Genomic DNA, 57,671 nt, shown 5'->3' on the forward strand with positions numbered 1-57,671 from the left:
GTCCGGGTTCGCTTTCGCAACGAATCGTGCCGCCCAACGTCTGGGTGACGAGATTGTAAACGATATTCATGCCGAGCCCCGTGCCGCCTCCGCCTCGATTCGTCGTGAAGAACGGATCGAACACTTTGTCCACGACTTGCGGCTCCATGCCTTTGCCGTCGTCGACGTAAAGGAGCGTCAGCTTGTCGCCTGTTCGGTCGACTGCGATGCGGATCGTTCCTTCGTCCTGCGGACCGTAGGCGTGAATGATCGAGTTCATCAGCAGGTTAGTCACAATTTGCGAAATGGCGCCGGGGTAGCTCGTAATTTCCAGGTTCGGGTCGCATGTCACAATCACGCGATGCCGCGTTTTTTTGAGCCGCGGCCGCAGGCTGACCAACAATTCGTCTTCCAGATACGACTGGATGCGGAACGTGCGCTTCGCTTCGCTCGACTGGTCGACCGACACCTGCTTGAAGCTGCGGACGAGATCGGAAGCGCGCTGCAGGTTCGTGCGGATCATGACGATCGTATCGCCGGTCGTTTGCAAGTATTGTTCCATATCCGACTTCTTCACCTTGTTCTGCTGGAACAAGGCGGCGAACTCGTTCGTCTTCTGCTCCAGAAACGAAACCGCCGTGACGCCGATGCCGACCGGGGTATTGATTTCATGCGAAACGCCGGCCACCAGGCTGCCCAAGGCGACCATCTTCTCCGATTGCACCAGCTGCTTCTGCGCGTTCTTGATCGTTTCCATCGCGTGCTGCAGCTCTTGGTAGCGGTTCTCGAGATTGACGACCATGTCGTTGAAAGCCGCCGAAAGCTCGTTGATTTCACCGCTGGCGTTCAGCGGTATTTGCACGTGCCGCTCTCCCTGCTGCACTGCGATGGCCGATTTGCGCAGCGTCATGAGCGGCGCGATCAGCATCTTCTGGATGATGAACGACAGCATGCCGAGCAGAAGCAAACAGATGCAGGACGCGAACACGACGATCAGCCGAACGCGTTCGTTAATTACCGTCTCCTCGTGGGACGAATTGAGAAAAATTTCCACCACACCGATGGTAGTGCCGTCCTCGAACATCGGAGCCAGCAGCCGCACCTTCGGAATGCCGTCGCGATCGCCTTTGATGTGGAACACCATATTTTCGCGCTGCTCCATCGTCTCGGACATGTTGTCGAGCGGCGGGCTGGTGCCGATCATCGGGCGGTTGGTGGAAGCAAGCACCTTGCCGTCGTTGCCGATCAAGGTCAGCGCGATGACATTGTCGTCCTTGTATTGAATATAATCGAAAATTTGCTGCACGTCTTCGATCGAATGCGATTCTTCGTAACGCCCGTTGATGGCGGCAGTAATGCCCTTGAGCTGCGACACGTACGTTTCTTCTACGGTTTGGCGCAAGCTGTAGGAGTCGAAGGCGACGATGATGGCCGTCAGCAAGATGGTGACGATGGCGAACAGAAAAACGATTTTCTTGCGCAAGGAAATATTGCGGTGCAGCATGTCCCCCTCCTTCGCAGCGCGGTCCGCTCCGTTCCGAATGATGTTATTTGATTTCGAAGTTGACCGATTTGTTCACATCGTACGGCGTATGATCATTGTTGTGCAGCGACACCTTGACTTGATGCTTGCCCTGTTTTAAATCGCCAAACACAACCGTCGGATCGGAGACGACCGTCTTCTCTCCGTCATCCATGTACATGTGAATATGGCCTTGCCCTTCCATGCGCTGCATGCCGAGATGATCTTTGCTGATCTTCATGTCCGTCTTCACTTCGACCGTTGCCGAAGTGCCGTTCACCGTAACAATTACATCCAGCGTCGGTTTGTAAGCGCTCGCCGCCTGCTCTTTCTTGTCGCTGCATGCCGTCAGCACCACACCCAACACGACCACCATCGCCAGACCCCATCTTTTCATCCTTTCACATCCTTATCGAAAATAGCTTGCACTCGCAGGCAACGGGCAGCTGGCAAAAGCGGCAAACCTTATGTCCATAGTCCTACTTTTCATATTAGCATGCCGTGACATTCTCCCACAATACGACAATCTTCCGAACGCCGGCCGCACCGGAGACTTCGTTACTGTAACATACGCAGCTTGTCCCCGATCAGTTCGAACGAGCCGGCAAGCGGGGCAAATCAAGAAAAAACCGGCGCGGGACGCGGCCGGTTTCATGTATTGCTTCCTATGGTTCAGCTTTCGTTTTCGATGGACGTGCCGTTCCGCTCCGCGATTCGCCTGACGGTTTGTTCCGCCACTTCAAAAGGCAGCTTGATTTTCTCCTCGCGGATGACGATGGGTTCCTCTCTTCCCCTCACCAGCAGTTCGATCCGTTTGCGTTGCTTGCGGGAAAACAGCGTCTTCACCGGCTCCTGCGTCAGCTTGATCCGGTAGATCGCATCGAGCGCAATAATTTGGCGCAGCGATTTCCCGCCGACATCCACTTCCAGAATCATCTCCGTCCGGTCCACATTCACATCCGTAACCGTAAGCAAACCTTTATCCCTCCCGCGCTTTCCCGGACGCCTGAAGCAACCGGGCCATAAACCGGGCTCGGCGTTTCGCCAAACCCGTTATCAGTTTATGGGCGCGGGGCGCGATTTAGAAGAGAACAGAGGCGGACAGCGCTACTTCACGATAATTTTTGCTTTCATGAACGGTTTGTGCGGCTCGCAGTAGTAGTCGTACTCCCCGGCCTTCGTCAGCGTAATCGTCGCCGATTCGCCGGCCGCAAGCAGCCGGGTCGAGAACGAGCCGTCCACCGCCACGGCATTGTGCATCGCGTCCTCGTCCTTGTTCGTGAACGTGACGGTGTCGCCGACCGAAACGGTGATGACCGATTCGCTAAAAGCGTAATTTTCCATATAAACGGTGTGGGCGGAACCGGTTGCCGCCGGTTGCGGCTGGTCTGTCGGTTTCGGCTCCGTCGCCGGCATCGGCATGCTCATGGCGCCGTGGAATTTGGCCGGATCGATGACATACCAGACGTTGTTGACCGCCTGACCGGTTGTCATGCCCGCTTTCGTATCTTTCGCGAAGTAGTACAGCGGGAACCCTCTGTAAGTCGTTTGCGGCGTGCCGTCCGGACGAATCAGCGTGCCAAAATCGGATGCCGCGAGCCCTGCCGGCACATTCGGCGTTTCGGCGTAAAACGCCGGCCAATTGGTCAGGCATTGGCCGCTGCAGGCGCTGACGCCGCTTAAATCTTTGTCGAAGTAATACAGCGTGCGCCCGCTGCCGTCCACAAGGAAGTTGCCCAGCGTGCCGTAAGCGGCGAACGTAACGGAATACGGTTTGGCCAAATACCATACTTTGCCGGACGCCTCGCCGTTTACGTCGCCAGGCGCCTTATCCTTGACGAAGTAATAAAGCGGCCAGCCGTTGTACGTCGTTTGCTTCGTGCCGTCCGCGCGCGTGAGTACGCCGAACGAAACGGCGTTCAGCGCTGCCGGTACCTGCAGCTGTTCGGCATAAAAGACCGGCCAGTTGGCCAGACATGCCGCCTGGCAAGCATTCGGGTCGGCTGGATCTTTGGCGAAGAAATACAGCGACATGCCTTTGCTGTCGGTCATGAACGTTCCGTATGCGCTGGCCGTCACACTCGTTTGCAGTTCGATGCGCGGGTAAGTCAGCGCTGCCGCCTTGGCGGCGTCAAGGCTGCCTGCTTCGGCGAGCGTTTCGGCAAGCTTCTTGCCGCCTTTGACGGCGGTTTGGAGCGCTTCGACCGTCGCTGTGGCGATGTCGGCGTTATGGAACGAAGCTGCGCCGGCCGCACGGTGCAAACCGAGCTTGCCGGCGAAAGCGATGACGTCGTCGTATGCGAAATCAGCGTCCTGCTTGTAGCCGAGCGCTTCCAGCATCACCTTGTAATATTGCTGCGCGGAAATAACCGCCAGCGGGTCGAACTTGTTGTTGCCGGTTCCTGCCCAGCCCAACTCGGGATGCGCTTTCAAATAAGCCATGATCGTTTTGTTGCTGTCGCCGACCTGGGAGGCGTCCTCGAAGTTGTCCGTGCCTTTGTAAGCGAGCGCCGCTTGCTCCAGCCCCTTCAAGCGCAAATACATGATTGCGGCCTGAATCCGCATGGTCGGCTTTGCCAAATACGCGGGAGTCAATCCTTCCTCATCGCCTTGCAGCATGCCGAGATTCGCCACGATGTCCGTGTCCGATTGCACCGCGGCGTTTTCCGCCTTGGCTGTAGCCGCTCCCCAAACCGCAATCGCCAGCAGGAGCAGCAAAACCAAACCGATCGCGTTGCGGACGATAGCCACACCCTGCCGCCTGAAGATAACCTTACCGCTTGCCACTGTCACGATAACGCCTCCTTATGTATGCCTGCCCGCGATCGCTGCAGCGTGACGCGGGCAAGCCATGCGATCGGCACGCGGCGCCGGCCGCCGTCGTAACCGTCTACTGTAAGGAACGGCGATTGTTCGGGATCGGTTTGCGCCTTGGCGGAATCATCGGCAGGCAAACTGCTGCCGTTTTCAGAGCAGCAAATGCATGTCGCCGAATTCGTGCCACAAATACCGATTCGCAATCGCTTCCCGGTAAGCCCGCTCCAGATCGGCCGGTGCGGCGAAAGCCGACAGCAGCTCGAGGTGGCTCGCCTCCGGTTCGTGGAAGCCGGTCAGCAGACCGTCAACGACTCGCAGCGGGTAGTGCCGGTCGATGTACAGGTTCGTGCGGCCGCTTCCCGCCCGGACGAAGCCGTCGGTCGTTGCCGCCGTTTCCAGCGTGCGCACGACGGTCGTGCCGACAGCGATGATTCGCCCGCCGGCGGCTTTGGCGCCGTTCACGGCTTCCGCCGTTGCCGCCGGGATCGCATACGGCTCGGCATTGCGCCGCGGATGCGGCTGTTCGCCGTCGGGAGAGCCGGCCGCATACGGCCAGTAGCTAAGCCCGGCGTGCAGCTCGATAAAAGCGAAGCCGATCCCGCGCTTCCGCAGCTTGCGGATCAGCTGCCAGCTGAATGCGCGGCCGGCCGAAGGCATCTCGACCGAACCCGGCGCGGCGGCGAAGACGGTCTGGTAGTAGTCGAGCGCCCAAGGCTGGCGGGCGTATTCGTACCGCACCGGCTCGCCGAGAGCGTAGATGCGCTCATACAGCGAAGGGCCGCTGCAGGAAAATTGCAGCGTAAACGTCGGCGCGCCGTCCGTCCGCGCGGCGACAAGCGCCGACAATGACGGCGCAAACCGCAGCGTGTCGCCGACTTCCACCTCCGCGGCCAGCACGAGCGCTTCCCAGCTGCCGGCGCCCAGCAGATGCGACAGCCGCACTTCCACACGCTCCTCCGCGACATTTCCTCCGCGCAGCCGCTGCGCCTGCAGCACGGCCGGCATCGTCCGGCTTGCGTTGACGACGATCACATCGCCCGGGCGCAAATGGCAGTCGAGCTCGTAGAAGCGCGAATGCCCCGACTCGCCCGACCGGCGATCCGTCGTCAGCAGCCGGACGCCGTCGCGCCGCAAGCCGCGAACTTCCGGAGGCTCCGGCGCATGGAGGACGGACGGCAACTCAAACGCGATCGTCATGCGGCTCTTCCCCCTTTCCGCCAAACGGCGGGCGAACGAACTGCTGCGCCTGGAAGCGGCTGCCGTTGACTGTGGCCGCTTCGTCCGATGCGAGATACAGGAACACGTCCGTCACGTCATCCGGTTCGGCCAGCCCGTAATCGCAATCCGGCACCGCCAGCTCGTGCATGCGGGTGTTCATTTCGCCGGGATCGACCATATTGACGCGGACGCCGCTGTCCGCCACTTCTTCGGCCCACGTTTCGGTCAACCCTTCGAGGCCGAATTTGGAAATGCCGTAAGCGCCCCAGCCACCGTAGCCGACATGACCGGCTTCCGATGTGACGTTGATGACCGAACCGCTCCCGCGCAGCAGCATGCCCGGCAGCACGCGCCGCGTCACGAGAAACGGACCGAGCGTATTGACGCGCAGCACTTCGGCGAAGTCCGCTTCGGGGTAGTCGAGCAGCAGCGGTATCGGGCTCGGGCCGAGCGTCGACGCGTTGTTGACGAGCACGTCGATGCGGCCGAACAACGCTTCCGCCGTACCGATGAACCGCTCGACATCCCGCGTGTCGGCCGCGTCGGCTGCGATGGCGAGCACTTCGCCGCCGAACGCTTTTGCTTCCGCGGCCGTTTGCGCCAGCTCCGCTTCCCCGCGCGCGCACAACGCAAGATCCGCGCCGGTTCGCGCGAAGGCGAGCGCAAGCGCTTTGCCGAGACCGCGGGATGCTCCGGTAATCATGACCACTTGTTTCGGGCGATTCGTTTGTTTCGTTCCTGTTTCCATCGTGCAACACCTCTTCCACACATAATATACATATATGTTTATTAAGTATGTTATCGCTGCGACGATGGTGTGTCAATGCATATTTTGCGTTTAAGAAAAATCGTCAGGGGAGATCGCCCTGACGGTCCTTTCGGGTTTGGAGTCTGAAAGGGGCTGCTTTTTTGCCCCGCGGCCATCGGGGCAAGCGCCATGCCGTGCCCAGCAATCTGGCTTGGCCGGCAACTGTCAACCTCCAGTGGGGCCGGGCCGATGCAAGGGAAGGCTGGCCTTGTGAGGGGGGAACGCCTAGCATGGAGCAGACACTTTGATTCATGCGCGCCATACCCTCATGCGCCAACCCCCCCTTCCCAAATAGGCCATGTTTTCTTGCCTATTTCGCCAAAAACGGGCAGCCTCTTCAAAATAACCAGCGAAATCACTGGCTATTTCACTTGAAGTACCTATTTGAAGGCGATACGGGGCAAATAACCAGTGTTTTCACTGGCTATTGCCGGCGGGCCGGACGATCTGGGGCAAATTAGCCATTTTTCATGGGCTATTTTGGTTTCCGAGCAATAAATCGGGCCACTCAGGGGAGGGTCGCCAGGATCTGCTTCCAGCAGCGGCGCGCGAGTACGCTCGTTCACGAAGCAGCGGAGCGGAAGGGCTGCTCTGAAGAAGCGGAGCGCTTTCTGTAAGAAAGCGGCTTCGGAAGCCTATGCTGCGTTCGCCTTTGTTTTCGGATGGTTACCTTGGCCGTATTGTTTCCCGGTTGCGCTTCCTAGCTCCAGCACGCCTGCAACATCCTGTCCCTACCCGGAACTTATCCATTCTTAAATATCAAAAAAGACCGCCTCCTGGACGGTCTCGCACCTTGCTATCGCTACGATGATTCTCCTTCATGGCGCCCGTTCGCCATCGGGAGGGAGCAAGAAGCCACTTTCTTACTTCGGCGTTTTAACGGTTTACAATGAGCTTATTCGGTCATTTCGAACGATTTTCCGGCGCTAACGGATCGTAGCGGGCTTATTTCCTGATTTTACTCCGATTTAATCGGCTTTTCGGCAAATAACGACTGTGAGAACCGTTAGATTTGCAAACGGGCCGATTTCGACTGGATAAGACCTGTACGAACCGTTAGGCGCAGAAAGCGGCATGCCGCCTACGGCGTTCCGGCACTACCGGCGTTCCGGCAGCACATCGCGCAGCGCCGGCTCCAGCGTGGCGAAGCGGAAAACGAAGCCGGCGTCGAGCAGCTTGCGCGGCAGCACGCGCTGTCCATCCAGCAGCAGGGACGCCATTTCGCCGAGCAATAGCCTCAGCGCAGCGGCGGGAAGCGGCAAAGCATGCGGCCGATGCAGCATCCGGCCGATCGTGCGGCCGAACGCGTCGTTCGTCACCGGTTCGGGAGCCGTGGCATTCACCGGGCCGACGATGGCGTCGTGACGGATGCAATAGTCGATCAACCGCACCATATCGTCGATGTGAATCCACGAAATGGGCTGCCGGCCGCTGCCGATCCGTCCCCCGACGAACAGCCGGTACGGCAGCACCATCTTCGGCAGCGCTCCGCCGCCTGCTCCGAGCACCAGACCGATCCGCAGCTTCACGACGCGGCAGCCGGCGATGGCGTCCGCCGCCCGTTCCCACTGCGTCACGACACGGCCGAGAAAATCGCTCGTTTGCGCCGGGCTGCTCTCATCGAACGTCGCTTGCTCGGAAGCGCCGTAAACCGACATGCCGGAGCCGTTCACAACGACGGCCGGCTTGTCGCGCAAACGCGAGACGAGCCTCGCAACCGATTGCGCCGCGCTGAGCCGCGACTCGAGAATACGCTCCTTCGCCGCTGTCGTCCAGCGCTGGTTGATCGATTCCCCCGCGAGGTTGACGAACGCGTCCAGCCCTTCCAGCAGCTGCGGCTCGCGTTCCAGCTGCGCCCACGATACGCGCAACGCGCCCGCTACCGACTGCGGCGTTCCGCTGTCCGAACCGCCCGATCGCGACACGACGACAACTTCGTCCCCCCGCTCGCGCAAATAACGAACGAGGTGGCCGCCGATGAAGCCGGTGCCGCCGGAAACCGCGATTTTCATTCCGCCACTTCCTTTCTGCATGCTCTCCGTCATCTTTCGTCGCGTTTTCTGTCCGTTCCGATCGCCGGATAGCGCAAAATCGAGCGCCGCGGCAGCTTCCATTTGAACAAAACCGACAGCATCCGCATGACAATAACCGTGCAGAACAGCAGCGACAGCTGCAGCGTATTCTCGCCGAAGCCGAGGCCGATCGCCAGGCCGGCCATAATCGCCCACACGGCATAAATTTCGTCGCGCAGCACGAGCGGCTTGCGGCCGGCCAGCACGTCGCGAATCATGCCGCCGCCGATGCCGGTCATGACCGCGGCGACGAGCACGGCGCTGAGCGGATGACCCATCTGGGTCGCGTACAATGCGCCCTGAATCGCGAATGCCGATAACCCGATCGCATCAAAAAACGATTCCCACGCCTTCCACCGTTGAATCCAGGTTGGCGGCAGCAGGAAAACGAGCGTCATCGCGATCAGCGCCGCCCGCAGCAGCCAGCCGTGTTCCCACAGCGTCGTCACCGGCACGCCGATCAGCAAATTGCGCACGACGCCGCCCCCGAACGCCGTCACCAGCCCGAGCACGTAAACGCCCAGAATGTCATACTCTTCTTCCATCGCCACAATCGCGCCGCTCACCGCAAACGCGATCGTGCCGATCAAACTGAACAACTCCCAGTTCAAGCCAAACCCTCCGTATCGATCCGAACCCCGGCCGACCGATTACCGGTTGTCGCCGTCGAACAAATTGCCGAGCCCGCCAAGCACGCTTCCTTCTTCCTTGCGTCCGTAGAACCTCGACGCCGACACGATGCGATCGGCCATCCGGCTGAACGGCAGCGATTGCAGCCATACCCGGCCGGGTCCGCGCAGCGTGGCGAAAAACAGTCCTTCGCCGCCGAACAGCGCCGATTTGACGCCTTTGACGAATTCGATGTCGTAATCGACCGATTGCGTCAAAGCGACCAAACAGCCGGTGTCGACGCGCAGCACCTCTCCGGGCTGCAGCACCTTTTCAACGATTACGCCGCCGGCATGGACGAAGGCGAGTCCGTCGCCTTCAATCTTCTGCATGATGAAGCCTTCGCCGCCGAAGAAACCCGTGCCAAGCTTGCGCTGGAACGCAATGCCGACGGAAACGCCTTTGGCCGCGCAGAGAAACGCATCCTTCTGACAAATGATTTTGCCGTCCAGCTCGCTTAAGTCGAGCGGCACGATTTTGCCGGGGTATGGGGAAGCGAATGATACCCGCTCTTTGCCCCGGCCTGCGTTCGTGTACAAGGTCATGAACAAGCTTTCGCCCGTCAGCAGCCGTTTTCCCGCGCCGAGCAGCTTGCCCATGAACCCTTTGTTGTCGCTGCTGCCGTCGCCGAATATCGTCTCCATACGGATCGACGCTTCCATCATCATGAAGCTGCCGGCTTCCGCCACGACGCTTTCGCCCGGGTCCAGCTCGATTTCGACGAGCTGCATCTCGTCCCCGATAATGCGATAATCGATTTCATGCGCGTTCATAGCGGTTGCCCTCCTGGAAAATAGTCTCGTTCGAGCTGTTCTAGCTCTTGCACCGCCCGCTGCGCGTAGCGGATCGTTTCGCGCAGCTCGTCCAACTGGCGCTGCAGCGCATGATGCAGCGACTCGCGGTACTCCGGCACCGCATGCGAATAAGCGGCTAACGTATGTAACGGCATCAGGGCGATTTCGCCGAACGCCAGCGCCCGCCGCTGATGGAAAAAACCGACGTCCGCCGAACCCGGATGGTGCAGGTTGCCCTGCTCCGGATGCTTCAGCACGGCGAGCACCTTGACCGCCGCTTTCGCCTCCCCGCCTTCGACGATTTCGCCGATATATTCGCCGGACTTGTAGCCCGCCCGGACAATCGTTCCGATGGCCAGCACAGCCGCTCCCCCTTCAACCGTTGTGGTTATGCCTCCGCCGTTTGTTTTGCTTTCATATCGGCCAAAGCGGCTTCAATTTCTTCCCGCGGCAAATTGCCGGCTTCCAGCTTGTCGTCGTCCAGCAACAACAGCCGTTCGTAAAAAGCGATCCCGCCCTCAACCCATGCTTCATGGCCGCTGCTGCCGCCTGCCGCCCCGGGCAAATCGAACAGCGTGTCTTCCGCTTTGGCGAATTGACCGGTTTGTTCGAAATACGGGACCAGCCGTGCCGACACGTCGACCGGCAGCTCATAAGGCGCAAGCCGCTCCAGCAGCCCGCCGATTTCGCCGTTCAAATCGAGGAAGCCCGGATCCGGTTCGTGCTCGTGTACGGTCAGAAACAGGCGCAGCGCCTTCACATAACGCGGATAACTCTCCTCGTCGTCGCCGCCGTCCGCGAAGATGTCGCCCTCTTCCTTCAACAGGCGGGCAACGCCGGTGGCATGCTCGATCGACAGCAGCTCGTTTGTCGTCATCATCGCCAGCAAATCTTTTTCCGAGAGCGAGTTGAGCAGCTTGGAATTGAGTCGAAAAAACTTGCTCAGCGTTTCGTCAAGCGTCTGCAGCGCCTGCTCCTTCTTCATTTCCTTGCGCAGCCCGGCGATCGCGCCGATCGCTTCCGTCATCTGCTGGATCATCCGCAGCAAGTAGTCCCGTTGGAACATAACGTTCCCTCTCCCCCATTCAAACGTCTATCAAAGCGCCGATTCGATCGCTTCGATCAGCGCCGGGTCGTCCGGCGTCACTTTCGGCGACAAGCGGGCGACAATCGCGCCGCCCTTGCCGATGACGAATTTTTCAAAATTCCACGTAATATCGCCTTGCGGCTCCGCATGTTCGGTCAAATAAGCGTACAGCGGATGCTTTTCGTCCCCGAGCACGTGAATTTTTTGCAGCAGCTCGAACGAAACGTCGTACGTCAGCTTGCAGAACGACTGGATTTCCTCCATCGTGCCCGGCTCCTGGCCGGCAAAATCGTTGCACGGGAAACCGATTACGCGCAAGCCGCGCTCCCCGTATTTGCGGTTGAGCGCTTCGAGCCCTTCGTATTGCGGCGTCAGGCCGCACTTCGATGCGACATTGACGATCAGGAGCGCATCGCCTTCATACGTGTTCATCCGCTTCTTCGTTCCGTCAGCGGCAGTTACTTCGATGTCATACAAGCCCGCCATCCCCAACACTCCTTCGTTCGGATAATTGTCGCGTATTCCGCGCCTGTTGTTATTATAGCATTTCTCGCGGGAAGATCACGAATCGCCTCCGCAGCCCCGTCAACAGCGGCGATATCGGTTTCAATCGTTTTTGGCAATTGCTTCATGCGGCGAAAACCGGTAAAATAAGCTCATCCGAACTAAGGCAGGTGCTATGGCATGAGCGAATCGAACGAACCGCGCAAAGTCAGCCTGGCCGACGCGATCAAGAACAAGCTGGCCCAGAAGCAGCAGGCACAGAAAGACGCCAACGCCGCCAAAGGCAAAGGCGACAAAGGCGCGGCCGCAGGCAGTCCCAAGATCCAGAGCCAAATGACGAAGAAAGTGAACAACCAGCGCCGTCGCACCGGCGGTAGTTAAGCAAGCCGCACAAACGAAAGCCTTGCCGCCGGCAATTGCCGGGGCAAGGCTTTTTTCGTGGCGTCTTATACGTACAGCGCGGAGCGCTGCTTCTGCACGTCGCTGCTTTCGAGATATTCGTCGTACGTCATCAGCTTGTCGATGACGCCGTTCGGCGTAATTTCGATGATGCGGTTGGCGATCGTCTGAATGAACTGGTGGTCATGCGACACGAACAGCATTGTGCCGTCGAATTCGACAAGCCCGTTGTTGAGCGCCGTAATCGATTCGAGATCGAGATGGTTCGTCGGCTCGTCGAGCATAAGCACGTTGGCGCCGTTCAACATCATGCGCGAGAACATGCAGCGCACCTTCTCGCCCCCGGACAGCACGCTTGCCTTCTTCAGCGCTTCTTCGCCGGAGAACAGCATGCGGCCGAGGAAACCGCGCAGGAACGATTCGTCCTGGTCTTTCGAATACTGGCGCAGCCAGTCGATCAAATTCATATCGTTGTTGTCAAAATAGGCCGAGTTGTCTTTCGGGAAATACGCCCGCGTCGTCGTGACGCCCCACGAATAGCTGCCTTCGTCCGGCTCCACTTCGCCGGAAATAATTTGGAACAACGTCGTTTTGGCCAGCCCGTTCGGTCCGACCAGCGCAATTTTGTCGCCCTTGTTGACGATCAGGGTGAGCTTGTCGAGCACCTTTTCGCCGTTCACCGTTTTGCTGATGCCTTCGATCGACAGCAGCTGCTTGCCCGCTTCGCGCTCCGGCTTGAAGTGAATGAACGGATATTTGCGCGACGACGGCCGGATGTCCTCCAGCGTCAGCTTCTCCAGCAGCTTCTTGCGGCTCGTCGCCTGCTTCGACTTGGATGCGTTCGCGCTGAACCGGCGGATGAATTCCTCCAGCTCCTTGCGTTTTTCGTCGACGCGCTTGTTCGACTCGCGCTGCAGCCGCAGCGCCAGCTGGCTCGACTCGTACCAGAAGTCGTAGTTGCCGACATACAGCTGGATTTTGCCGAAATCGATATCCGCGATGTGCGTACAAACCTGGTTCAGGAAGTGGCGATCATGGGATACAACGATAACGGTGCCTTCATAACGGCCGAGGAAATTTTCCAGCCATTGGATCGATTCCAGGTTCAAATGGTTCGTCGGTTCGTCAAGCAACAGAATGTTCGGATTGCCGAACAAGGCTTGGGCGAGCAAAACGCGTACTTTTTCGTTGCCGTCCAGCTCTTTCATCGTCAAATCGTGCAGCGGTTTGGCGATGCCAAGGCCAAGCAGCAGCTCGGCGGCGTCGGATTCCGCTTCCCAGCCGTTCAGCTCGGCGAATTCGCCTTCGAGCTCGGCGGCGCGCATGCCGTCTTCATCGGAGAAATCCGGCTTGGCGTAAATCGCGTCCTTCTCTTCCATAATTTCATACAGGCGCGCATGGCCCATGATTACCGTCTTGAGCACGTTGAACTCGTCGTACTCATAGTGGTTCTGCTTCAACACCGCCATCCGTTCGCCCGGCGTGATGTGCACTTCGCCGCGGCTCGAATCGATTTCGCCGGACAATATTTTCAGAAACGTCGATTTGCCCGCTCCGTTCGCGCCGATCAAGCCGTAGCAGTTGCCCGGGGTAAACTTGATGTTGACATCTTCGAACAGCGCGCGACTTCCGTAGCGCAGCGTTACATTGCTTACACTGATCATGTCGCTATAAAACCGCCTTTGCTTATTGGTAGGGTCATTCCTTCATTGTACCACAGGAAACTATCGGAAGCATCCCGTTAATCCGCGATTCGGTCAGCTTTCGATCTGCTGCACGAGCTCCGACAGTTCGGCCCACCGCTCCATGGCCGCGTCGAGCTCCGCTTCTTTCGCCTGCTGCTCGGCGAACAGCTGCTGCACTTTGGCGTAGTCGGTCGCCGCTTCGGCGATCGCCTGCTTGATGCGGGCGACTTCGTCCTCAAGTCCGGTTATGACCGATTCGATCGTGTCCCATTCTTTCTGGTCCTTGTAGCTCAGCTTCTTCGGCTTGGCCGCAGCCGGCGGCGCGGCGGCAACCGGAGATTTGGCGCCGGCCGCGGCGGATTTGCGCTCGGCCTCCTCCGCCAGCTTTTCCGCTTCCCGCTTCTCCAGCCATTCGGAATAGTTTCCTTCGAACCGGCGAATCGTGCCGTCCGCTTCGAATACGAGCAGCCGGTCTACCGTCCGGTCGAGAAAATAACGATCATGCGATACGGTCAGCACGACGCCGGGGAACTCCTCCAAATACGATTCCAGCACGGAAAGCGTCTGAATGTCCAAATCGTTCGTCGGTTCGTCCAGGAACAGCACGTTCGGCTCGTTCATGAGCGTGCGCAGCAAATATAGTCTTCGCCGCTCGCCGCCGGACAGCCGGTCGATCCGCGTCCATTGCTGGGCCGGCGGGAACAGGAAGCGCTCCAGCATTTGCGCCGCCGTAATCAGTTCGCCGTCGATCGTGCGCACCGCTTCCGCCGCTTCCTTTACGTATTCGATCACGCGCTTGCCGCCGTCCATTTCCACATTTTCCTGCGTGTAATATGCCAGTTTGACCGTATCGCCAGTTTCGACGCTACCTTCGTCCGGCTGCTGCCGGCCGGCCATGATGTTCAGCAGCGTCGATTTGCCGCAGCCGTTCGGCCCGACGATGCCGATCCGGTCCTCCTGCTGCACGATGCAGTTGAAGGAGCGAAACAGCTTGCGCCCGCCGCCCGAAGCGCCAACGTCCTCCAGGTTGATCACCTTCTTGCCGAGCCGGCTGCCGCCAACGGCGATGTCGAGCTTGCCGCCCGCTGCTTGCGGGCCTTGCTCCTGCAGCTTATGGGCGCGGTCGATGCGCGCCTTCTGCTTCGTCGTGCGCGCTTTGGCGCCGCGCTGCAGCCAGGCCAGCTCGCGGCGCAGCAGGTTTTGCCGCTTGTCCTCGCTGGCGGCTTCGCGTTCCTCGCGATCCGCTTTTTTCTCCAGAAACGTGGCGTAATTGCCTTCATAAGCGATCAGCCTGCCGCGGTCGAGCTCGAACATCCGATTCGTAATCCGGTCGAGAAAATAACGATCGTGCGTGACGAGCAGAATGGCGCCGCGATATTTGGCCAGCATCGATTCCAGCCAGCCGACCGTTTCGCTGTCGACGTGGTTCGTCGGTTCGTCGAGGATGAGCAAGTCGGCCGGCTGAATGAGCGCACGCGCGATCGCGACGCGCTTCTTCTGGCCGCCGGACAGGCGCGATACCGGCTGATCGTACATCGCCACGCCGAGCCGGGACAAGATCGATTTCGCCTGCGTTTCCGCGTCCCAGGCATGCGCCGCCTCCATTCGCGACTGCGCGGCGAACAGCTTGGCCTGCAGCTTCTCGTCGCCCGGCCGCGTTTCCAGCGCGAACAGCGCTTCTTCATACTCGCGCAGCGCCTGCATGATCGGCGAATCGCCTTGAAACACATAGTTCAGCACCGTAATCTGTTCATCGAATGTCGGGTTTTGCGGCAAATATTCCACACGGAACGCGCCGGCATGCGTAATCGTGCCCGTATCGGGCGTCTCCAGGCCGGCCACCAACCGCAACAGCGTCGATTTGCCCGTGCCGTTGACGCCGATCACGCCGATGCGCTCCCGTTCCGAAATAATGAACGACACGTCGTGGAACAGCGTTTTTTCCCCGTATGTTTTGGTCGCATGGTCGACCGACAAAATGTTCATGAAAGCGCTCCTCATCAGAAATCGGGCATCGATCGCCGGCGCGCAAACGCGAAGAAACGGCCCATCGTGCTTGTTAGCGGACGAAGGACCGTTTCCCCGGTACGGCGGCATCAGCAGATTGCCGCGTTAAGGCCTTTGTGCACATTTTTGATCTGTTTGATGCCGGAGGCCGTAATTTTGGCGAAGCTGCCGTCATCCTCCGTCTTGAACCGGATCAGCCGTTTATCGGCCAAATATTCAAGCGCAAAAAATTTCTCCGGATTGCGGTCGGCCAGGTTTTGCGGGATCAACGCCTTTTTGCCGCGTTCCATCAAGTGAAATTGATACAATTCCTGAAGCACATCGATGCGAATTTGGCACCTTTTTACAGATAACATCCTCCCTCACTCCTTATCCAGCGAATTTCTCTCTATACCAATATTTAAGTATGGGACTTGAAAAAAGTAAGTCGATTTTTTTCCCTATATAATAGCAATCGAACGACAATCCGTCAATGAAAATTTTCATCAGGAAGATCAAGCCATTTTCACAAGCGCCGTACGAACGAAAACAAACGCCCCCGAAAGGAGCGTTTGCCGACGTCTCATGATTCGTAATCGACGCTGACCGAAGATTCGCGCACCGTCTGCATGTACGCGATCACTTCTTTATGCACGGGATGAACCTGATAAGCCTCCAGCTCCGCCATGGAAGGAAACGTCGTCACGAGCGCGATGTCATAGGAGCGGTCCGAATGCAGCACGTCGGCTCCCGCTTCGATTGACAGCAGGCCGGGTATTCGCCCTTCCATATCGCGCAGCACTTGTTGCGTGCGGGCGACGATTTCCGGGCTGTTGTCCTTCAGCTTGAACAGAACGATATGGGTCAACATAGTTGTCTCTCCTCCTCGGGGCAAGCGATCAAAATCCGGTACAGGTTACGCGTTCACTTTCGACGCCCATTGCTCGACGTCCCAAACCTTCGAAACCCAGCCTTCGTAAAATTCGGGCTCGTGGCAAACGAGCAGCACGGTGCCTTTATAGGCCTGAAGCGCGCGTTGCAGCTCTTCCTTGGCGACGACGTCGAGATGGTTCGTCGGTTCGTCGAACACGAGCCAGTTGCTTTCGCGCATGAGCAGCTTGCACAGCCGCACCTTCGCCTGCTCGCCGCCGCTCAGCATCGACATCGGCCGCGTGATATGTTCGTTCTTCAAGCCGCATCTGGCGAGCGCGCCGCGCACTTCGTTCTGGTTCATATGCGAAAACTCGTTCCATACGTCGTCGATCGGCGTTGCGTTGCCGGCTTTCACTTCTTGTTCGAAGTAGGCCGGGAACAGGAAATCGCCCAAATACGTTTGCCCGTCGAACGGCTTGATTCGACCCAAAATCGTCTTCAGCAGCGTCGATTTGCCGACGCCGTTGCAGCCGATGATGGCGATTTTGTCGCCGCGCTCGATCGTCATGTTCATTTGCGGCAGCAGCGGGCGATCGTAGCCGATTTGCATGTTTTTGCCTTCGAAGACGATGCGGCCGCTGGCGCGCGATTCCTTGAAGTTGAACGTCGGCTTCATCGCTTCCTCCGGCTTGTCGATGCGCTCGATCCGTTCGAGCTGCTTCTGCCGGCTCTTGGCGCGGCCGGAAGTGGAGTAGCGCGCCTTGTTGCGCTGGATGAAATCTTCCTGCTTCTTGATAAATTCCTGCTGCTTCTCGTAAGCGTCGATATGCTGGCTTTTGTTCATGTCGGCCATGGACAAAAACTTCTCATAGTTCGCCGTATACCTCGTCAGCTTGGAAAACTCAAGATGATAAACGACATTAACGACTTCATTCATAAACGCCGTATCATGCGAAATGAGGATGAAGGCGTACGGGTAATTCTGCAAATAGTCGGTCAGCCACTGGATATGCTCGACATCGAGATAGTTCGTCGGCTCGTCGAGCAGCAGGACGGTCGGCTTCTCCAGCAGCAGCTTGGCGAGCAGCACCTTCGTGCGCTGGCCGCCGCTGAGCGAGGCGACGTCGCGGTCAAGACCGATCGCGTCGAGGCCAAGGCCGTTGGCCATCTCCTCCACTTTCACATCAAGCATGTAAAAGCCGCTGGCGTCAAGACGCTCCTGGATTTCGCCCATTTGCTCGAGCAGCACTTCCAGCTCTTCCGGCGTGGCGTCGGCCATCTTGTCCGTAATGGCCAGCAGTTCCTGCTCCTGCTCCAGCAGCGGGAGAAACGCGTCCTTCAGCACATCGCGAATCGTTTTGCCGGGGGCGAGCTTGGAATGCTGGTCGAGATATCCGTATTGGATGCGCGGCGTCCATTCCACCTTGCCTTCGTCCTTCAACAACTGGCCGGTCAATATATTCATCAGCGTCGATTTGCCGACGCCATTGGCGCCGACAAGCCCTACCCGCTCGTTGGCGAGCAGCCGGAACGACACTTCCTTAAACAGCACTCTGCCGCCAAAACTATGACTCAAATTTTCCACAGTCAACAAGCTCATTCGTCTCTGTATGCTCCTATCCGCACCAATTTCGCATTTTCCCACCACATTAGAATTTTTAGTTTCCAATCGAAGTGGAAAATGCAAATTCTAATTGGCGATAAAACCTACCTTTAAACGCGGTCGATCATCTTCGACAGACCTCGATAGTGGTTTTCTCATGCCTCAACTAATAATTATAGCATCAATGGCGGCGCGGCGGAACAGCATCCGGTCAACTTTTTTTCCCAACGCGGCGGAAGGTTACGATTCATAGTCCCAAAAACAAAGCAAATGTTCGGTGGAGAAAGGTTAGTGACCCGGATTTGACCCGATGCGGGGCACCCCATTGGCCCCACTTTCGCTCATCAGGCAATTATAGGCGAGTTTTCACCTATCATTGCCTCCAAACGTGCCAAATGACCAATTAAAGGCGATTATTCAACCCTATTTGTCCAATTCAACGCTTCGATAGTACCGGGTCTCGAAGACACCTTGGAGCAATAGCGGAACCGACTTCCACTAAAGGAGGGCTGAAAGGCCAACGTTTGAGAAATAGCGGAATCTCTTACCGCTATTCGGTGCTCAACAGGCAACGATGGCGTTATAACGGAACCTCCTTCCGCTATTCGGTGCTCAACAGACAACTTTGGAGCCATAACGGAATCTCCTTCCGCTTTTTACATGGAATCGCGTCTCAGGAGCAGGGTGACTGTGAATAGTAACGACGGAAACTGCCGTTAGGTTCGACCGGTCAAGTCGCGATAAACGAGCTCCACTCTGGCGAGCTCGATTCGATCGGAATCGCACAGCACGTATTCGTCAAAAGGCACAAGCCTGCTGCCGTTCAGGTAACTGCTGTTGCGAGAGCCAAGATCGCGAATGAGGTGGCGGCCGCTTTCGGCGAAAATTTCCACATGCTTGCGCGATACGCCGATTTCGTCCAGCCAATAATGGGCCTCTTCGCGGCTTCGCCCAATGATGAACGATTCGCCGCGGATGGCGATTTCTTCTTCCTCTTCGTCGGCCTGACTATCCGCCGCCGGGTTCCTGATCCGCACGAGTGCTGCACGAATGCCTTCGTACGGATGGCCACGCTCTTCGTCCGCGGGCGCAAGCAATTCCGTGCCGGGCGAAGCGGCCAGCACAGTCGTCAGCTGCGGCAGCCGGCGGTAATGCTCTGCGATGGCAGCGGAATCGTCCGGATCGTCGGCCGATGTGCCGGCTTGCGGCAAACGATCGGGATGCGGCGGCGACGCGGCAGAGGCCGGCGGCGCAACGGCGGCGATGGGGTGAAAGTAAGAAGCGGCAGCGGCGGCGCGTCCCGATTGGACCAACAAGTACATGCCCGCCGCAATGAGAAGCGACAAGCCGGCTGCAAGCTGGAGCATGCCTTCCGACTTTTGTCGCGAATACAGCAGCCAAACGGCGGCGAGCAGCAGGATCAGCGCAGCGGCCGCGGGGAGAATCGGCAGCGGCGTTTTTTTCGCGCGTCCCGGTTCGGCGGGTTCGGACGCTCGATGCGATAGCGAGGAAGCGGCGACACCGCTATCGTTTGCATACGGACGCGGCGGCGCAGACGCAGCGAAACCCGCCGCGGCAGCGGCTGGCTCCGTTTCGTTCTCCGATCGTTCCAGTTCCTCCCATACCGCAAGCAGTTGCTCCTTGCAGCCTTCGAGATGAAACGTATCCGATTTCATATAATCAAGCAGCCGATTCAACCGATTGCCGCCCGCCGCTCCATCCGGCGCATCGCCGATCAGGCGTCGGCACAGCCGACGCAACTCGTTCTGGACGTCATCCTTGCCGTCCAACTGCCGCAGCGGCAAATAAACGAACCTGACATCGCAAAGGTCATCGCCCGCATAGAGCAGCGCCTCATGAAGCGCATAGCGGTTTGCGCTCAGCATATACATGGCGCTGTCGGCAATCGCCGTCACGATCGTATAAAGCAAACGAACCGCACGCACGAGCGTCGGCGGTTCGGCGCGAAGCGCTTCGGCCAGCGGACGGAACCCGCTTAACGAATAACGCAGCGCCAGTTCTGAATGGATCGCTTCAAACTCGATCGGAAGCAGCCGCGGCACCGCATGAAGCTGCAGCATTTTGTGCTCCAGCGGCACCAGATCGTCCTCCGTAAGCGGCTGTTCGCCGGTGACGACGACATAGCGGCCGACCTGTCTGACATATTCGACTTGGAGCCCGTACAAGCAACGTTTCATGAATTCCTCTCCTTTCTTGTGAAGTCTGGGATGCCGTCAGGCAAAGGTTGGCTGCAGCCACTGCCAGGCGGCCGTTGCAAAAGCCGGCACGGCTGCCAGCATGAACGGAAACGTCAGCAAATCGCTGCGGACATACAGCCGAAACCCGGCAACGTCGCGAAAAGCGAGCAATCCGATCGCCGCCAACCCGGCCGCGATCACACGGCGCACGAATTGCCGCCGAAGCAGCAGCAATACGATCCCGATGACGCCTGCGTAAACGATGGCATACACAGTAACAGACACGACGAAAGCAGCACCGGACAACGCGCCAATCGCGGCGAACAGCTTCACGTCGCCGGCGCCGACAACGCGGCAGGCATAGAGGGCGAGCATGATGGCGAATCCGGCGGCCAAACCGCCGAAAGAGCGGCCGAATCCGGAAGCGCCTTCCGCTATCGCGGAGACGATGCAGCCTGCCGCAATCCCGCTCATGCTGAGCCAATTCGGAATTTTTCTCGATTTCACGTCCGTCACCAGCGCAATCGCCATAACGACGGTCGTAATCCCCAAACCCCACACGGCCAAACTCATGCCTCCCTTCATTTGCCGATCCAGACTTGCTCGTAGGCCGCTTTCTTTACCAGAATCGTTCGCTTCACGAACGGCAGTGTCAGCTTCACTTCACAACTCGCTTCAATGCCGAGCAGCGTTTCGCCGCTGCCGGCCAAATCCGGCAAGGTCACCTGCGTGACCCGGCAATTATTGCCCCGCAGCACGCGCTCGTCGGCATGCCGCCATACGAGCGGCGCAAATGCGGCGTTCAGCAGCGGCCGGTACGTTTGGTCCAAATACCGCTCGTATCGTTCGCTTGTTTCCGTTTCGAGACGCTCGCGCCGCTCTTGTTCCCAGCGGAGAAGAACGAGCAGCGGTTCGGGGATCCACGACTCGTACCGTTCCGCCATTTGTTCGGCGGAATCGAGCGCCGAACGCGCCGTGTCGATCCGCTCCAGCACCTTGCCGAGGAGTGCTCCCGCTTTGCTGCCCGCATACGCTTCCTTCGCGGCGCTGTATAATTGCTGAACCGGGTACATGCCCGCCGCCAGCTGTTTGGTCGTTTCCGATACCGCCGTCTGCAGCGCAAGCTCGGCGATCGATAGTTGAATGAACGCCTGCAGCGCCATCACGAATGCAAGGAACAGCGGCAGCACAAGCGTTGCCTCCAGCGCCAAGCCTCCGGTTTCCTCTCTGGCGAACGAGACAATACGCCGCATCCCGATCCCTCCTTCCGTCAATAAGCGGTCGTTCAATATGACAATTCGGACGATTTTGCAATCGTGCAGCGCCCGGCGTCCGCACCGCATCCGGCAAGCCCGGCAGCACGCAGCGCCTGCATCGCAGCGGGCATGAACCAATATCGCTGCGTCGTCAATGCTTCTGCGTGAATATGCGTGGCCGTTTTCGTCAAATCAACGCCTGTATTCAGCTCCAGCAGCGCCATCAACCTGGCTGTCATCGCCGAGTTATTGCTATGGAGAAGAAAAGCGATCCGCAGCAAATCCTTGTAAGTCGTCGTCACGGCCGGCCACTTCTTGAACAGAGGCACTTCGCCGCCGGAGACGAGCCGGTTCATATCCGCGGCAGCCTGAATCGCCCCCTGGGCGGCGGCGGCCAAAAAGACGAGCAGCGGCGAACCGGCGTTCAGCAGCTCGGTTTGCGGAGACAGCAGCGCCTCGGTCGTGCGAATCGCCATCAGCATGGCGAACATTTCGCCGTACGCGGCCGCATAATTGGCGGCGCAGGAGCCGAAGCCGTACAACACGTATTCCGCTTCCTGGTTGCGCAGCGGATGGCTGAGCGGCGACGACAGCTCCGTCGACGATTGTTGGGTGCGGTAGCTGAACTTGCTGAGCGCAAACTCGTCCCGGTACATTTCATCGCGAAAACCGACAAACATCGAACCAATCGCGTCAATCCAGCCGATCGACCGCTGCGTCGCCCGTTTGGCCGATGCCCGATCGTCGCCGTCGTAAAGCGGCTCGCCTTCCGCGGATTCGCGAATGACGGCGCTGTTGTAAGCGGCATATTTGCTCGCTAGCCCAGGCGTCCGTTCCAACTGTTCGTACAAAGCCGAATACGCGTCGCCGCCGCCAAACACGCTGCATCCGCCCATCGCCTGCTGCGCTTGCTGCAAGGCCGATGCCGTCAGCCCGCGCTGCTCGTCCAGCTGGCTCTCCGTTTCCGCGCCGCGACGTTGGCGTTCGGCTTCCTTCGCCGCCTGCATAGCGCGAAACCGCTCCACTTGCGCGCCCGTTGCGGCAAGCGCTTGCTCTGCCGCGGCGAATGAGGCCGGCGACCAATCGGACCACTGCGACCAATCGGACGATGTGGCTGCCAACCCGCCAAAAAGCGCCAGCGCCTTGCCGGATTCGGTGCGATAAGCGGCAAAATAACCCAATTCGTAAACAAACACCGACGCAAACGCGCGGGCCGCCGGTTCGCCGCTTTCTTCCCGATAAGCGCGATCGCTCTCCTCGCGCAGCTTCTCATTCGCCTTCCAGGCGGCATCGATAGCGGCGGTCAGCCCGGCGTAAGATTGCTCCGCCGTTGTTACGTCGACCGTCAGCATCGCTTTGGTTTCCGCAGCCAGCATCGCGTACGCCGTTATGTCTTCCAGTTGCGACGCAAGCGTTGCTTTCCGCTCGACCAGCGCTTCGTACGCCGCTCCGGCTTTTTGCGGCAACGCGGCCATGTCGCGCTCGATATCGGCCAGCGCTCCGCGCAACGCTTCGGCATCGCTTATTCCGGTGCGATCGGCCAGTTCGGCAAGTTGTTGGAAACGGGCATCGTACCCTGCGATGCGCCCTTTCATGTCAACCATCCACGTCTGCGCTTCTAGCCAAGCGTCATCCAGCGCCTGATTCAACTGGCGAATGAGCGTCTCCGCCGCTTCGGACTGCCGCGAGAACGCCGCCGTTTGCCGGAGCCGGTCCTCAGCCTTTGTCGCTTTCCACTTGTCGACCAACTCGGCGGCGTATTCGAGCGGGGCGCGATACTTCATTTCCTGCTGCACCTGCTTGTCGAACACGTCCGCGTCGGCAAGCGTCTTTTGCACCTGCAAGCGCACGCGATCCGCCGCCAGCACGGGATCCAAATAACGTATCCCCGGCCCCTCGATCGAAGAAGACAGGTTTCGGCGCATGACGTCCGTGAACGTATCTGTCATTGCGCCTGAATCGCCGCTGACGGCGAACAAACCGTATCGCTGCAGTTTCCGGTCAAACGACGCGAGTACGGAGCGCAAGCCCGCATGTACTGCCGCCTCCGTCTCCCGTTCCGCCAGCTTCGCCCGGATCAAATCGATCGCAACCCCGTGAAAAACGAACATCGGGAACAACACGACGATCAGAAACACCGATACGGTCCCTTTGGGCGACGCGGCTCGTTGTGCGATTATCCGGACCAGCTTAGCGAGCCGGGTCATGGTTGCCCCTCCCATTGTTTCAGTTGTGCACGATCGCGACGATGCCGTTGGCGTACAACCGGCTGCGAAGCGACTCGGTCAAACCCACGGAACCGTTCGTATGGCGAAAAAAATGCCAAACGACGCCTTTTACATACCCGCCCTTCATCAGTTCCGCATCTTTGGCTACTTGATCCTTGGCGTCGCTTTGGTTGACGGTATATTTCGCTTCGTGCGCCACGCCGTCGCGATCGAGCGCGTCGACGACGCGCCATTCGCCGGTATGCTCCGTCGGAAAACTGGTCGCCTCGCCGCCCACAAGCGCGCGGATAAAAGCGCTCGCTTGCGCTTCCGAACGAATCGTCACCGCCGGCTCGCGCGAACCTCCCGCACCATCCGTCGTTTCAGCACCTTCGCCTTGATCTGGCTGCTGTTTCGGCGCTATCAGTTGTTTGACACGCGGCACGTAGGTTCGAACCAGGTCGACGGTGCGAATCCACTCCTGCGGATCGACCACAACGGATTTGGCCACCGCCGTCGCCTGTTTGCTGCCTAGCCAGCGGCCGGCAAAGCCGCTCCACGCGAACTTGCGCTCGAGCCGAACCGTCACTTCCCGCTCGAACAGCTTGTTCGTATAGGTCATCGTGCCGCGCATGCCGGCCGGCAGCGTTTGGGCCGACTGCCTCAGCTTGTCCGGCGGGCTTGCCGACCCGGCAGCCGCTCCGCGCGCAACCGGAAGCGACAAACTCACCGTCCCTCCCGCTCCGCCGATACCGAACCACGCGCCGATGCCGTCGCTTAGCCAGCGCCAATACAAGCCTTCGCTTGCGCCGCCGTTCATCCCGGCGTCCGCAGAAGGCGCAGCAACCGACCGGTTCCAGCCGTATGCCGTCCGTTCCGCCGCTGCCGACGCATCGCGGTACATCGCCGCCCTATCGAACATGTACAAACCGAACACAACGATCAACGCCGTACAAAGCAGCACGAGCGGCATCGCCAATGTCGCCTCGACGGTGTATGAGCCCGTTTCGCGTTGCGCAAGCTTTTGCAGCCATTGCCCGAGTCCGGTTGAACATTTCATGCGGTTATTCACGGCGTAGGCGACGGGGCAATGACATTGCCGTCAACGCTTGTTTGCGATTCGATTTGCGCATTGGCGGAATTGAACAAAGCGTTGACCCATTTGAAAATCCACTTGCGGAACGCGATCGCGATAACGACAATGACAGCCAAAATCAACAGCAGCTCCAAGGTGCCAATTCCTTGCTCGTCACGCCAAAAGCGTCTCCAGCCTTGCCTGATCCGGCGCAACGCGCGGTTGCTCGTTTCCATACCTGCTCCTCCTCTTCCGCTTTACATTCGATTCATCATCAACACGGCCGGGGCCGCAACCACGATCATGACGACAATGAAGATGATGACCATTGGCACGACCAGCTTGGCCGACGCTTCTTCCCCGAGAGTCCGGCTCATCGCCTTGCGCTTCTCCCACATCGCGCGCGACAGCTCGCCGAGCGCGTACACAAAATCGTTGCCGCCCCGGCGGTAATTGAGCAGCACCGTCGTAGCGAATGTCGACACTTCCGCCATGCCGCAGCGTTTGCACATCTCTTCCAGCGCCTGCGCAAGCGACTGGCGGTTGTCCAGCGCCTGCACGATCGCGCCAAGCTCGCGGTATAGCGGCGTCAACCGAACGGCCTGCCCGGGTGCGTCAGCCCCGGCGCCTACACCTGATTCGCGTATCCGTTTGGCGACGCATCGGCCGATGGCGGCCTGCACCGTATCGCCGGCGCCTACGAGAAGCGTCAACTTGTTCAAAAACTCCGGCAGTTCCAGCAACATGCTGCGGCGTTTGCGCGCAATCAGGCGGTCGAGCCGTTTGACGGCCGCAACCGGGATGACGACCGTCAGTACGCCTGCCGCCATAACCGGTGTCATCCAATCGCCCGACAATGCGCCGAGCGCGCTGCCAAACGCCAACATGCCGATTTCCGCAGCCAGGGCGGAGGCAAACACTTGCTTCGTACGCTCATGCGCCTGAGCGCTGCCATAAAGCGCCGCCGCCTTGACATGGATCTTGGCCGCCAGCTGCGGGAAACGCCGCTGCAAGCCGGCCTGTTCGGCAAGCGACGCAGCGATCGGCAGCAGCCGGTTCGACCATAGGGAAGCAACGTAACCAGCGTTCACTAACCTCACACCTTTATGTTCATAATGAACCGCATCGTGGCGAAGCAGCCGAGCAGCGCCAGCAAACAGGCGGTCATAACGGCAAATCCGGCCGCATTGCCATACAAGGGGGCCATATAGTCCGGCGAACTGATCGCCAGCAGCGCCACGATCCCGACCGGCGCCAGGCCGAGCGCTTTCGATTCGAAACGCTTCTGCGCCACCATGACGGCAATTTCCTGCTGAATCTCGATTTTTTCGCCGATCAAATGGGCGCTTCTGCGGACGACTTCGACCAGATTGCCGCCGCTCCGCTTGCAAATGACGAACACGTCGGCAAAATTGGCGATATCCTCCACGCCGGATCGCCCACCGAAGTCGCGCAGCGCCGCTTCAATCGGTTCGCCGTTGTTCAACTTGCCGCGGATGCGTTCGAATTCGGCGATGATAAATGCGCCGCGCTCCGGATACAGCAGCTTCAAATCCGGTATTGCGTCGGTAAATGCGTTTTCTACGGAGCGGCCGGCGGACAAGGACGACGACAACGAAAATAACGATTGGCGAAATTGCATGACCAGTTCGGCCTTGCGCCCGGCAACAAGCGCAGCCGCCCGCATTCGGGGAAAGCGCAGCGCCAGCAGCGCGAACAGCAGCGCCATCCATACGCTGTTGTAAAACAAGTAGCCCGCCCCTGCCAAAACAATGCCGGCAGCCGCGACAAGCACGGCGTATTCGCGCCAGGTTAACGAATAAACGTCATAGCGGATCGGCGCTTGCATCTCGTACTCCCCCTTTTACAGCGAAACGGATTCGATCCGCACGCCCGCCATCGCCAGTTTCGTCCGACCGAGCAGCCGATTGCCCGTCGGCAGCAACGCCCCGCTTGCGCCCGCCTCGTCTTCTTGCCAGCGGTACAGCGGATGCAGCGCGATCTCCCCGCCCCGGATGCCGGCGATTTCGCTGATTTCCGTCACTTTCCGCGACTTGTCGCGCATGCGGCTGACGTGAATCATCAAATCGATCGCGCTCGCCATCTGGCTGCGGATTACCTCCACCGGCAACGGCACCGCTCCAAGCACCATCGTCTCCAGCCGGGACAGCATATCGCGCGTACTATTGCCGTGACCGCTGCTCAAAGAGCCGTCGTGGCCCGTATTCATCGCCTGCAGCATATCGAACGCTTCCCCGCCCCGCACTTCGCCCACGACGATCCGGTTCGGTCTCATTCGCAGCGAAGCACGGATGAGCTGGCGCATCGTAATTTCGCCTTTTCCTTCCGTATTCGCATTGCGCGTCTCAAGACTTGCCACGTTCGGAATGCCGACGATCTGCAGTTCTGCCGAATCTTCAATCGTTACGATGCGTTCGTCCGCCGGGATCGTCTGAGCCAGCGCGTTCAGCAGCGTTGTTTTGCCTGCGCCGGTGCCGCCGCCGATGAACAAGTTGTACTTGGCGTGCACAAGAGTCTGCAGCAAGGATGCCGCTTCTGCAGGCAGCGTCCCTTTGGCGATCAAATCTTGCATCGTCATCGGCCGCTCCGGAAACTTGCGGATCGTCATCGTGGCGCCGCGCAGCGATACGGGCGGAAGCACGACATGGACGCGTGAGCCATCCGGAAGCCGCGCGTCGACAATCGGCGAGCTTTCGTTGACGACCCGGTTGACTTTGGCCACGATTGTCTGGATCACGTCGTCCAGCTTTTCCGCGCTTTCGAATTGCACCCCGCTCGGTTTCGTCACCCCGCCGCGCTCGACAAAAATATCGCGATAGCCGTTGATCATAATTTCCGTCACCGCCGGATCGTCGAGCAGCGGCTGCAGTGCGTCGTATCCGCGATACGAGTGAAATACCCGGTCGACCAGACAAGTTTTTCGCGATGCGGTCAAATACACTCCCGTTTGTTCGTCCGATGCGAACGCCTGTTGCTCGATCAATTCGCGCAGCTCGGCATCGGAGTATATGCCGCCGGCATCCAGCTTCTCATCCACAACCGACTTTACTTGACGATAAATGGTTTCTCCCTCCGCCGGATTCATGTTCCCGCCTCCAGTTTCCGGCATACGACAAGGCGCAACGCTTCGGCAAATACCGGATCGCCTTGCAGCTGTTCAACGCGCTGCACCGATTTCCACGCCGGCATATAAGGCAAGAAACCGTCGATCGCAAGACCGATTGCCAGCGGGTCATGAACGGCCGATCCGGTATATTTGTTCATCACATAGCGCGTTCTTGCCATCCATTTCGCTTCCGGCTGCAAACGCGCGAAAAGAGCCATCTGCCGTTTTGTTTTCGTCCAGCATTGCAGTTCGTCGAGCAACAGCCAGATGACGGTGTCGCTTTGCTCCAGCGCCGCCATTGTCCGCGGATGTTGTCCGGACTCCAGATCGACGATCACGAAGCGATAGTGGCCGCTGCGCGCAATCGCCTCAAGCAGTCGCTCCGTATCCGCGGCCGATAGCTCATCCATCTCTTCCGCGTGAATGAGCGGCGGCACGTATTCGACTTTCGAGTCGTTGTCGATTCTCGTCGCTTCGAGCAACCTGTTCGGCGCGAGCTCCGCATTCGCCCTGACATGATAGAGCAGCCTGGCGAAGGCGATATCGTCCTCGGCCGCCGGAAACATGGGAGCCGAATTTAACCGTTCCAGGTTCAAATAAAACGTGCGTTTGCCTTGAAACGACAGCAGTTTGGCCAAATTGGCGGCTACCGTCGTTTTGCCTGCGCCTCCGGTTGCGGAATAGATCGCCACGATGTGGGTGAGAGGTTCGCCGCCGGTTGCAGCCGGCTGTCGCCCTCGGCCGTCGGCCTGCGACATTCCGATCGCCAGCAAGGCGGAAAACAGCTGCGAAAGCGGCTGATATTTGTCGAAACGGGGCGTGTCGGCCGGATTTGCCGAATATGCTGCCGATATCGATTCCCCGAAGCCAATGTCCCCGCTGCCGTCCTCAAGCCCGACGAACAGGGCGCCGCCTCCCACATCCGCCACTTGCTGCCGCAGCGAAACATCGGCCGCCACGAGATGGAACCGGCGCTCCGCCTCCCGGATCGCCGCCGCATAAGCTTCCGGGCTCGCATAAGCGCGCAGCCAAACGCGCTCTCGAAAAATCGAACCGCGCATATACGCAAACAATGCGTCCAGGTAGCTCCGGTCGTCGTCGATAAACACGATCGTTGTCTTCTCCATCGGTTCCTCCTTTCTTTTGCTTACGACAACAAGCCTGTCATGTGCAGCACTCCGCTTGCGATCAGCACGCACGCGACAACGGCAACAGCCGCCGCCATGCGCAAGCTTGCGTTCATAAACGCCACCTCCCATTTTGCAGCATGCAAAAAAAGCACGCGCCGTCCCGGACGTTATCGTCCGGAATCAGCGGTGCCTCCGCTTGTGATGATGGATTCAAGTAAGCAACATTATAACACCGATGGAAGTTTTTTCAACCCCTTTCCGGCTGTTTGGCTGCAATATTTTTCGACAGGCGGGTTTTCCACCAGCGCCTTGCTGATCGGTGAGCAGGATCGCCGCTACCGCTGCGCCACGCGGCCGGCAACAGCTTGTCCAGCAGCGGCTCCAACTGCTCCTGTAACGCAACATGCTGCCAGATGGAACCCGGTTTGCCTTGCCAACTTTCGGCGGCCATTTGCTCCGGCGGGATGACGGGCAGCAGAACGGACGGCTGCACGGGAAACAAGTCCAGCCATTCGCGGCGTTGACCGAACGGCGTTTCGCGATTGGCAACATAACGAACCGGCTTCCCTTCCGCCCGCAGCTTGTCGATCGCTTCCGCATTTCGCCTCGTCGAAGGCTTCGTCCATCGCGAGGGGAACGGATCGGCGACCACGATCAATTCATCCGCGGCCCGGCACAGCTCTGCGGCAAGCGGATCGCACCAGCAGTGCGACAAATCGGCCACAACAACCGGTTGCTGGGCAAGATGGAGCAGTTTGTAGGTCAACCCGTCGTTCCATTCCTCGCGCAGCGGGCGGTCGGGCGGAAGCGGCAGCCATTCCGTGCTGCCGTTCGTCCAGCGATTCCGGTACGGCGCCTGCTGCAGCGCCGCAGTCGCGGCGAACCGATACTGTTTTGGCGCGTATCGGTCGCCGTACAGCAAGTGGTAAAGCTCCGGCTCCGCCGTTGGAAACTCGAGCAGCGCGTGCGGCACGCTGCGGCGCCGAAGTGCTGCCGCAATTGCCAGTGCGCAGAACGTCGCGCCGGCGCCGGCATACAAGCCGCCTACCACGATCAACCGGCGCTCGGCGCTCGTTTTTCCCGGCCGCAGCTTGAGTGCCTCGTCCGACGCATCCTCCCCCGCCAGCGCCTGCTCCAGCAACTGCTTCGTTGCCGCAGCCGACTGCGGACGTTGCGACGGCAACGTCCGGGTGAGCCGGCGGATCGCCTGCACAAGCGCATCCGGCACTTCGGCGCGGTAGAGCGGCTGCGGCGCCGCTCCCGCTTCCAGCCTGCCGCCGCCGCTCAGCAAATAATGCAGCAGTGCGCCAAGCGCGAACAGATCGGTGCGGGCATCCGTTTGCCCGCCTTCGTACTGCTCGGGAGCGGCGAAACCTGCCGTGCCGAGCTGGAGCGTATCCGCGTCGCAATCGGATCGGTACGTTCGCGCGATGCCGAAGTCGATCAGCTTCACATTGCCCGAATCGCCCAGCATCACATTGGCAGGTTTCAAATCGCGGTAAATGATCGGCTGCGGCGACACGCCGTGCAAATAGCCGAACGCTTCGCACAGTTGAAGCGCGATCGAAACCGCCGCCGGCCAGGACATGGCGCCGTCTTCCTCAACAACTTGCTGCAGCGTCCGGCCGTCGACGTACTCCATCACGATGTAGCCGAATCCCCGCTCATCCGGCGGCACATAATCGACGATATGCGGCAAATTCGGGTGCGACAGCCGCATCAACAGTTCCGCCTCCGCTTGCAAACGCTGGGGGTGAATGCGATGCAGATCGCACTCCTTAACCGCCCACCGTTTGCCCGGCAGCTTCATGTCTTCGGCCGCATAAACCTGGCTCATCCCGCCGCTCCCGATGCGCGCCGTTACCCGATACCGGCCCGCCAAACAATCGCCCACGGCAATTCGCGAGCGCCATTCCATCGTAATCGTCCCTCCATCCCTCGTGGAATGATTCCGATTATAGGGGTGATGTCCATAAAAATCCATCGTTTTTTAGTTAATCATGTGAAATATTAGCGGTGCGATATAAAATGAGCAGTCCGGGAGTAATCCCCGCCTCTTTGCCTTGCAAAATAGGCCATGAAAAATGGCTTATTTGCTCAATTTCACCCACCGCACAAAAAATAGCCAGTGATTTCGCTGGCTATTGGGGCCGGATCGCCTCAAAATCGGACCTTTCACCGAAATAGCCAGTGATTTCACTGGCTATTTCAGCATCCCCCTCCATTTTCGCGCAAATAACCAATAAAACATGGCTTATTCACGCCCGCACCGTGTCGCCAAGCCCCGCAAGCAGCGCCAAACGGGTCAAATCGACATTGCCGCCGCTGACGACAAGCGCCGTTTGCCGCCCCGTCGTTTCGATCTTTCCGCCGAGCAACGCGGCAAGCGGCGCCGCGCCGGCGCCTTCGACGAGCAGCTTGGCCCGCTCCAGGTGAAGCCGCATCGCCTGCACGATCTCGTCGTCGGAAACCGTGACGATGTCGTCGACATACCTTTGCATCATCGCCCACGGCAGTTCGCCAGGGCTTTTGACGGCAAGGCCGTCGGCGATGGTGACCGGCGAGGCGATGGCGAGCCGGCGGCCGGTTTGCCACGACAAATACGCCGAGTTGGCCGATTCGGGTTGGACGCCAACGATCCGAACCGACGGATTCGCCGCTTTGGCCGCAAGCGCCACCCCCGCGATCAGCCCGCCGCCGCCAATCGGCACGACGATCGTATCGACATCCGGGCATTCGTCAACGATTTCGATGCCGATCGTGCCTTGGCCGGCGATCACCGCCGCATCGTCGAACGCATGGACGAACGTCGCTCCCCGCTCCTCCGCATATTGCCGCGCGTAAGCGTACGCTTCGTCATAGTTGGCGCCGGCCAGCACGACGGCTGCGCCGTAGTTTTCCGTCGCGTTCACTTTGGCGGCCGGCGCCGATTGCGGCATCACGACCGTTGCGGCAACGCCGTAATGCGCCGCCGCGCAGGCAACTCCTTGCGCATGATTGCCGGCGGAAGCCGTTACAATGCCATACGCCCGGTCGCTCTCCGCCAGAGACGCCACTTTGTTGAAAGCGCCGCGCAGCTTGAAAGCGCCCGTGCGCTGCAAATTTTCCAGCTTTAGCAGCGTCTTGCCGCCTGCCATTTCGCTGAACGTTTTGGAATGGACCAGCGGGGTATGATGAACGACGCCGCTCAGTCTCCGTTTGGCCTGGACAATCTCCTCGTAACGCACCGTGTAATCCCCATGCGAACCACCTCTTTCATCGAATTGGTGAAAATAAAAAAACTCCCGCCCCGTAAGGGACGAGAGATTCTCGCGATACCACCCTAGTTTCGACTGCTTGCCCGGTTTGCTTCAACCGGAGCCGCCGACAGCTCATACGCATACCAACATATGCGGTTCCCGGTAACGTGGGACATCCGGCAGCGCCTACTGAACAAACGTTCGGGCTGCGCCTCGGAGGCGATTTTCACGAAAGGCTGAACGCCGGCTTCACAGCAACCGCCGACTCTCTGGGAACAGCTTCTTTCCTTACTCTTCCTCTTCACAGGCTTTGACAATCATCATAACAGACGATCACACAACGGTCAACGGGGAAACGAAACGTACAGAAACGAAACGGCTATTCCGTCACTTTCGCCCACGGCCGGTCGCCGAACCAGTCGATCGTCACCGGCACCTGGAACGTATCGTAAATCGCGTCGTTCGTCAGCACATCCCGTTTGGGCCCGGCCGCCAAAATGCGCCCCTGGTTAATCAGCGCCACATGCGTAAACAGCGGCATGATTTCCTCGATGTGGTGCGTCACGTAAACGAGCGTCACGTTGCGGCGGCTCAGCTCGTTGATATTGGAGAGCAGCTTCTCCCGCTCGTACAAGTCGAGACCGGAGCAAGGCTCGTCCATGATCAGAATGGCCGGGTCGGACATCAGCGACCGGGCGAGCATCGCTTTCTTGCGTTCCCCTTGCGACAACGTGCCCAGCGGCTGGTCCTTCACATGCTGCAGCTGCACCGATTCGAGCATCGCTTCCGCTTTGGCGATCACCTCGGCCGGAATTTCCTCGTAGAAGCGCAGAAAGCCGAATTCCCCCGTCGCCACCACTTCCCAGACCGGATCGCTTAAATTGAGCTTTTCCATCAGCGACTGGCTGATGTACCCGATCCGCTTGCGCACCTCGCGCACATCACAGGTGCCGAATACGTTGCCAAGCACCGTCACTTTGCCGGAAGTCGGAAACTGGTAGCCGTTCATCATCTCAAGAATCGTCGTTTTGCCGGAGCCGTTTTTGCCGAGAATGACCCATTGTTCGCCAGGGCCGACTTGAAGATGGATGTTGGATAAAATGTCGCGGTTTTCTCTGCGGAAATGGATCTGTTCGAGCGTAATCATTTGGTCACCACTTATTCGTAAATTACCCCACAACGCGGAGTTTCTCTTCGGAGCATATTACTTTGCGGGAGCCCTGAGCCCCAACACGGAACCATCATTTCAGCCTGGTGCCGCCGGCAATCATGCCTACTGCCTTGGAAATGCGCGACTGTCTTGTTTCCGCTTTCTTCGCGCTTTCGATCCAATCGACATATTCCTTGCGATGGGAATACGACATGCGGGCGAACCGCTCCGCCGCTTCCCCGTTTGCTTCGAGCGCTTCGGCCAAATCGTCCGGCGTCTCGACGTCGCGCGGTCCGTCATCCCGCATAAGCGTTACGCTGACCGTTGCGCCGGCTGCGGCGCCAATCCGGTCGCGGATCGCCCGATTGACCACCATGAAGAACGAACCGTTCCCTTGCGGAAGCAGCGAACTGCGAAACGCGCAGCCGTTAATGTCGCCGCATACCGACACCCGGCCTTTGACGGCAAAAGCCGATTCGACGTCGAACGGAATGACAACATATGTCCATGCCCCTACCGCTTCCGGACGGACAAGCGTAACTTCAAAACGGTACGTCTCCATAAACGACTTCCCTCCGTTGCGCATCCTTCACAGCGGCCCGTTCCCGCCGGCTTCCGCCTTCAGCACCTGTTCGGGCATCGGCCCGTTATGGACGGTCATGCCTGACGGCCGGTAGGCGGCCAGCATGTCGAACATTTGCCTGCGCCCGGCCGGGCTTGACGTATGCAAATAAACGTCCTGCGCATGCAGGCGTTCATTCGCCATTCGATAAACGACGTCGGCGCCGTTCGGCTGTCCCCAGCCGAGATCGAAATCCAGCGACAAAATGCGGATGCCGCCTTCCCGCAGCAGCGCCAAGCACTCCTCTGCGTTTCGCGCCAGCACGAACCCTTTTGGACACGGACGGTAGTCGTCCAGGTACACGTTCACGTTTCTCCCCATCCCTTGGCGGTGCGCCAGCCGCCGCGCTACAGCCGCTGCCGGAGCCATTCGATTTCGTTCTTGTTCGTGCCGTCATGGCCGGCCGGCGTTTCCAGAATCCACGGCTGCCGCCGCAGCGGCGCCGCACGCAGCAGCGAAAGCAGCCGCTGCTCGCCGATATGGCCTTGCCCGAGCGTCGCATGGCGGTCTCGGCCCGACCCGGAAGCATAACGCGAGTCGTTGACGTGAACGACCTGCAGCGCCTCCCAATAGCCCAGCGCTTCCCCCTTGGCCAGCAGATCGGCGTCGTTGTCGCCGGTCCACAAGCCGCTGGCGAACGCATGGCATGTATCGAAGCAAAATCCGATTCGTTCGGGTTTTTCGCTTAACCGCCGAATATGAACCAGTTCCTCCAGCGTCGTCCCCATCGAGGAGCCTTCGCCGGCCTGGTTCTCGATCAGCAGCAGCGCTCGGCCGTCGTAACCCGCAAGCGCTTCATTTACACATTGTATAATATTTCGATAGCCTTGTAACGGGTCTACTTGTTTCGATTTGCCGAAATGTACGACAACCCCAAGCGAGCCGCAGGCATCGGCAATTGCCAGATCGTTGCGCAACGACAGTACCGTCGCCTGCCGTAGCGGTTCGTCGTCCGCTGCCAGGTTCGTCGGATAAGGGGTATGCGCCACCGACACGACGCCCCGTTCGCGACAGAACGCCGCGCAAGCTTCGGCATCGCGGGCGTCGAACGTCTTGATGGCCAAGCTCTGCGGATTTTTCGGAAAATATTGATAAGCGCGCAGCCGCATGTAAAAAGCGCTCTTGGCAGCCGCCGCATAGCCGCCGCGAATGCTGAGGTGACAGCCGATGGCCGCGTCGCTCATATGCCGTCACCGCTCTGGCAAGCGGTGCAGCAAAACGATTTGCGCGATCCGACGTCCCGCCGCACGATCGCAGCGCCGCACCGGACGCACGGCTCGCCGGCACGGTCGTACACGCGGCAGCGCGCATCGAAGCCGCCGGTTGTCGTATCGCCTGCAAACAGCGGAACGTCCATATAGCCGCCAGCCGCCGTCGCTTCGGTCAACACCGCCCCGATCGCGCGATACAGCCGGGCGACCTCGGCGGACTGAAGCGAATCGCAGCTTCGCGACGGTTGCAAACCTGCCGCGAAACAGATTTCGTCGCTGTAGCAGTTGCCGATTCCCGCAACAACGGCTTGATCGACGAGCAACGCCTTCAGCGCAACCTGCCGCCCCTGCAGCAGCCGATGCAGCGCCGTTTCCGTAAATTCGGCCGAAAGCGGCTCCGGACCGAGCTTGCGCAGTACCGCTTCCGCTTGTTCGGCGCTCAGCAGATGCAAATAGCCGAGCCGCAATCCGACCCAGTACAACCTTTCCGCGCCAAAAGCGATTTCCACTTGCACCGTTCGCTGTGGGCGTTCCGCCTCTGTCCCCCACACCATCAAACCGCCGAGCATTAAATGCAGCAGCAGGATGCGCTCTTCGTCAATGAGGAACAGCAGCATTTTGCCCCGGCGGTCGATTGTGCGGACCGTTGCCCCGACCAATTGCCTGCGAAACGCTTCCGGTGCGACGTTGATCGATTTTTCGCGATTCACTTGCAAGTCCGTAATGGCGCGGCTGTCGAGAAGTCGGCCAAGCAAACGGCGATACGATTCCATTTCCGGCAATTCGGGCATGCTCCCACCTTCCTTTCGGCAACATTGCCAGTAGCTTCTGCCGGACGGAATCGTTTTAGTCGCTGCGGGCAACGGATGCCGGCACTGCGGCGCGCCGTTCATAGACGAAAGAAACGACGCCGGCGATCACAATCGCCGTGCCGACCGCTTGGAGCACGCTCATCCGCTCATCCAGCAGGATGCTCGACAAGATGGCGGTGAAGATCGGATTAAAATTGAGGAAAATGCCGGACAAGGTGCCGCCGACTTGTTTGACGCCGATGTTCCACATCACCATGGCAATTACTGTGCCGCCGATGGCAATGTACAGCGCGCCGAACCAGAAGGACGGCAGTGCCGACAAGGGCGACGGGAATACGACGAGCGCCGGAATCAGCATCGCCGATCCGAAGAAACCGGCCCACATCGTGGCCGCAATCGGTGTAACGACGCGCATGGTCCGGGCGCCGATCACCGAGTAAAACCCCCACGTGAGCACGGAGGCCAACATAAACAGATCGCCTGCGTTAAACTTCAGTTCGAGCAGATTGCCCAGCTTGCCGTCGGAAATGACAACGGCTACGCCGGCCAATGAAACGAGCATGGCCGCCACTTTGCGCAGCGACAGCTTATCGCGATTCACGAAAAACGCCACCAGCGCAATTGCCACCGGGTTCAGCGCCGACAGCAGACCGACGTTGTTGGCCGAAGTCCGCTCCAGCGCCAGAAACATAAGTACGTTGTACAGCACAACACCCGTCAGCCCCATGCCGATCAGCGGCCAGACGGCTTGTTTGGGCGGCAGCAGCCTCGGTTCGGTCAGCTTCACGAGCGGCAGCAGCACGAGCGATGCGATGCCGTAGCGCAGCTCCGTCAACATCATGGGTGTCGCATGGTGAGCCGTATATTTGCCGGCGATGAAGTTGCCCGCCCACAGCAGGCTCGTCAGCAGCAGCAGACCGTAGCGGCGAAAAAAAATAACCAACCGCCATCCTTCTCTCTAAAAAAATGATTGCACCGCCGCAGGCGCGGAAGCGACTCTCGTCGACCGTTTGCGCGGAGCCGCGCCGGACGGGTCGGCTTCCGCCGCCTCGCACTTGCGGCGCAGCCGCTCCATACGCCGGCGCAGCTGTTCGCTGAGCGAATCGCCCGTCGGCTTCCGCCGCTGCATCGATTCGCGCTTCAGCGCAAGCCGCAGCGCCTCCTCCGCATAATGCAGCGCCGTCCGCGGGTCGCGCAGCCGGTGCTCGTAAAGCACAGCCAGCTCGATGCACGCATCGGGCTCGGCGAACGGTTTGGCGCGCTCCTGCTCCGCCGCCTCGCGCCACAATGCGGCGGCTTGCACCGCATTGCCTTTGCGCTTGTAGTATGCGGCCAGCGCCGCCGCGGCGAAACCGCGCTCGGCGAGCGGCCGCCCGCACAGCAGCGCCAGCGTTAGCTCCGCTTGTGCCGATTGCCCCATCTTCTCCAGCCACATGCCGAGGCGGAGCAATTGCGCGGCGTCCAGTTCGTCCAGCAGCAGCCTGCCGCGAAGCGCCAGCGCGATATGAATGGCAAGAGTGGCCAATGACATGACGTCCCGCTCGTTATGAACGAATACGCCGTGCAGCACCGCCGCGTCGCCATCCGCCAGATAGCGGAAATACAGCGTCGGCGCGAGCGCCCCGGACACATCGTCCTCGCGCGCGAAACCGAGCCGTTCCGCCTCGACGGTGGCGAGCCGGCACGACGGCATGGTGCCTTTCCACAGCGAGCGCGACGCGTACAGGAGGTCGAGATGGCGCCATGTCTCCCGCTCCGGCTCCAGCCGGCACAGCACGAAACGGCCGCGCAGAATCGGCCAGTCGAACGTCCGGCCGTTGTACGTCACCAAATACCGAAACCGGGCGAACCGTTCGTTCAAATAGGCAAGCATGGCCGCCTCTTCGCCGGGATCGCGGATCATCAGCTGTTCGACGACAAATTCATCCCGCTCATAGTAGCCGAATCCGAGCATGAACGGCACATTGCCGGCGCCAACGCCGAGCCCTGTCGTCTCCGAATCGAAAAATAGCAGCCTTTCCAGACTGACGCCATCCTCTTCGTCCTCACCCGCCTCCGGCTGGGGATGAAACGCGTCAAGCGCGCCAACGAGCGGAGCCAATTCGCCGAACTCGTACAATCCGTGCCGATGCTGCAGTGGAAACCGGCGTTGGCGCCGAACGAACGGCCCGTAAACGCCTTCGACTTGTTCGGCTTCGATCACATCCCAGCCATTGCCTGACAGCCATTGCGGCGACGCCGCTTCGGCACGGCGACGACTCGCGGTGTCCGGAGAATCGGGCGAAATCGGCCGTTTACCAGGCGCGGCATCCGTCCGGGGCGCAGTTGCGCCGGACCCTGCAATGGCGCTGCGGTGCCGGTTCAGCCGTTCCAGCAGCGAGCTCATCGCGCCTCCTCCCCGTCCGGGACGAACGCCGACAGCCGCGCCGCGCCGCGGTCGGCCGCAGCGGTCTCGCGCAGCAGCGCAAGCGCCAGCTCCTTGCCGAGCAAGCCGACCTCTTCGATCGGCCCGACGCAGGCCGGGCAGCCGCTCTGGCAGTTGCAGCCGGCGATCAGCTGCTCCGCCTGCGCCAGAAGCTCGCCGTGCACGTCGTACAGCCGTTCGCTCAGCCCGACGCCGCCGGGGTATCGGTCGTAGAAATAAACGGTCGGCCGCCCGTTGTGCAGCGCCTTCACTTGCGGTACTACACGAATATCGAGCGGATCGCACATCAAGTACAGCGGCGCAATATGCACAAGCACATTGGCAATGCCGAGCAAGGCGAACTGCATGTCGTTCGCGCTGCGCGAAGAGGTCGGTTCTTCCCCGAACGAAAACCAATACGAGCTCGTATGCAGCTCCTCCTCCGGCAGCCGGATCGGACCTGCTCCGATGTTCTCGTGCGTGCGCAAACGAATCTTTTTGAATATGGTTGCTTGGGCGTTGACCGTCACTTCGCCGAACTGGCGCACCAAACCGCCTTCTTCCGCTTCGCGGTGAACGTGCAGCACCTTGAGCTGCACCGCCAGATTGGCGTCGGTGAAGTAATCGACGTCAACTTGCCGAACGTACGCCTTCTTCTCTTCGTAATCGAGCTTCTCCACTTGAAATTGCACGCCTTCGTGGATGTAGATCGCTTCTTCGTGAATCAGCGTCGGCGCGCTGAACCGATCGACTTCGCCGATGACACGGCTGCCGTTCGACAGATCGATGATAATGAAATTTTCCTGTGCTGCGGAACGCAGCGAAATGTCCTGCGCCGGAAACGATTGCGCCATCCAATGATACCGATCGCCCGCCCGATGCACAATCTGCTCCACGGCCAGAAACTCCAGAATGTCGCCGAGCGATTCGTCCCCGAACGTCTCGTCCCGATCGAAGGGAAGTTCGTAAGAAGCGCACTTGATATGATCGACGAGTATGATGAGATTATCCGGATGAATCAGCGCCCGCTCCGGCGGCCTCTCGAAAAAATACCGCGGATTCTGGATAATATATTGATCGAGCGGATTGCTGCTGGCCACCATGAACGTAATGGAGCTCTCCTGCCGCCTTCCCGCCCGTCCCGATTGCTGCCAGGTGCTGGCGATGGTGCCGGGGTAGCCGTTCAGCACGCACGCTTGCAGCTGACCGATGTCGATGCCGAGCTCGAGCGCGTTCGTACTGACGACGCCGCGAATGTCTCCGCTGCGCAGGCCTCGTTCGATTTCGCGCCGCTGCATGGGCAAATAGCCGCCGCGGTAGCCCCGGATCGACTTGCTGCCGAGTTCGTGGCGCACAAGCTCCTGCAAGTACGTCAGCAGCAGCTCCACCCTAACCCGGCTCCGAGCGAACACGATCGTCTGAATGCCGCTCCTCAGCAGCAAGCCGGCGATTTTGCGCGTTTCCAGGACGCTGCTTTTGCGGATGCCAAGCTGTTTGTTGACAACCGGCGGGTTGTAGAAAACGAAGTGCTTTTCGCCCGCCGGCGAACCGTTGTTGTCGACAAGCTCCACTGGTTCGCCAATCAGCCGCTCCGCGTGCTCGCGCGGATTTTCGATCGTTGCCGAAGCGCAGATGAACTGCGGCTTCGAGCCGTAGAACCGGCAAATCCGCTTCAACCTGCGGATGACGTTGGCGACGTGGCTGCCGAACACGCCGCGGTAAGCGTGCACTTCGTCGATGACGATATAACGAATATTCTCGAATAATTTGACCCATTTCGTATGGTGCGGCAAAATAGCAGCATGCAGCATATCGGGGTTGGTGACGACGATATGGCCGGCGTTGCGAATGGCCGTGCGGACGGAAGGCGGCGTATCGCCGTCGTATGTATGCGTCTTGATGTCCGCTTCCATGAGGTTCGCCAGCTCTTGCAGCTCGGCAACCTGGTCCTGGGCAAGCGCCTTCGTCGGGAACAGGTACAGCGCCCGCGCGCTGTCATCGCTCAGGATGCGCTGCAGCACGGGCAAGTTGTAGCACAGCGTCTTGCCAGAAGCCGTCGGCGTCACTGTCACGACGTGCCTGCCCGCATCCGCGGCGGCGAACGCTTCCGCCTGATGGGCGTACAGACGGTCGATGCCTTTGCCGCGCAGCGCATCGCGGATGCCCGGGTGCAGCGTCACCGGGAAAGGCGCATACTTCGCCTCTCTCGGCGGAATCGTATGCCAATGGCTCACTTGATCCATAATCGATTTCGTTTCGCGAATAAGGCCGATCATCTCGTTGATGGAAGACACCGTGCCGGTCAACCGGTTCATGAAGCTGCCTCCTCGTCCAGAGGGCGCCCGCCAAGCGGCGCCGTTGCTAAGTCCATTGTACAGAATATACGTTCGTATGACAACCGTTTTGACGCCGGCCGCCTCCCGTCGCCTGCCGGCCGCTGATTCGCCGGTTTGTCCCGGCGGTAAGTCCGATATGCGGGCGTTTGCCCGCCTGCCAGCCCAACATTTCGTTATCATCAAGGAGGAGTATTCATCATGCCAACCAGTCAACCAACCAGCGTGGCCAAAGCCGCGGAAACCGTCAATCACCGTACGGCCGACTTCGATATTGCCGCCCTGTTTCTGAACCGCTGGTCCCCCCGTGCCTTCTCCGGACAGGAAGTGTCCGAGGAACTGCTGATGAGCGTGCTGGAAGCGGCCCGCTGGGCTCCATCCGGCAGCAACGAGCAGCCGTGGCGGTTCATCGTTGCGCGTACGCCGGAACAACGGGAACGGTTCCACTCGTTTATCAATGAATTCAACCTGGCCTGGTGCCATAAAGCGCCGGTGCTTATTGTCGTCGGCTCCGAAAAGATGTCCTCGACCGGCAAGCCGAGCCCGTCGCACGCGTTCGATGCCGGCACGGCATGGGGCTACCTGGCGCTGCAAGCGATGATCAACGGGCTTGTTTCACACGCCATGGGCGGTTTCGACAAAACCAAAGCGCGCGAAACGCTTCGCGTGCCGGACAGCATCGAGCTTCATGCGGTCGTGGCGCTCGGCTATCAAGGCGATCGCGACGAGCTGCCGGAACGCTACCGGGAGCGCGAGCAGCCGAACAGTCGCAAACCGCTCCAGGAGACGATCGTAATGGGAAGTTTTCCCGTTAATTCCTGACATACCGAGGGGTTGTTTTCCTGTTCTTCCACCAACATTTGTGGTACAATGAAATAGTGCTTTCGACCTATAATGAAGGTGGCAGTTTATGAGCTTGTTATCGGTGTGCGTGATCGTACTTGCCGCGGTTTTGCTGGCTGTGCTCGTTTCGTATACGCCCTGGGCGCAGCAGCGGCTGAGATGGCTGACCAACCTGTATTTTTACGTGATCGTCGGGTTGGCGTTCGGCCTTTTGCTTGCCACCGTCTGTTACGAATTCGGCGATAAACTGGCAGGGAAGCTGTGACGTCGTTGGCGGCGTCATTCCCCTGCCTTTTGGCGTTGATGCGATTGATCTTGAAACTTGTACAGAAAGCGGCGAACGAACATGCGCATCATGAGGAACGAACGCGGCGTGACGCTGATCGAAGCGCTGGCGGCGGTGGTAATATTGGGAATCGTAGTTTCGGCCTTCGCGGCCATATCCAATTACACGTTTCTGGCCGGAAATCATTCCGATAAGCAAACGAACGTGCAATCCCTCGCCAAGGAGCAGTTGGATTATGCGCGGGATTATGCGTTGCAGACGAATACGAAACCTGCTGACACCACCACCGCCGATGATTACAAAATTACCTTTCAGTTGACGGCAATGGCCAGCCCCGCTTCCTACGACCAGTCTTCGTTCCAAACGAATCATTACTCGTTGCAAGGCATGGTGTTAATCAACAAAACGCCGAAATTGCTCACGGTAACGGTATCCTGGGAAGGTGCGCCATGAGGAACGAACGCGGCATGTCGCTGGTGGAAGTGATGGCAGCCGTCGTCATCGGAGCGCTTATTATTGGCGGGGCTACCATGCTGTTGTCGTCCGTGCTCCACTTGTCGAACAGCAGCGCCCAGAGCTTCACCGACCGCGCGGCGATCAAACTGACCGAAAGCACCGTTTCCAAACAATTGTCGGAATCGACTCAGGTCGTCGCTTATACGCACAATAGCGTGGACAGGGAACTACGTTACAATAACTTCGACGGAGCGGCTACATACAAATCGCTTTACTACGACGGCACTACCAGAAGCTTGACTTTATATGACTATAGCAACGACGGAACGGCTGCCAACGACAGCGCCGACTTTCTCAACAGCTCGTATACGCCGTCAACCGCGTCAGGCCGCTATACGAATCCGATTGCGCTCGCGAGCGACGTTGCTTCCATCTCGTTCGACACCGCCAAATCTACTTCGCAGCCGGTTGGACCGACACCTTTCCCCGCTGCGGGTTCGATGCCGACAGTCAGCCGGATGCTCTATATCAAAGTGACCTTCGGCAATAAGATCGTAACCAACATGGGCGAGACCAAAGACAATCCCCAGTCGCGAATCATCGCCGTCAAACTGCTTGCCGACTGGACCGATCAATAATTCGATGCATACAAGGAGGAAATGGCCATGGCGAATCCGATACGCAACGAAAGAGGCGCTGCCGCGCTGCTTTACGTCGTGTTGATCTCCCTTGTTTTGCTGGTGGCCACGCCGGTCATTCTCTCTACCGTCTCAACCGACGCTTCGCACGGCGTCATGAACCGCAACACGCAAATGGCGGAAAATATGGCGGCGAGCGGGCTCGAGGCGTTTATTCGTTATTTGGACAAGTACAACGGAAGCAGCGACGGCCAGCGGCTGCAATATTTAAACCAATACGGCGGATTTACAAACACTCCCGTAACGTACGCCAACCCGGAAGGCGTTCCGATCTCCTATTCGTTCGTTTATAACGAAACGGGCAGCGGTACGAACATTTTTACGATTCAAAGCTCCGCGTCTGCCGGAGTGGAACCGTATAAACGCACCAAAACCATCACCTACCAGATCGACGCGAACATGCCTGTGACGACAACTTACTACGACGCGTCGAACCCGACGCCGGTCACGCAGCTGAACCAGGACGTGCTGGTCCAAGGAGATCGTTTGCCCCCTTCCGGAACGTCAACGACGCCGCGGGTTGATTTAAAGACGCCGATTCACGATGCAATCGTGTATTACCGGAATACGAATGTTCCCGTCATACCGACGATTCCTGCGATCCCGTCGTACTCGAGTTACGTATCGACGCTGGAATCAAGTTCGAATGCTGTCGTTTGCTCGTCGTGCACCCCCGCCGCTATTGATTCGATGATTACCAATCCGGCCCATATGTCCAAAAACCCGCTCGTCATTCGGATTCAAAGCGGTATGAGCTCTTACGACGGAAGCAATAATGTGCAATACAATTGGGGTTCCCCCTCGCGGCCGGTTATCCTGATCTTTGACAGCAGTGTCGAGTTGGGCGGAGCCGGAACGGTATCGCTGAACGTCACGGGAGATATCATTGTCAAGAACGGCAATTTCAGCATGAATCCGGGCAACAGCTCATCAACGGTAACGATCAACAAATCCGCCGGAAACAGCTACGGCAATCTATATGTAAGCGGCAATGTCTCTTACTCGCGCGATGCCGTGACGAATGTAGCCGGCACTCTGCAAGCGAACAATCTCACCATAAGAAGCAATGTAACGGCAGGCAACATCTACGTCAATAATGCGATTACCAACAACAGCGGCGCCGCTCGCACGCTCATCGCTTCCGGCAACATCGTGAGCGGTACTATCAATATGTACGGAACATTGCAAGCAGCCAATGTTTACACGACCGGCAGCTTTACGACCGACAACCCGTCGACAGTCAATGTGAATGGCGGCAATATGGTTGTGCAATCGTTGACCGTCAAAGGGACGAACACATCGATAAATGCGGGCGACCTTTATGCAACGACGGACATTACGATGGAAAATACGAGTTCACTGACCATAGCAGGCGTAACTCGCTCGGGGACGATTACCGTCAAAGGCACCGGATCGACATTAACTTCCGGATCCGTGTATACGACGGGACAGATGTCCATCATGAACGCCAGTACGATAAAAGCTACATCAGGCGACATCAATGTCGACAAATTTACCCTTAGCGAAAATTCGACTCTAACGGCAAAAAACTTGATCGTCAAACAAGGCTTGGAGATGTACAACGATTCCCGCTTCACACTATCGGGCAACGCGTTGCTCGGCTCCTTCACCGTGCATACGAACGGCGCTCCGGGCATTACTGCTGCCTCGGGCGACATTCTCGTCGAGGGAGATATTCGCGCCTATAATAATATTACGCTCGTTACGGGCGGTGTCGTGGCCGCAGGCGGCGATTTTAATATCAACAACGGTTACGGTACCGGCTCCAATATTCAAACCGGCGGCGGGTATACCTCGCTTCATCTTAGCGGCAGCAGCTCATCCGGCAGTTCGACAACGACCGGCGCCTGGAAACCCAAACGAACCGGTTGACTTATGGATTCAATCAAAAAGCCCCTCTTGCCTGATCTTTATGGCAAAAGGGGCTTTCCTGTCATTGTGCCGCATTCAGCTTCGTGCTCAATAGTGTCAACAGCCTCGACTGGCTATCCCTGAAAATGACCCAAGCAATGCCGTAGTCATCCATTTTGCCGCTCGTGTATGCGCTCCTCATTAGCTCTGTTGCCGCTGCCAGCTTATCCAGCAATGTATAAGCTTCCGGATCGCCAATGTTTTGTGCGATATCGCGCAATTTGCCGATTTGCTCGACCTGCTGCTTCAATTTGTCCATATCGCTTCGCTGCATGGCATCCAGCATGTCGCTCATGATACGGTTATTTTCCACAGCAATGTACTGGTAGAAGGGCTTGCGTGACGCCCCGTACAACACATCCGTCCGATTGCCCAGAAAATCGATATCCACAGTACGCGAGGACGTATCCCAATTCACTTTGGCGCCAAGCAGCTCGGACAGGCTGCGCAGCGGCACATAAACCGATCCTTCGTAAATAATCGAATCTTTGCTCAATGCAGCGGATTGACCGTTAACCGCAATGTTGATCCGATCGAAGAACACTTCGATCGTGCTGTACCTTCCTTCCGCCCAGACCACGCCGCCAACAAGCATCGAAGCGGCCGCAAGGACAGCGATCAGCCATTTCTTGCGTTTTTTCATCGCACTCACTTCCCTTTTATTGTCTCAATATCCCCTTTGCCGTTGCATCTGCTCAACTATTTTCGAATATTGCTCATCTAACGATGTAGGATCGGTGCGATTCGCCGGCTGCTCGGTCACGGGCAAGCTTGCGGACGGAGTCAGCTTGCCGGTATAAGTTTTGCTGGTAAAAACGGACAACTGAAGAATCGCCTGTATCATCATTTTGCTGCCTTCATTCTCATCAAGAATACTTTGGCCGGTTGTTCCAAAACTCCACTCCATGGTTTCGAGATAATCGGATTTCTTCATCTCCAGTGATTTGAAATTCCAATTTCGAATTTGTATCAACCGCTCATTATTGTCGATTCGATTGATAACATCCAATAACTGGTCATAGGTGCCGACAAAATCTACGGTCAGTTTCGTTTCTTCCAACCCTTCGGCCGTTTGCGAAGTTCCGCCAGTACCAGATGTCGATGCATTTGGTGTCGGAGTCGGTGACGGTGTGGGAGTTGCTGCTCCCGATTGCGCATTTGCCGCTTTCATTATGGTTTCTTCCAGGTTGCTGGTATCATTACTCGAATTCTCGTTGCTGAAGGCAAGGGTCCGTAGAATAACGCCGGATCGTTGAAAGAACGATTGCAAATCAAGCAACAGTTTGGCATTTTCATCTGTAATCGGCACTTTCTTCAACAGGTTGCCGATTTCGGTATCCGACGCTTTGATCGGAATCGGTTTCGCCGACAATTCATTCTTCTGCGTCTCCAACTGATCTACCTGTTTGTCAAGCTTTACTTGCGCAATCAGCTTCGGACTTAACACGGCGAAAGCAAACAGTAGATTCAACCCCAAACCTACCAAAGCAACCATCGCGACGACTGTCGCCGGCTTGCGAATCCATCCGATGATAGTTTGCTGTATATTCATTTTTTCGCCCCCACCTGATCGTTCTTCAGCGGCTGCAACAGCAATTGCAATTGAGCTTGAATGATGGGAACAGCCTCCGGTGTGTTTAAATTGCCTCCATTGTTTTGAACTGGCTCTGTTGAGGCTGACGACTTCGGCTTCACTGTGCTTGTGCTTCTCGGTGTTTGAAATGCTGGTTGTGGCGTAGGTTTCGGCAACTGCTGGGCTTCATATTTTTGCTTCGCTTCCAGCCATTCCTGCTGTGAAATAACACTTTGTCCGTTAAAACCATCTCCGTTGCTCGGCTTTGGCGTAGGCGAGCTGGTAGTTACGATTTTATTGCCTTTCATGTAGCTATCCAGCTCCTTCAGCAACCTCTCGCTCTCCATTTCTGTGCCGGATTGGTTAACCTGCTGATCGGACGAGTTGCTGACTTGAGCATTCGGTATTGGGGTTGGAGTCGGTGAAACGATCCGAAATGTAGAAGCTTCTTCTTGGGCAATTTCTTCGTCAGAGACTGCATCTTCGGATGCAGCCAATTGATCTTCCTCCAGATCTTCCCCTCCAGGGTTGGAAAGATATTGCGCTTTGACAAACATCGATTGAATCGACTGCACTGTAATGGATTTGAACAAACCGGAATTTTCCAACGATGTCATATATGCAGCCAGTTCCTGGATGGATGAGCTCTGCAGCTTCAATACAATCGTATCCTCTTTGGCATCGTAATCGTATAAGCGAGTCGCCACCGGCATCTTCGAAGTGATCGTATTAATGACTGGCAACCAATCGCGCCGGCGCTTTTGCAGGTTGGAAACCGCCTGCTGCAACCGAGTATAATCTTGCGTCGTGGCGTCGATTTGTTGTGCCTTTTTCAGGTTGGCAATTGACGTTTGCAACGATTGGATTTGATTCTGGCTCCGTTCGCCGGCAGAATTCGCATGAAAATACGCGTACGACAACAACAGGATGCCGCCGACGGTCGCCATGACGATCAACGCCAGCAGCGGAATCAGCCATTTTTGGACGAAGGGGATCCGGGGAAGTAAGTTGATCGCTCTCATCGTTCGTTCCCCCGTAAGCCAAGCCCGATCGGTACGGCGATCCGGGCGACCAATGCATCCGGTTCGCTTGACTCCATGTCGATCGAATAAGAAAACAGCACCTGAATCGGAACGTTCAGCCGCTCCTTGAAATAATCGACAATATCATGCAAGCGTTCGACATCGCCGGAAACGATAAGCTTCGCAAATTCATGCGTTCGATTGTTAAGTGAATAGCGGTAAAAATTCATTAGCCGCTCCACTTCATGCGCCAAATCGGCGCAAATATTGCGAAACTCCGATAGCCCGTCCGCTGGGTCGGCAAATTCGGCAAACAACTGATCCGCTTCCGATTGAGGAGCGTGCGGCTTCGTTTGCATCGTAAACGATACCGGGACGTTGCGCGTAATTTTTAACTGTTGGTCGTGGAAAATGCTCAAATCGGACGAAGCTTCGTTAATGTCGAGTATTAGGAATGTCTGCCCTTCCTGAACCATGTCCAGTTGGGAAACGAGCCTGTGCAGCGACAAGGCTTTAAACTCGATGGAAAAAGGAGTCAAACCGGCCGCTTCGGCGATTTCGACATACGATTCGATCAACTCGAGCGGAGCCGCAACGAGCAGCACGTCGCACAAGGCTTGTTCCGGCTGCGGGTTGCCATCGGATTCGAACGAAGAGAACATGGTGTCGGCGGCGCTTGTGCCGCCTGCTTCCGTCGCCGCAGCCGCTTCCGTCATCGCTTGCTGCGTCGCTTTCGTCGTTTTGGGGCGTTTCTTCATTTTGACGACAGTTTGGCTTTGTTCGCCTGCTGCGCCATTTAGCTTAATAAAGTCGTAATAAGGCCGGTCGAATGGAAGATGAATGTTATGCTGCAGCTCGAAAGCAATGACGCGTTTCAAGTCTTTCTCCGGAATATCCGGCAAACGCAGGAAGCGGACCATAATCGATTGGCTGGGCAATACCAAATGAGTGCGTTTCGTACGGGTAAGCCGTCGCTGCGTGAAGCTGCGCACGATCTGTACAAGCGGCAGCGCGTGTTTGATTTTGCCGTCTTCGACCGTTTCCGGAGGAATCGGCTCAACGGCGTGGGAGAGCAGCTTGATCTTGTTATCTTTATGAATGACGATCTCGGCGAGTTTTACGCTGTGATCGGTAATTTCCAACCCTATGCTTGCTTTTGCGGAACTAAACAAACGAAGCAATCCGATCCAACCTCCTATTGAGCGGCATCATTCGTGGAAGCTGAAGCAAGCGTTAGCGTGCCGATCAACCTTCAGGAACCAACCATGTCCATACGGCATGAAGCCATTCGTCTCCCCATCCGTAGGCCAGAATAGCCGCCGCTGCGATGAACGGGCCGAATGCAATCGGTTGGCCGCGTTTAAAGCGGCTTGTCGCAAGCAGCGTCAATCCGTACAATAAACCAATCATACAAGCGAGATACAACGTAAGCAAGGTCATCTTGATGCCAAGCAGGAGGCCAAGAAATGCGAACAGTTTGATGTCCCCGCCCCCCATGCCTTCCCGCCCGAGCAAAGCGACACTCCCCCAGGCGATGGCGTACAGCAAGGCACAACCGATCAGCGAAGCCGCCACGTAGTTCCAGAGCGGCAGCGGGTGAATGAACACGCGAAGCAGCAATCCGGCCATGTAACCGAACAGGAGCACACGGTCGGGAATGATCATGTAGCGCAAATCGGAAAGCGTAATGGCTACCAGAATCGAAACAAGCAGCAGTGCCGGCAGCAATTCGGCCGAAACGCCAATTTGCCAGGCCATAAACGCAAACAACAGCGCGGTCGCCGCTTCCCCTGCCGGGTATTGCGGCGAAATCGCGCCGTGGCAGTAGCGGCATCGCCCACGTAGCAGCAGCCAGCTCAGAACCGGCACGAGATCCAGCGGGCCGAGCCGATGCTTGCAATGCATGCAATGCGAAGGCGGAAACGCAATCGACTCGCGCTTTGGCACACGAATCGCAACCACGTTCAGAAAGCTGCCGATCAGGAGGCCGAAGATAGCGACAACCGCGACCAGGATCGTCTGATGCTCTTCCAGTATCGTCTTAAGTTGCGTCATCGGGGCCTCCTTTGGCGAATGCATTTATGAAGAGTAAAGAAAGGTAACTCGTCGAGTTACCTTTCGACTTCTGGCTGCATGAAAGTAATAATCAGAACATTACGGGGTAGGATGATTAATCGTATAAGTAAAGACGCCACCTGTTTGACCTACTACAAGAGTAAAAACATTTCCGTCGGAGGCAGTAGGCGCTTCATTCAAATATCCTCCAGCTACCAGCGCTGCAATATTTATCGTATTCAGAGCTGCATTCGGATTATCCATTTGAAACCGTTGAGCTGCTTCACGAATTACTTTTTCACTAGTATCATCCGAATTCGTCCTCGCCCGATCAAACCCATTCACAACCGCCGCTCCTGCTACCGCAGCCAATATGCCAAGAATAACGACGACAGCCATCAACTCGATCAGCGTCATCCCTTTTTGATTTTTGGCCAGCTTCATCCGTTTGTTCATAAGTGCGCGAACCATGTTTCATTTCCCCTCTCCACGCTGTGGAATGATTTATGTTTTAACAATGTTAAAACCGCAAATTAGTGCAAATTCTCCATTAGCTTAAACGACGGCAGCATAACGGCCAGTACGATCATGCCGACGATGACGGCCAGAATCAGGATCATGATCGGCTCCAGCATCGCCTTCAGCCGGTCGGCCATCGCGTCCACTTCCGCTTCGTAAAACTCCGCCACCTTCGCCAGCATCGTGTCCAGCGCGCCGGTGCGTTCGCCTACCGCAATCATCTGCACGACCATCGGCGGAAACAGCCACGAGCCTTTCAGCGGGTCGGCAATCGAGCTGCCGCCGCTTACTCCTTCCCGCGCCTTCAGAATCAGCTTGGCGATGACGTCGTTCCCCACAACCGACGATACGACGGTGAGCATCTGCATCATTGGTACGGCCGCCGCAAACAACGAGCAAAACGTACGGCTGAACCGCGACAGCGCCTGCTTCTGCCATAACACGCCGAATACCGGCAGCTTCAGCTTGAAATAGTCGAGCGCATAGCGCCCTTTCTCCGACCGGCCGATCAAAAACCAGGCCACCGGCGGTGCTGCCAACAACGGCGGAATAAAAAACCAGTTCCCCTTCATCCAGTCGCTGATTGCAATGACGATTCGCGTCGGCAGCGGCAACTCCAGCCCCATCTGGGCGAAATTGCCGACCAGCCTCGGCACGACGAACGTCATCAGAATGATGACGACAATGACCGTTACGATCGACATGATAGCCGGATACACCATCGCCGATTTGACTTTCTCCTTCGTGTACAGTTCCTTCTCGAAGTAGATCGCCAGTCGGTCAAGCATCTCGTCCAGGTTGCCGCTCGCTTCTCCGGCGCGGACCATGTTGACGAAGATGTTGGAAAATACGGTCGGGTACTTGCTGCAAGCAAGCGAAAACTGCGTGCCTGACTGCATTTCGCCGGCAATGTGAAGCAGTATTTTGCGAAAAGGTTTGCTCTCCGCCTGCTGCCCCAGCACGCGCACCGCTTCGACCATGTTGATGCCCGCCTTGTACAGCGTCGACAGCTGCCGGCAGAACACGGTGAAATGCTGCGTCTTGACTTTCGGCCCGCCAAACGACAAGTCCTTGTACAGGATGCTGTTGCCTTGATCGAACAGCTTCAGAATCCACAGACCTTTGCCCTTCAGCTCGTCCATCGCCGACTGGAACGACTGTGCTTCCAGCGCGCCTCTGCTGTACCGGCCGTAATCGTCGACCGCCTCGTAGCGAAATTTCGCCATCCCCATCCACTCCAAACGTCGTCAGCCGAGCTGTCATGATGCCTGACCCATGCGCCTGCCGCCAGACGTCCGCCCGAGAGCGCGATCTTTAGGACGGCTGCAGCTCGGAGAAACCGAACATCGCTTCCTTGGCCGACTCGACGGTAATCGCGCGCCGCTGCAGCAGCTCCCGTAACGCGTTGTCCATCGTAATCATGCCTTGCGCCTTGCCCGTCTGCATGACGGAACGAATCTGATGCACCTTCTCCGACCGAATCAGGTTGGCGACCGCCGGCGTGTTCACCAGCACTTCGATCGCCGCGACGCGCCCTTGCCCGTCCGCCGTCGGCAGCAGGCGCTGCGCCATGACGCCGAGCAGCACCGAAGCGAGCTGCACGCGAATTTGCTGCTGCGCGTCTGGCGGGAATACGTCGATCACCCGGTCGATCGTTTGCGGCGCATCCGCCGTATGCAGCGTGCCGAACACGAGGTGGCCGGTTTCGGCGGCGGTAATGGCGATGCTAATTGTTTCAAGATCGCGCATTTCGCCGACGAGAATGACATCCGGATCTTGCCTGAGCGCCGCTCTCAGGCCGGTTGCGAACGAATCGGTGTCGACGCCGATTTCGCGTTGATTGACAATGCAGGAACGATGCTTGTGCACGAATTCGATCGGATCTTCGAGCGTCATGATATGATCGCTTCGCGTCCGGTTTATGTAGTCGATTATGGCGGCCAAGGTCGTCGATTTGCCGCTGCCGGTCGGTCCGGTTACAAGCAGCAGCCCTTGCGGCTTCTTGGCGAATTCCTCGGCGATCGGAGGCAAACCGAGCGATTCGAAGGCGGGAATTTTCGTCGGAATGAGACGAATCGTCAGGCTTGCGTTGCCTTTCTGCTTGTAGGCGTTAATGCGGAACCGGGAAACGTTCTCGATGCCGTAGGAGAAGTCGAGATCGCCTTTCTCCATGAACGTTTCGTACTGATCGGCATCCATCAGTTCCTTCGCCATGTCGAGCGTGTCGGCCGGCGTCAATACGGGTCCGCCTGCCGGCTGCAAGCTGCCGTTAATCCGAAACATCGCGGGCGAATGGACGGTAATATGAATATCCGATGCCCGCTTCTCAAACGCCACATGCATGAGATCCTTCAGCCCCAATGCATCTCCTCCTCGCCATCCGTCTGTCTCTCTTTATATAAAAGGCTACCCGTAACCATAGTAGTCCTTTATACCTATTCATAGTACATGCGTATCATTAGTTATGTCAACTAACTTGACTAAGATTTTAGACAATCTTTACATTTCTCATTCGTCTCTCATTCGTCTCCGCCGCTGCCGAGCACGCGGTAAATTTCGCTGATCGTCGTCAGCCCGGCAGCCGCTTTCTCGAGCCCGTCCTGCATGATCGGGACCAAGCCTTTCTCGCTGGCGTAGGCGAAATATTCATTGTCCGGCCGCTTGTTCAGCACCATCGACCGCAGCGTCGAATCGGCTTCCATGATTTCATGGATCGCGAGGCGGCCCCGGTATCCCGTCCTGCCGCAATGCTCGCAGCCGGTTCCGTAACGCAGCTTGTGCACCGGCAGCCGGTTCCGCGCAAGCAGCGCCGCTTCGTCTTCGGTTGGCGTGTACTCCCGGGCGCAGTGGGTACATACCCGGCGAACAAGCCGCTGCGCGACGACACAGGTGAGCGCCGAGGCGATAAGAAACGGTTCGACTCCCATATCGATCAGCCGCGTTATCGAGTTGACAGCGCTGTTGCTGTGCAGCGTGCTGAGCACGAGATGGCCCGTCATGGCGGCGCGTACGGCGATTTCCGCCGTTTCCACGTCGCGAATTTCGCCGACCATTACAATATTCGGATCTTGTCGCAAAATCGCCCGGAGTCCACGGGCAAACGTCAGCCCGGTCACCGGATTGACCTGCATCTGGTTGATTCCTTGCAGTTGGTACTCGACCGGATCTTCAACAGTGATGATGTTGACGTCTTCCTTGTTCAGCTGCGACAAGGCGGAATAGAGCGTTGTCGTTTTGCCGCTGCCGGTCGGGCCGGTAATGAACACGATGCCGTGCGAATGGCCGATGCCGCGCATCATCAGCTCGTAATTGTGCGGCGACAGCCCCAGTTGGTCGATGGCTGTAAGCGAGTTGCCGAGGTCGAGCACGCGCATGACGATTTTTTCGCCGTGAATCGTCGGCAGCGTCGAAATCCGGATATCGACTTTGCGGAACTCGATATCCATCTCCAGCCTGCCGTCCTGCGGCAGCCGCCGCTCGGCGACGTTCAGGTTGCCCATGATTTTCACCCGGGCGACGATGACGCTCTGCATATGGGCCGGCAGCGTCCGCTCTGTGCGCATGATGCCGTCGACGCGATAGCGGATGCGCAGGCTGTCTTCCTGCGGATCGATATGGATGTCGCTTGCGCCGATTTGTACGGCTTGAATAATGATCTGGTTGACCGTACGAACGACAGGCGAATCGTCTTCGGCGACCGGCTTCTCTTCTTCCTGCGGCTGCAAATTGCGGTTGATTTGCTCGATCGATTCCTGCAGGCCGTAATACCGCTTGATCGCCCGCGTCAGCTCGTCCTTGGAAGCGATGACGGGCTCGATGCGCAGCCCCGTTGCCATCCGCAGCTCGTCAATGGCAAAATAGTCTAGCGGATCGGACATCGCCAGCACGAGCTTGTTGCCTTCCAGCTTGATCGGCAGCACTTGGTGCTGTTCGGCCAGCTTCTGCGGAATCATGTTGATCACTTTCGTTTCGATCGTCTGCTTGTACAGCTGAACATGCGGAATGCCGAGCTGAAATTCGAGCACCTCGATCATTTGCTGTTCTGTTATGTAATGCCGCGTAATGAGCAATTCGCCCAAGCGCAGCTTCAATTCCTTCTGTTCGCGCAGCGCATTCTGCAGCTGCTCTTCCGAAATAAGGCCGGCCTCGAGCAGCAAATCGCCGATCCGTTTCCGTGGCGCCATCGTCTTTCCCCCTGCGTTTTTGCACATAGTTCTTTGGAACTATTTTATCACAGCGTTCCTTCGATGTAAAACTAGTCCATTAGAACCATGATTAAAAATCGCCATTCGACAGCCTTTGACATCATTTTATTGCCGTGGTGCAATCAGCGTCAAATGGTAATGTATACCACAGCTTCCCCTTGACCAAAAGCGCCATTTCCACTAAAGTAGAACATACGCTCGCCTATCCTAAACCCTACTTTTTTTAAAGGAGCGCACATGAACCGATTCCGCATTCCCGTCGGCGCTTACACCGCCTTGCTTCGCCGCTATTTGCTCGAACAGCGCAAACGCGTGCTCCTGCTTCTCCTGCTGCTGTGCGCCGGTATCGGCCTGCAGCTTGTCAATCCGCAAATCATCCGCTACTTTATCGATCGCGCGCAAGCCGGCGACGATAGCCGCGGACTGCTGATCGCAGCCGGATTTTTCATCGGCGTGTCCCTGCTCGCGCAAGCGCTGGCCGTGTGCAGCTCCTACCTGGGGGAAACGATCGGCTGGACGGCGACGAACCTGCTGCGCGGCGACGTTGCGGTCCATGCGCTCAAGCTGGACATGTCGTTCCACAAGTCGCATACGACCGGCGCCATCATCGAGCGGGTGGATGGCGATATCAACAATCTGGCCAACTTTTTCTCCAATTTCGTCGTTACCTTGCTCAGCAACCTGCTGCTCGTTGTCGGCATCCTGGTCCTCCTCTTCCGGGAAGGCTGGATGGTTGGCAGCGTCATGCTGTTGTTCGTTGTGTTTGCGCTGCTGTCCATTCGTTATGTCAGACGCTTCGCCGTGCCGTATTGGGGACGCATGCGCCAGATGAGCAGCGACTTCTACGGCTTCCTTGGCGAGCATCTGGAAGGCACCGAGGATACGCGCGCCAACGGCGCCAGCGGCTTCGTGATGCGGCGCTACTTCGAGCTGCTGCGCCGGTGGCTGCCGCTGCGCATCCGCGCGTTCCTCGGCTGGGCGTCGATGTGGATCACGACGATTGTCGTGTTCGCCATCGGCAATGCCGCCGCTTTCGCCGTCACCGCCTATTCGTGGCGCCACGGCATGATGTCGCTCGGCACGGTGTATATGATTTTTTACTACACGGAATTGATGGCCAAGCCAATCGAAAAAATCCGCACACAAATGGAAGATTTGCAAAAAGCGGACGCCAGCATCGCACGCGTGCGCGAGCTGCTCGACACGCGCTCCGCTATCGCCGACGGCCCCGGAGCCACGCTTCCTGACGGAGCGCTCTCCGTCGCTTTCGAACATGTCCGTTTCGGTTACGAAGCGGACGGCGATACGCTGCGCGGCATCGACTTCCGGCTGCCGCGAGGCGGCGTGCTCGGCTTGCTCGGCCGCACCGGCAGCGGCAAAACGACGCTTGCTCGCCTGCTGCTTCGCTTCTACGACGTATCGGACGGCCGCATCTTGCTGGAAGGCGTCGACATTCGCACCCCGAAGCTGGAACAGGTGCGCCATAAAGTCGGCATGGTAACGCAAACGGTCGAGCTGTTCCAAGGAACGCTGCGCGACAATTTGACCTTCTACGACGACCGCATTCCCGACGACCGCATTCGCGACTTGCTCGGCGAGCTTGGACTCGGCGACTGGCTGCGCTCGCTGCCGGGAGGGCTCGAGACGCCGCTCGAATCCGGCGGCGGCGGGCTGTCCGCAGGAGAAGCGCAATTGATCTCGTTTGCCCGCGTGTTTCTCACCGATCCGGGTCTCGTGATCCTCGACGAAGCTTCCTCGCGGCTCGATCCCGCCACGGAACGCAAAATCGAAGCGGCGATCACGAAGCTGCTGCAAGGACGCACTTGCATCATTATCGCGCACCGGCTGGCGACGATCGAACGCGCGGACGCCATCCTCATCCTCGATGAAGGCGAGATCGCCGAATTCGGACCGCGCCGGGAACTGGCCGCGAACCCGGCGTCGCGTTACAGCCGCATGCTGCATACGGGAATGGAGGAGCTGCTGCGATGAGCACGTTCACTTATTTATGGCGATTGATGCTTAACCGCCCTGCCCTTTATTGGCTGAACGCCCTCGCCTGGACGCTGATTTATTTGGCCCCGGTCGCTTCCGGCCTCATCACGAAGCAATTTTTCGATCTGCTTGGCGGCACCTCGCCCTACAAGCTTGGCGTCGGCGCGTTGATCGCCCTGCTGCTTGCAGCCGCATTCGCCCGCTGCGTGCTGATCGTGTTCGGCTTCATCACCGACGTCAACTTCCGTTTCCGCATCAGCGGCCTGATCCGGCGCAATTTGCTGCATCATATATTGACCAAGCCGGGGGCCAGAGCCATTCCCGTTTCGCCGGGCGAAGCGATCAGCAACTTCCGCGACGACATCGAGCTGACGGAAGAAGCGATAAGCTGGTCGGTTGACGCCTTCGGCATGACGGTGTTCGCCGCCGTGACGTTCTGGATCTTGTTCCATATCCATGCCGGCATGGCGCTTACCGTCTTTCTTCCGCTTGTCGCGGTCGTCGCCATCGCCCAAATGTCGACGACGCTGCTGCAGCGATACCGCGCCGCCAGCCGCGAAGCGACATCGAAGGTGACCGGCGCCATCAGCGAAATGTTCGGCGCCGTGCAGTCCATTCAGGTGGCCGGCGCCGAAGACCGAGTCATCGCCCGCTTCCGCAAGCTGAATGACGCGAGACGGCACGCGGTAGTGAAAGACACGTTGTTGTCGCAGCTGCTCGACTCGATCTTTTCGAATGCGGTCAACATCGGCACCGGCTTCATCCTGCTCGTTGCGGCCGGAGCGATGCGCAGCGGCACGTTTACGGTTGGCGACTTCGCCTTGTTCGTGTACTATTTGACGTTCGTCACCCAATTCATCCAAAACTTCGGCACGTTCCTGAAGCACTACAAGCAAACCGAAATTGCCAAGACGCGGCTGCTGTCGCTTATGCAGGGCGCGGAGCCCGAACAGTTGACGAAGGCTCATCCGCTATACCTGCGCGGCACGCTGCCGTCTTTTGCCCCTGCCGATCCGTCCGGAATCGAGCCGCTGCGTTTCGTTGAAGCGCGAGGGCTCGGCTTCCGTTATCCGGAAACCGGACGCGGCATCGCCGGCATCAACCTCCGGCTTGCGGCCGGCTCCTTCACCGTCATCACCGGCCGCATCGGCTCTGGCAAAACGACGCTTGTGCGCACCCTGCTCGGCCTGCTGCCGAAAGACGCCGGCACGATCGCCTGGAACGGCGCCGCCGTGGACGACCCCGGCAATTTCTTCGTCCCGCCGCGAAGCGCGTATACGCCCCAGGTGCCGCGCCTTTACAGCGAC

The 57,671-nt window shown here is 58.3% G+C and carries 55 protein-coding genes and 1 other annotated feature (2 of these 56 cut by a window edge); of the genes, 8 read left to right on the plus strand and 47 right to left on the minus strand.

All coding sequences use genetic code 11. The features are described from left to right. The 13 genes from EXY20_RS11370 to EXY20_RS11425 all read right to left on the minus strand — a co-directional run. Nucleotides 1-1,483: the 5' portion of a HAMP domain-containing sensor histidine kinase gene (locus EXY20_RS11370; RefSeq protein ID WP_135550955.1), read on the minus strand. Its footprint begins 74 nt before the window's first position; only the first 1,483 of its 1,557 coding nucleotides appear in the window; it begins with the start codon at nt 1,481-1,483; the stop codon falls past the left edge of the window. A gap of 43 nt (nt 1,484-1,526) precedes the next feature. Beyond that, nucleotides 1,527-1,898: a hypothetical protein gene (locus tag EXY20_RS11375; RefSeq protein WP_135550957.1), complete on the minus strand. Its 372-nt coding sequence runs from the start codon at nt 1,896-1,898 to the stop codon at nt 1,527-1,529. A 275-nt stretch (nt 1,899-2,173) separates the two neighbouring features. After that, a complete protein-coding gene (locus tag EXY20_RS11380; RefSeq protein WP_135550959.1) occupies nt 2,174-2,476 on the minus strand; it encodes a hypothetical protein in 303 nt (100 codons plus the stop codon). 132 nt (nt 2,477-2,608) lie between these two features. After that, on the minus strand, nt 2,609-4,294 hold the full coding sequence (locus EXY20_RS11385; protein ID WP_135550961.1) for a plastocyanin/azurin family copper-binding protein: 1,686 nt from the start codon (nt 4,292-4,294) through the stop codon (nt 2,609-2,611). After that, nucleotides 4,291-4,455: a hypothetical protein gene (locus EXY20_RS38865; RefSeq protein WP_167859171.1), complete on the minus strand. Its 165-nt coding sequence runs from the start codon at nt 4,453-4,455 to the stop codon at nt 4,291-4,293. The genes EXY20_RS11385 and EXY20_RS38865 overlap by 4 nt, the downstream gene beginning before the upstream one ends. Nucleotides 4,456-4,468: 13 nt before the next feature. After that, a complete protein-coding gene (locus EXY20_RS11390) occupies nt 4,469-5,515 on the minus strand; it encodes an S-adenosylmethionine:tRNA ribosyltransferase-isomerase (protein ID WP_135550963.1) in 1,047 nt (348 codons plus the stop codon). Further along, nucleotides 5,499-6,284 carry an SDR family NAD(P)-dependent oxidoreductase gene (locus EXY20_RS11395; RefSeq protein WP_135550965.1) on the minus strand — a complete coding sequence of 262 codons (786 nt, stop codon included), beginning with the start codon at nt 6,282-6,284 and terminating at the stop codon, nt 5,499-5,501. Before EXY20_RS11395 ends, EXY20_RS11390 begins: the two co-directional genes overlap by 17 nt. A 1,157-nt stretch (nt 6,285-7,441) precedes the next feature. Continuing rightward, on the minus strand, nt 7,442-8,356 hold the full coding sequence (locus tag EXY20_RS11400) for a TIGR01777 family oxidoreductase (protein WP_135550967.1): 915 nt from the start codon (nt 8,354-8,356) through the stop codon (nt 7,442-7,444). A gap of 29 nt (nt 8,357-8,385) precedes the next feature. Beyond that, nucleotides 8,386-9,027: a trimeric intracellular cation channel family protein gene (locus EXY20_RS11405; RefSeq protein WP_135550969.1), complete on the minus strand. Its 642-nt coding sequence runs from the start codon at nt 9,025-9,027 to the stop codon at nt 8,386-8,388. Nucleotides 9,028-9,066: 39 nt separating this feature from the next. Beyond that, nucleotides 9,067-9,858 carry a TIGR00266 family protein gene (locus tag EXY20_RS11410; protein WP_135550971.1) on the minus strand — a complete coding sequence of 264 codons (792 nt, stop codon included), beginning with the start codon at nt 9,856-9,858 and terminating at the stop codon, nt 9,067-9,069. Then, nucleotides 9,855-10,241, minus strand: a complete 387-nt coding sequence (gene kapB, locus EXY20_RS11415; RefSeq protein ID WP_135550973.1) for a sporulation phosphorelay system protein KapB — start codon at nt 10,239-10,241, stop codon at nt 9,855-9,857. The genes EXY20_RS11410 and kapB overlap by 4 nt, the downstream gene beginning before the upstream one ends. Before the next feature lie 26 nt (nt 10,242-10,267). Continuing rightward, nucleotides 10,268-10,945 (minus strand): DUF6483 family protein, encoded by a 678-nt coding sequence (locus EXY20_RS11420; protein ID WP_135550975.1) that lies wholly within the window; start codon nt 10,943-10,945, stop codon nt 10,268-10,270. Between the two features lie 30 nt (nt 10,946-10,975). Then, nucleotides 10,976-11,452 carry a glutathione peroxidase gene (locus EXY20_RS11425; RefSeq protein WP_135550977.1) on the minus strand — a complete coding sequence of 159 codons (477 nt, stop codon included), beginning with the start codon at nt 11,450-11,452 and terminating at the stop codon, nt 10,976-10,978. A 198-nt stretch (nt 11,453-11,650) separates the two neighbouring features. Between EXY20_RS11425 and EXY20_RS11430 the strand changes: the two genes are divergently transcribed. Further along, nucleotides 11,651-11,851 carry a hypothetical protein gene (locus EXY20_RS11430; RefSeq protein ID WP_135550978.1) on the plus strand — a complete coding sequence of 67 codons (201 nt, stop codon included), beginning with the start codon at nt 11,651-11,653 and terminating at the stop codon, nt 11,849-11,851. Nucleotides 11,852-11,916: 65 nt separating this feature from the next. Here the strand turns inward: EXY20_RS11430 and EXY20_RS11435 are convergent, their stop codons facing one another. The 25 genes from EXY20_RS11435 to EXY20_RS11555 form a co-directional block, all read right to left on the minus strand. Continuing rightward, a complete protein-coding gene (locus EXY20_RS11435; RefSeq protein ID WP_135550980.1) occupies nt 11,917-13,533 on the minus strand; it encodes an ABC-F family ATP-binding cassette domain-containing protein in 1,617 nt (538 codons plus the stop codon). A 93-nt stretch (nt 13,534-13,626) separates the two neighbouring features. Further along, entirely contained in the window at nt 13,627-15,540 is a 1,914-nt protein-coding gene (locus tag EXY20_RS11440) for an ABC-F family ATP-binding cassette domain-containing protein (RefSeq protein WP_135550982.1), read from the minus strand. Between the two features lie 110 nt (nt 15,541-15,650). Further along, on the minus strand, nt 15,651-15,917 hold the full coding sequence (locus tag EXY20_RS11445) for a hypothetical protein (protein ID WP_135550985.1): 267 nt from the start codon (nt 15,915-15,917) through the stop codon (nt 15,651-15,653). A gap of 206 nt (nt 15,918-16,123) precedes the next feature. Next, on the minus strand, nt 16,124-16,411 hold the full coding sequence (locus tag EXY20_RS11450) for a Dabb family protein (protein WP_135550987.1): 288 nt from the start codon (nt 16,409-16,411) through the stop codon (nt 16,124-16,126). Nucleotides 16,412-16,456: 45 nt separating this feature from the next. After that, nucleotides 16,457-18,013, minus strand: a complete 1,557-nt coding sequence (locus EXY20_RS11455; RefSeq protein WP_135550989.1) for an ABC-F family ATP-binding cassette domain-containing protein — start codon at nt 18,011-18,013, stop codon at nt 16,457-16,459. Nucleotides 18,014-18,732: 719 nt separating this feature from the next. Further along, a complete protein-coding gene (locus EXY20_RS11460; protein ID WP_135550991.1) occupies nt 18,733-20,214 on the minus strand; it encodes an FHA domain-containing protein in 1,482 nt (493 codons plus the stop codon). Between the two features lie 36 nt (nt 20,215-20,250). After that, nucleotides 20,251-20,775 carry an A24 family peptidase gene (locus EXY20_RS11465; protein ID WP_235885732.1) on the minus strand — a complete coding sequence of 175 codons (525 nt, stop codon included), beginning with the start codon at nt 20,773-20,775 and terminating at the stop codon, nt 20,251-20,253. A gap of 20 nt (nt 20,776-20,795) precedes the next feature. Continuing rightward, on the minus strand, nt 20,796-21,467 hold the full coding sequence (locus tag EXY20_RS11470; RefSeq protein WP_135550996.1) for a TadE/TadG family type IV pilus assembly protein: 672 nt from the start codon (nt 21,465-21,467) through the stop codon (nt 20,796-20,798). Between the two features lie 32 nt (nt 21,468-21,499). Next, on the minus strand, nt 21,500-23,677 hold the full coding sequence (locus EXY20_RS11475; protein ID WP_135550998.1) for a hypothetical protein: 2,178 nt from the start codon (nt 23,675-23,677) through the stop codon (nt 21,500-21,502). Between the two features lie 19 nt (nt 23,678-23,696). Continuing rightward, on the minus strand, nt 23,697-24,737 hold the full coding sequence (locus EXY20_RS11480) for a TadE/TadG family type IV pilus assembly protein (protein ID WP_135551000.1): 1,041 nt from the start codon (nt 24,735-24,737) through the stop codon (nt 23,697-23,699). Nucleotides 24,738-24,745: 8 nt separating this feature from the next. Next, nucleotides 24,746-24,988 carry a Flp1 family type IVb pilin gene (locus EXY20_RS11485; protein WP_135551002.1) on the minus strand — a complete coding sequence of 81 codons (243 nt, stop codon included), beginning with the start codon at nt 24,986-24,988 and terminating at the stop codon, nt 24,746-24,748. Between the two features lie 21 nt (nt 24,989-25,009). Next, nucleotides 25,010-25,843, minus strand: coding sequence for a type II secretion system F family protein (locus EXY20_RS11490; protein ID WP_135551004.1), 834 nt, complete (start codon nt 25,841-25,843; stop codon nt 25,010-25,012). A 5-nt stretch (nt 25,844-25,848) separates the two neighbouring features. After that, the gene (locus EXY20_RS11495; RefSeq protein ID WP_135551006.1) at nt 25,849-26,601 is read right to left on the minus strand and encodes a type II secretion system F family protein; all 753 of its coding nucleotides are present in this window, start codon (nt 26,599-26,601) and stop codon (nt 25,849-25,851) included. Between the two features lie 15 nt (nt 26,602-26,616). Continuing rightward, complete coding sequence (locus EXY20_RS11500) at nt 26,617-27,858, minus strand: CpaF family protein (RefSeq protein WP_135551008.1); 1,242 nt, start codon at nt 27,856-27,858, stop codon at nt 26,617-26,619. Then, nucleotides 27,855-29,006 (minus strand): nucleotide-binding protein, encoded by a 1,152-nt coding sequence (locus EXY20_RS11505; protein ID WP_167859173.1) that lies wholly within the window; start codon nt 29,004-29,006, stop codon nt 27,855-27,857. The genes EXY20_RS11500 and EXY20_RS11505 overlap by 4 nt, the downstream gene beginning before the upstream one ends. Nucleotides 29,007-29,256: 250 nt before the next feature. Beyond that, nucleotides 29,257-30,927 carry a protein kinase domain-containing protein gene (locus tag EXY20_RS11510; protein WP_167859174.1) on the minus strand — a complete coding sequence of 557 codons (1,671 nt, stop codon included), beginning with the start codon at nt 30,925-30,927 and terminating at the stop codon, nt 29,257-29,259. A gap of 340 nt (nt 30,928-31,267) precedes the next feature. Further along, nucleotides 31,268-32,236 (minus strand): threonine ammonia-lyase, encoded by a 969-nt coding sequence (ilvA, locus tag EXY20_RS11515; RefSeq protein WP_135551014.1) that lies wholly within the window; start codon nt 32,234-32,236, stop codon nt 31,268-31,270. A 64-nt stretch (nt 32,237-32,300) separates the two neighbouring features. Next, nucleotides 32,301-32,562, minus strand: a binding site (T-box leader). Nucleotides 32,563-32,627: 65 nt separating this feature from the next. After that, nucleotides 32,628-33,395 carry an ABC transporter ATP-binding protein gene (locus tag EXY20_RS11520; protein ID WP_135551016.1) on the minus strand — a complete coding sequence of 256 codons (768 nt, stop codon included), beginning with the start codon at nt 33,393-33,395 and terminating at the stop codon, nt 32,628-32,630. A 94-nt stretch (nt 33,396-33,489) separates the two neighbouring features. Then, nucleotides 33,490-33,960: a YdeI/OmpD-associated family protein gene (locus EXY20_RS11525; RefSeq protein WP_167859175.1), complete on the minus strand. Its 471-nt coding sequence runs from the start codon at nt 33,958-33,960 to the stop codon at nt 33,490-33,492. Nucleotides 33,961-33,987: 27 nt separating this feature from the next. Further along, nucleotides 33,988-34,329, minus strand: coding sequence for a cyclic-phosphate processing receiver domain-containing protein (locus EXY20_RS11530; RefSeq protein ID WP_207671257.1), 342 nt, complete (start codon nt 34,327-34,329; stop codon nt 33,988-33,990). Between the two features lie 38 nt (nt 34,330-34,367). Continuing rightward, a complete protein-coding gene (locus EXY20_RS11535; RefSeq protein ID WP_135551020.1) occupies nt 34,368-35,204 on the minus strand; it encodes a deoxyribonuclease IV in 837 nt (278 codons plus the stop codon). Further along, complete coding sequence (mutM, locus tag EXY20_RS11540; protein ID WP_135551022.1) at nt 35,201-36,022, minus strand: bifunctional DNA-formamidopyrimidine glycosylase/DNA-(apurinic or apyrimidinic site) lyase; 822 nt, start codon at nt 36,020-36,022, stop codon at nt 35,201-35,203. The genes EXY20_RS11535 and mutM overlap by 4 nt, the downstream gene beginning before the upstream one ends. A gap of 55 nt (nt 36,023-36,077) precedes the next feature. Beyond that, the gene (locus tag EXY20_RS11545) at nt 36,078-36,986 is read right to left on the minus strand and encodes a DMT family transporter (protein ID WP_135551024.1); all 909 of its coding nucleotides are present in this window, start codon (nt 36,984-36,986) and stop codon (nt 36,078-36,080) included. 15 nt (nt 36,987-37,001) lie between these two features. Continuing rightward, a complete protein-coding gene (locus EXY20_RS11550) occupies nt 37,002-38,429 on the minus strand; it encodes a ribonuclease H-like domain-containing protein (protein WP_135551026.1) in 1,428 nt (475 codons plus the stop codon). Then, nucleotides 38,426-40,762: a DEAD/DEAH box helicase gene (locus EXY20_RS11555; RefSeq protein ID WP_135551028.1), complete on the minus strand. Its 2,337-nt coding sequence runs from the start codon at nt 40,760-40,762 to the stop codon at nt 38,426-38,428. Before EXY20_RS11555 ends, EXY20_RS11550 begins: the two co-directional genes overlap by 4 nt. A 219-nt stretch (nt 40,763-40,981) precedes the next feature. Between EXY20_RS11555 and EXY20_RS11560 the strand changes: the two genes are divergently transcribed. The 5 genes from EXY20_RS11560 to EXY20_RS11580 all read left to right on the plus strand — a co-directional run bounded on the left by EXY20_RS11560 (nt 40,982) and on the right by EXY20_RS11580 (nt 44,956). After that, nucleotides 40,982-41,602 (plus strand): nitroreductase family protein, encoded by a 621-nt coding sequence (locus EXY20_RS11560; RefSeq protein WP_135551030.1) that lies wholly within the window; start codon nt 40,982-40,984, stop codon nt 41,600-41,602. Nucleotides 41,603-41,690: 88 nt separating this feature from the next. Next, on the plus strand, nt 41,691-41,888 hold the full coding sequence (locus EXY20_RS11565; protein WP_135551032.1) for a hypothetical protein: 198 nt from the start codon (nt 41,691-41,693) through the stop codon (nt 41,886-41,888). Between the two features lie 90 nt (nt 41,889-41,978). Beyond that, on the plus strand, nt 41,979-42,362 hold the full coding sequence (locus EXY20_RS11570) for a type IV pilus modification PilV family protein (RefSeq protein ID WP_268966296.1): 384 nt from the start codon (nt 41,979-41,981) through the stop codon (nt 42,360-42,362). After that, nucleotides 42,359-43,003, plus strand: coding sequence for a PulJ/GspJ family protein (locus tag EXY20_RS11575; RefSeq protein ID WP_135551037.1), 645 nt, complete (start codon nt 42,359-42,361; stop codon nt 43,001-43,003). Before EXY20_RS11570 ends, EXY20_RS11575 begins: the two co-directional genes overlap by 4 nt. Before the next feature lie 27 nt (nt 43,004-43,030). Then, entirely contained in the window at nt 43,031-44,956 is a 1,926-nt protein-coding gene (locus EXY20_RS11580; RefSeq protein ID WP_135551039.1) for an autotransporter outer membrane beta-barrel domain-containing protein, read from the plus strand. Nucleotides 44,957-45,017: 61 nt separating this feature from the next. Here EXY20_RS11580 and EXY20_RS11585 read toward each other — a convergent pair whose 3' ends face one another. The 9 genes from EXY20_RS11585 to EXY20_RS11625 all read right to left on the minus strand — a co-directional run bounded on the left by EXY20_RS11585 (nt 45,018) and on the right by EXY20_RS11625 (nt 54,348). After that, complete coding sequence (locus tag EXY20_RS11585; protein WP_135551041.1) at nt 45,018-45,638, minus strand: copper amine oxidase N-terminal domain-containing protein; 621 nt, start codon at nt 45,636-45,638, stop codon at nt 45,018-45,020. Nucleotides 45,639-45,662: 24 nt separating this feature from the next. Continuing rightward, on the minus strand, nt 45,663-46,547 hold the full coding sequence (locus EXY20_RS11590) for a hypothetical protein (RefSeq protein ID WP_135551043.1): 885 nt from the start codon (nt 46,545-46,547) through the stop codon (nt 45,663-45,665). Beyond that, nucleotides 46,544-47,590 carry a PilN domain-containing protein gene (locus tag EXY20_RS11595; protein ID WP_135551045.1) on the minus strand — a complete coding sequence of 349 codons (1,047 nt, stop codon included), beginning with the start codon at nt 47,588-47,590 and terminating at the stop codon, nt 46,544-46,546. The genes EXY20_RS11590 and EXY20_RS11595 overlap by 4 nt, the downstream gene beginning before the upstream one ends. Further along, a complete protein-coding gene (gene pilM, locus EXY20_RS11600; protein WP_135551047.1) occupies nt 47,587-48,771 on the minus strand; it encodes a type IV pilus biogenesis protein PilM in 1,185 nt (394 codons plus the stop codon). Before pilM ends, EXY20_RS11595 begins: the two co-directional genes overlap by 4 nt. A 64-nt stretch (nt 48,772-48,835) precedes the next feature. Further along, nucleotides 48,836-49,645: a prepilin peptidase gene (locus EXY20_RS11605; RefSeq protein WP_135551049.1), complete on the minus strand. Its 810-nt coding sequence runs from the start codon at nt 49,643-49,645 to the stop codon at nt 48,836-48,838. A 99-nt stretch (nt 49,646-49,744) separates the two neighbouring features. Beyond that, entirely contained in the window at nt 49,745-50,116 is a 372-nt protein-coding gene (locus EXY20_RS11610; RefSeq protein ID WP_135551052.1) for a competence type IV pilus major pilin ComGC, read from the minus strand. A 62-nt stretch (nt 50,117-50,178) separates the two neighbouring features. Next, entirely contained in the window at nt 50,179-51,390 is a 1,212-nt protein-coding gene (locus EXY20_RS11615; protein ID WP_135551054.1) for a type II secretion system F family protein, read from the minus strand. Nucleotides 51,391-51,478: 88 nt separating this feature from the next. Next, a complete protein-coding gene (locus EXY20_RS11620) occupies nt 51,479-52,507 on the minus strand; it encodes a type IV pilus twitching motility protein PilT (protein ID WP_135551375.1) in 1,029 nt (342 codons plus the stop codon). A gap of 176 nt (nt 52,508-52,683) precedes the next feature. Further along, nucleotides 52,684-54,348, minus strand: a complete 1,665-nt coding sequence (locus EXY20_RS11625) for a GspE/PulE family protein (RefSeq protein WP_135551057.1) — start codon at nt 54,346-54,348, stop codon at nt 52,684-52,686. 258 nt (nt 54,349-54,606) lie between these two features. Between EXY20_RS11625 and EXY20_RS11630 the strand changes: the two genes are divergently transcribed. After that, a complete protein-coding gene (locus EXY20_RS11630; RefSeq protein ID WP_135551059.1) occupies nt 54,607-56,361 on the plus strand; it encodes an ABC transporter ATP-binding protein in 1,755 nt (584 codons plus the stop codon). Then, nucleotides 56,358-57,671, plus strand: partial view of an ABC transporter ATP-binding protein gene (locus EXY20_RS11635; protein ID WP_135551062.1) — the 5' portion only. Its footprint extends 444 nt past the window's final position; the window shows 1,314 of its 1,758 coding nt (coding positions 1-1,314); the start codon lies at nt 56,358-56,360; the stop codon falls past the right edge of the window. Before EXY20_RS11630 ends, EXY20_RS11635 begins: the two co-directional genes overlap by 4 nt.

Source organism: Paenibacillus cymbidii (genome assembly GCF_004764705.1).
GTDB lineage: Bacteria > Bacillota > Bacilli > Paenibacillales > NBRC-103111 > Paenibacillus_AN > Paenibacillus_AN cymbidii.

Coding starts and splice junctions, on each gene's coding strand:
- EXY20_RS11375 (WP_135550957.1), bottom strand. CDS start 1,898: ATGAAAAGATGGGGTCTGGCGATGGTGGTCGTGTTGGGTGTGGTGCTG.
- EXY20_RS11390 (WP_135550963.1), bottom strand. CDS start 5,515: ATGACGATCGCGTTTGAGTTGCCGTCCGTCCTCCATGCGCCGGAGCCT.
- EXY20_RS11395 (WP_135550965.1), bottom strand. CDS start 6,284: ATGGAAACAGGAACGAAACAAACGAATCGCCCGAAACAAGTGGTCATG.
- EXY20_RS11400 (WP_135550967.1), bottom strand. CDS start 8,356: ATGAAAATCGCGGTTTCCGGCGGCACCGGCTTCATCGGCGGCCACCTC.
- EXY20_RS11410 (WP_135550971.1), bottom strand. CDS start 9,858: ATGAACGCGCATGAAATCGATTATCGCATTATCGGGGACGAGATGCAG.
- EXY20_RS11420 (WP_135550975.1), bottom strand. CDS start 10,945: ATGTTCCAACGGGACTACTTGCTGCGGATGATCCAGCAGATGACGGAA.
- EXY20_RS11425 (WP_135550977.1), bottom strand. CDS start 11,452: ATGGCGGGCTTGTATGACATCGAAGTAACTGCCGCTGACGGAACGAAG.
- EXY20_RS11430 (WP_135550978.1), top strand. CDS start 11,651: ATGAGCGAATCGAACGAACCGCGCAAAGTCAGCCTGGCCGACGCGATC.
- EXY20_RS11435 (WP_135550980.1), bottom strand. CDS start 13,533: ATGATCAGTGTAAGCAATGTAACGCTGCGCTACGGAAGTCGCGCGCTG.
- EXY20_RS11440 (WP_135550982.1), bottom strand. CDS start 15,540: ATGAACATTTTGTCGGTCGACCATGCGACCAAAACATACGGGGAAAAA.
- EXY20_RS11445 (WP_135550985.1), bottom strand. CDS start 15,917: ATGTTATCTGTAAAAAGGTGCCAAATTCGCATCGATGTGCTTCAGGAA.
- EXY20_RS11450 (WP_135550987.1), bottom strand. CDS start 16,411: ATGTTGACCCATATCGTTCTGTTCAAGCTGAAGGACAACAGCCCGGAA.
- EXY20_RS11455 (WP_135550989.1), bottom strand. CDS start 18,013: ATGAGCTTGTTGACTGTGGAAAATTTGAGTCATAGTTTTGGCGGCAGA.
- EXY20_RS11460 (WP_135550991.1), bottom strand. CDS start 20,214: ATGAAACGTTGCTTGTACGGGCTCCAAGTCGAATATGTCAGACAGGTC.
- EXY20_RS11470 (WP_135550996.1), bottom strand. CDS start 21,467: ATGCGGCGTATTGTCTCGTTCGCCAGAGAGGAAACCGGAGGCTTGGCG.
- EXY20_RS11475 (WP_135550998.1), bottom strand. CDS start 23,677: ATGACCCGGCTCGCTAAGCTGGTCCGGATAATCGCACAACGAGCCGCG.
- EXY20_RS11480 (WP_135551000.1), bottom strand. CDS start 24,737: ATGAAATGTTCAACCGGACTCGGGCAATGGCTGCAAAAGCTTGCGCAA.
- EXY20_RS11485 (WP_135551002.1), bottom strand. CDS start 24,988: ATGGAAACGAGCAACCGCGCGTTGCGCCGGATCAGGCAAGGCTGGAGA.
- EXY20_RS11495 (WP_135551006.1), bottom strand. CDS start 26,601: ATGCAAGCGCCGATCCGCTATGACGTTTATTCGTTAACCTGGCGCGAA.
- EXY20_RS11500 (WP_135551008.1), bottom strand. CDS start 27,858: ATGAATCCGGCGGAGGGAGAAACCATTTATCGTCAAGTAAAGTCGGTT.
- EXY20_RS11505 (WP_167859173.1), bottom strand. CDS start 29,006: ATGGAGAAGACAACGATCGTGTTTATCGACGACGACCGGAGCTACCTG.
- EXY20_RS11510 (WP_167859174.1), bottom strand. CDS start 30,927: ATGGAATGGCGCTCGCGAATTGCCGTGGGCGATTGTTTGGCGGGCCGG.
- EXY20_RS11520 (WP_135551016.1), bottom strand. CDS start 33,395: ATGATTACGCTCGAACAGATCCATTTCCGCAGAGAAAACCGCGACATT.
- EXY20_RS11525 (WP_167859175.1), bottom strand. CDS start 33,960: ATGGAGACGTACCGTTTTGAAGTTACGCTTGTCCGTCCGGAAGCGGTA.
- EXY20_RS11535 (WP_135551020.1), bottom strand. CDS start 35,204: ATGAGCGACGCGGCCATCGGCTGTCACCTCAGCATTCGCGGCGGCTAT.
- mutM (WP_135551022.1), bottom strand. CDS start 36,022: ATGCCCGAATTGCCGGAAATGGAATCGTATCGCCGTTTGCTTGGCCGA.
- EXY20_RS11550 (WP_135551026.1), bottom strand. CDS start 38,429: ATGAGCTCGCTGCTGGAACGGCTGAACCGGCACCGCAGCGCCATTGCA.
- EXY20_RS11555 (WP_135551028.1), bottom strand. CDS start 40,762: ATGAACCGGTTGACCGGCACGGTGTCTTCCATCAACGAGATGATCGGC.
- EXY20_RS11560 (WP_135551030.1), top strand. CDS start 40,982: ATGCCAACCAGTCAACCAACCAGCGTGGCCAAAGCCGCGGAAACCGTC.
- EXY20_RS11565 (WP_135551032.1), top strand. CDS start 41,691: ATGAGCTTGTTATCGGTGTGCGTGATCGTACTTGCCGCGGTTTTGCTG.
- EXY20_RS11570 (WP_268966296.1), top strand. CDS start 41,979: ATGAGGAACGAACGCGGCGTGACGCTGATCGAAGCGCTGGCGGCGGTG.
- EXY20_RS11575 (WP_135551037.1), top strand. CDS start 42,359: ATGAGGAACGAACGCGGCATGTCGCTGGTGGAAGTGATGGCAGCCGTC.
- EXY20_RS11580 (WP_135551039.1), top strand. CDS start 43,031: ATGGCGAATCCGATACGCAACGAAAGAGGCGCTGCCGCGCTGCTTTAC.
- EXY20_RS11585 (WP_135551041.1), bottom strand. CDS start 45,638: ATGAAAAAACGCAAGAAATGGCTGATCGCTGTCCTTGCGGCCGCTTCG.
- EXY20_RS11590 (WP_135551043.1), bottom strand. CDS start 46,547: ATGAATATACAGCAAACTATCATCGGATGGATTCGCAAGCCGGCGACA.
- EXY20_RS11595 (WP_135551045.1), bottom strand. CDS start 47,590: ATGAGAGCGATCAACTTACTTCCCCGGATCCCCTTCGTCCAAAAATGG.
- EXY20_RS11605 (WP_135551049.1), bottom strand. CDS start 49,645: ATGACGCAACTTAAGACGATACTGGAAGAGCATCAGACGATCCTGGTC.
- EXY20_RS11610 (WP_135551052.1), bottom strand. CDS start 50,116: ATGGTTCGCGCACTTATGAACAAACGGATGAAGCTGGCCAAAAATCAA.
- EXY20_RS11615 (WP_135551054.1), bottom strand. CDS start 51,390: ATGGCGAAATTTCGCTACGAGGCGGTCGACGATTACGGCCGGTACAGC.
- EXY20_RS11620 (WP_135551375.1), bottom strand. CDS start 52,507: ATGCATGTGGCGTTTGAGAAGCGGGCATCGGATATTCATATTACCGTC.
- EXY20_RS11625 (WP_135551057.1), bottom strand. CDS start 54,348: ATGGCGCCACGGAAACGGATCGGCGATTTGCTGCTCGAGGCCGGCCTT.
- EXY20_RS11630 (WP_135551059.1), top strand. CDS start 54,607: ATGAACCGATTCCGCATTCCCGTCGGCGCTTACACCGCCTTGCTTCGC.